Genomic DNA, 56,343 nt, shown 5'->3' with positions numbered 1-56,343 from the left:
GTTGGTTTTATAACGACAGATCATTCTCGCATAGGGACAGTGCAGCAATTGCAAGATAACGTAAAGACAATTGGATCGGAAGTAATTGCTGTGCGTGATGAAGCTGCAATGACAAGAGCGCTTACGTATTTTAAAGAAGAAGCACGCGTCGATTATATTTTAATTGATACAGCTGGAAAAAATTATCGTACGTCAGAAACAGTAGAAGAAATGATTGAAACGATGGGACAAGTAGAACCAGATTATATTTGTTTAACGTTATCAGCTTCAATGAAAAGTAAAGATATGATTGAAATTATTACAAACTTTAAAGATATTCATATAGATGGTATTGTGTTTACGAAATTTGATGAAACAGCAAGTAGTGGCGAATTGTTGAAAATTCCAGCAGTATCATCAGCTCCTATTGTATTAATGACAGATGGCCAAGACATAAAGAAAAATATACATATCGCTACAGCTGAACATTTAGCAAAGCAAATGTTACAAACATCGTAGAAAAGAGGTGAAGAATAAGGCGCTTGCCTTATTCAAACGAATATGAACGGTCTTTATATAGGTTCTATGGGCATGATGAATTACATGCAGCGCATTAATGTTCATTCGAATAACGTTGCAAATGCTCAAACGACAGGATTTAAAGCAGAAAATATGACGTCTAAAGTATTTGATGTACAAGACACATATCGCCGCGGAGATGGGGCGGTAACAAATATCGGTTCGGTCGATTACGCTGTAGTACCAGCTGCAACGCATGTGAATTTAGTACAAGGAAATATACAAATGACAAATAGCGCTACAGATTTCTTTTTAGATGACGGCGCGGCCGGCACAACATCATTTTTCGTTACTTCTAAAAATGATGAAACGTTTTTAACGAGAGATGGTAGTTTCACATTAAATAGTGATCGTTATTTACAAACATCTTCAGGTGCTTATGTGATGGATGTTAATAATGAGCGTATTCGTATTCCAGAAGGAGCAAAGGTTGCTGTACAAGCAGACGGTACATTATATGATGAAGTAACACAAAATAATATTGCTCGTTTGCAAACAAAAACAGTAGATGCAGAAACGAATGCACGTCTCGTGCAACGTGAAAACAAAAGCTTTACACTAGCAGAAGGAAACATTGCTAATTTACCGAACGGAACAGGAATAGTAAAAAATCATATGCTAGAAAATTCAAATGTAGATATGACGAAAGAGATGGCAGATCTTATGACAGATCAAAAGATGATTCAAGCATCACAGCGCGTTATGACTTCATTTGATAAAATTTATGAAAAAGAAGCGAATGAAATATTGAGATAGTGGACTCCTAATAAAGGAGTCTTTTATTAATTTTAAATTTCAGAATTATCATTTGACTTTAAGGAGCTTCTTTTTTATATTAGTAGGTATAACTATAACTACTAAAGAGGTGAGAGTATGACAACGGCATTATATTTAGAAGATGCATACAAAACGAGTTGCGAAACAGAAGTGATAAAAGTAGAAGGGAATAAAGTATTTGTAAAGGAAACAGTTTTTTATCCAACTGGTGGAGGGCAAGAATGTGATACGGGTGTCATTGTACAAGATGGGTCTGTATTTGAAGTTGAAAAAGTAAAGAAGGAGCAAGGAGAAATAGTTCACTATATAAAAGATGAAGCTCAAGTAAAATTAGGTCCAGTTAAATTAGAGATAAATTGGGAAAGACGTCATAATTTAATGTGTCATCACTCTTTACTGCATCTTATCGGAGCTGTTGTTTATGAAAAGTATGGAGCTCTATGCACCGGAAATCAAATTTATCCTGATAAAGCACGTATCGATTTTAATGAGTTACAAGAGTTATCGAGCGTGGAAGTAGAAGAAATTGTTGAGGAAGTGAATAAACTTATTAAGCAAAATAAAGAAATTTCCACTCGTTATATGAGCCGCGAAGAAGCAGAAAATGCTGTAGGAATGATTAAAACAGCAATAAATCTCCTGCCAACTACCATCCAAGAAATCCGCATTGTTACAATTGAAAATTTAGACGAACAAGCTTGTGGAGGCACACATGTGAAAAATACGAGTGAAATAGGAACACTTGTTATTGATAAAGTAAAAAGTAAAGGGAAGCAAAATCGTCGTTTTGAAGTAAGGGCGATTTAGATTGTGAGGGGTTACCGATGGATGAAATTATAAAGGAGTTACAAAAGTTAGGATTTTCCCAGTATGAATGTAAAGCGTATATTGGACTACTAAAACATTCCCCAGTAACAGGCTATGAAGTGAGTAAACAAACAGGAGTACCTCGTTCTATGATTTACGAGGTACTCGGTAAGTTAATGGATAAAGGAGCGGTGCACATTGTACCTTCTGAACCAGTGAAATATGTACCAGTACCAGCTACGGAATTAATGAATCGAATGCGAAAAGACTTTGAAAAGTCCTTTGAGTTTTTAGACCAGAAATTAAATCATTTAGAACAAGAAAGACAGATTGATGTAATTTCGCATATTCGTTCAAATGATCGTGTTTTGAAAGAAATATGCAATATAATTAGTAGAGCTAAGGAAGAGTTATGGATTTCTGTATGGGAAGATCAAGTGCATGAAATAGAGCCATACATTCATCAAAAGGAAGAGGAAGGCGTACATATATTTTCAATCTTATTTGGAGCTCCAGAAACAAAAATAGGAGCGACATTTCACCATAATTATATGACGCCCCACGTCGTTGAAAAGAGAATGGGTGGTCATTTAACTGTTATTGCTCGTGATGGAGAGGAAGTATTAATTGCGAACTTCTCAAATGATAGCACTTCATGGGCCGTTACAACGTATGACCCAGCGCTAGTTCTCGTTGCTACAGAGTATGTGCGGCACGATATTATGGTTGAAGAAATCACGAAGGAATTTGGGGCGGATAAGTTAGATACGTTATGGCGTGAAAATATAGATTTAGTTCATGTCGTAACAGGAAAACGAACTTTAGAAGGAATGGAGGATGATAAGGATGAGTAAGGCTCAGGCACATGTAGCTTTGCAGAGCGATGATACATTTCAGCAAGGAGTAAAAGATTGTTTACCAACTGTATTTGGTTACTTGAGCATCGGTATAGCAGCTGGTGTAATTGCAAAAACAGCTGGTTTCTCCATCATTGAAATTGCGTTTATGTCCACTTTAATTTATGCAGGTTCTGCCCAATTTATATTAGCTGGTATGTATGCAGCCGGTGCTCCTGCTTCCGCAATTATTTTTACTGTATTTTTTGTTAATTTGCGCCACCTTCTTATGAGTGCTGCACTTGCACCGTACTTTACGAAAATTCCTCTATTTAAAAACTTAATCATCGGTTCTCAAATTACAGATGAAACGTTCGGTGTTGCAGTGCAGCATGCAGCGCAAAAAGGATATTTAGGCGAAAGATGGATGATTGGGCTAAATGTAACGGCTTATTTAAACTGGATTCTTGCTACCATTATTGGTGGTCTGTTTGGTGAGTGGATACCAGATCCACATACATACGGGATGGATTATGCATTACCAGCGATGTTTATCGGATTATTTGTACTTCAGCTCATAAGTAGTAAACCAAAGCTAGCAATTCATTTAAGTGTTGCAATTGTAGCAATTATTATCGCATACGTTTTACACCTATTTATGCCAGATAGTATAGCGGTTATTATCGCAACATTACTAGCTGCGACGATTGGAGTGGTGATTGAAAAATGGAAATGAGATTAGATGTATTATTACTTTTATTAGCAGCAGGAGCTGTTACACTCGTGCCACGTATTTTACCTCTACTCGTATTTAGTAAACTACAAATTCCAGACTGGGGTTTAAAATGGTTAAATTACATACCAATTGCAATATTAGCAGCACTTTTAGCACAAGTATTATTTATGCATGAGACGGTGCAATGGGATTACCTGATCGCAGCAATTCCAACATTTCTTGTAGCCATATATACTCGTAGTTTATTAGGTACAGTATTAACAGGAGTGGTTGTGATTATTTTGTTACGTTTCTTTTTCTAAAAAGGATTACGCTCATATAATAGCGAAAGGTGTAATAACATGAAAATATAGGGGTGGTGTTATGATACTTTTAACGATAGGAGCAATTTTGTTAACGTTGTTTATTTTCTTTATTATCGGTTTCGTTACGTTTATGATGTTTGTTGATAAGGCGACACCTCAAATATATTATACACCTTGTGAATCAGTGACAGTGAAAACTAAAGGTAAACAGAGAAGGAAGAAAAGTTGAAAGTTGGCTTTTCTTCCTTCTTCTATTACATCCCCAAAAGAACTAACAACAATAACCCAAATAAAAAACTAATAAAGGAAAGAAGAACGATACATATGGAAAATACACGATTATTTCTCCATTCGCGCCAGAAAGTTATAAAACCTAAAATACAAAGGAAAAACCAAATGGGTAGGAATAGGAACTCACTAATTTTCTCGGGAAGTAACGCATAAAAAGTTGATAAATATAAAATCCAATTTGTAAAAAATAAAATGCAAACGATAATAGATTGTAAGTAGGGCCGTTTGGAAAACTCCCCCTTTTTTACGGTTACGAAAATAATAGTTAGCACTGAGAAAAAGGCAATGAATATGAAAATAAGTAAGAGTAATGTAAGTGTCATTTACATCTCCTTTATAAGAGTGTTTTTTACAAGAAATGAATCTATTAAATTGTATGCTTCTTTTGTAGAGTGCCCGTTATATTTTTCAGTGTACGGATTTAGAAATCCATGTTCACCGTGTAGTTGTTTTATTTCTAATAAAGGATTCTTTTGTTGCTGCAATGTGTGAATGAAAGAGGATACTGAAAAACTAGCTTCTTTTTCAGGGAATATAAGTAATGTAGAGCATGTAGGCTTTATGTGAACATAGTCGCGTATACGAGAACCGTAACATCCGATAATAAAATCTATTTTCGGATTGTTACTACATAGCCATGAGATGGTAGCTCCAACACTAAAGCCGATAAGTCCAATATGTGTGTAACGACTAGAAAGATGAGTAATGAATGTTTCAATTTGCTTTTTTCCATCTTCAAATCCAATATGATTCATAAAAAAATGATATGCTTTTTCTTCATCAATATAATGAAATGCAGGTTGCGATTGTAGCAGATTAGGACAGAATACATCTATATGAGATGAAGTAAAGTGCTGGGTAACGTGATGCATATGGTCGTTCACACCATATATTTCATGAACAATAACGAGAGCTAATTTTTCCTTCATAGTTATAAAGTACCTCTATGAAACTTAAATTCTTTCTCAACAAGACAAATACGCAGGTGGAAGTTTTCATACCATTGCTCACGACCTCTTTTTTTCGCTTCTTTATGTAAGGTGTTCTTTTTCCAATTTTCAATCGCATCAAGTGATTCCCAATAAGAAATTGTTATTCCGAGTCCAGAATTACCTCTTGCACTTTCTACACCTAAAAATCCAGGTTGTTGCTTTGCAAGTTTCTCCATTTCTTCGGCAACGGTATTATAGTCTGTTGTATCATTTGATAAATTAGAAGTGAATATAACTGCATAATAAGGCTTGTTTTTTTCTAAAGTAGATGCCATTATTTTTCCTCCTTAATGTATAGTACGAATAATTAATCCATAGTTTGTATTTTAGCAGGTCACAAAAAGAAAAGAAGTAGAAAATTCTTATTTTTTCAGCTCATGTAAAATAAAGGGTTGAAGAAATTTATAATAAGTAATCTGAAAGAAGAAAAATGCCACTTCAAAAGAGAAGTGGCATTTCTTATATTTCCTCTAAGCTATTAACTGGAACAGTTAATTCGCGTCCTGGGTTTTTTACTTCATATATGCGGGCGGTTTCATTGCTTTCATCGACGTGTTGAATCATAACAGGCATGCCTTGAAAGCTAACATTAGCTTGCTCTGCTGACACAGAAAGCTCTTTTGCACGTTGTATATTCATTTATATTCCTCCCATCATTATTATCTTTGCTAAAAAAGAGGAATAATATACCATTTAGAGACATTCTTAAAGTTTTTGTATTATTTGTAATGTTTCTTTAATAAATGAAGAAAAGATGGAATCAGGATAACCATCTATCGTTTGAACTGCTTCTTTTGCTTCTTTCAGAGCAGCTGGTTTATCTTGAAGTTTTATATGACACAGGGCACGATAAGACCCAGCTGTTAATACCCACGATTGATCAAGTGGATGACTCATATAATCTGGTATGGTAGCGTGTTTTAATATTGCCAAAGCTTCCTTATAACGTTTTAAGCCATACAAAGATTTTCCTTTTTCAAGATAATATAATCCATCGTCTTGAAAGATTGGTTCATCTTTTAGTTTTTCTCGGAATTGTTCTAGATGTTCTAATGCGATTGTATATTCATTAGTAATTGTGTTGTAGTAGTAAGCTTTTAAAATATCAATAATCGCAATGGATAGAATATCTTCTGTAAAAATGGCAAATTGCTCCGATTTTTTTATGTAATATAAATACTGTTCTTTATCAGCTGTAATGACTTTTTGGTAAGATAAAATGCGATAAAATTCATCTGTTTTATAATACACTTGATGTTTTTTTGAAAATGCAAGTGCATCTAAAATGACTTTTTCACATTTTTCATAATTGCCGTATGCGAGTAAAATAATGGCTTCTTTTAAGTATAATTGTATATGTGTAATGAGATCCATTTCTAAATTCTTCGCTTTATATTCATCACGAATTGTAGCAATCATCTGTAAACATTCTTTATATTTTTTACGTTTGAAGAGCATATAGTAAAACAGTAGTTTCGTTTCAGTGCTTTCTCGATATAAAGTATATTTTTCAAATATAGAAACAGCAGTTTCAACGTAATATTGAATATGATAATCGTTCATAATAGTTGCTCCTGTTAGGAACTGTTTATATAAGCGAGCTGTATTTAAAGTAGAAGGTAGCTCTGTTTGAACGATAGGTAGTAAAGTCTTGTATACTTCATCGCATTTATTTTCCTTTATTAGTTGCTCCATTTTTTGAATGAGTTCTACAATTTCTCCTTCATCTTCTTCTAATAAAAAGCTCGTTTCACATTCAAGTTTTTCCGCAATATATTGTAATGTTTTCATAGAAGGTGTAGCTTTTCCATTTTCAATTTGACTAAGCATACTTTTTGTCAGTTCCGAACCTGCCAGTGCTGTTTGCGTAAGCTTTTTTTCTTTTCGTAATGCTTTAATTTTTTCGCCGAGAGTTGCCATATTGTTGCTCCTTTATATTTAAAAAGTTTAATTGTATTTAACTTTTTGTTGTGAAAATTGGAAAGTTGATTATATAATAAGTTTAACACAATTTAACTTTTAAGGGGAGAGAGTCAAAAATGGAAGATATAAGTATAGGACAACATGATTCAAGAATGAAGATTGCAACGAGAAATATCATTTTAATGATGATTGGAAAAATGACGTCTTTATTAGGCGCAGGTATTTATACGTTCGCAATGGGGTTATATGTATTAAAGACTACTGGTTCAGGGATGGGGTTTGCAACTACGCTCGTTTGCGGATCACTTCCAAGAATGATCTGTGGCCCAATTGCTGGTGCTGTAGCAGACCGTGTGAATCGAAAATGGCTTGTCATTGGTACTGATTTATTAAGTAGTTTAACGATGCTTAGTATGTTTATTCTTGCTACTATATTTGGACCATCACTTCTTTTTATTTATATTTCAGCAGCATTATTATCAATTTGTGCAAGTTTTTATTCTGTTGCATTAACTTCGTCTATTCCGAGTTTAGTAGATGAAGGACGTATTCAAAAAGCGAGTGCTTTAAATCAAACGGCGGCTTCTTTATCAAATATTTTAGGACCGATTATTGGCGGAGTTGTATATGGTTTATTTTCAATTAAATCGTTTTTCCTATTAAATAGTATTACGTTCTTTTTAGCGGTTATTTTGCAATTATTTATCGTATTTGATTTATATAAAAAAGAAGTGGCTGAGAGTACAGAGCATTTCTTGACGAGTATAAAAGAAGGTTTTTTATATGTAAAAAGACAACATGAAATATATGGTTTAATGAAAATAGCATTGTGGGTAAACTTTTTTGCGTGTGGTCTAACAGTTGCACTTCCTTACATTATCGTCCATACATTGCATTTATCTTCAAAGCAACTCGGTACTGTAGAAGGAATGTTAGCAGTCGGGATGCTAATGGGAGCGATTGCTTTATCAGTGCGTAAAGAAGTGAATACTCCGTTTCGTTCTATTTATACTGGACTGTTTTTGTTTGCAGGTTTAAGTTTATGTACAGTCTTTCCGTTGTTAGTTATCATTCCAAAAGTAGCAAGTTTTATTTACTATATTGCTTTTATGATGTTAACTGGTATAGCAATTATGATTGTAAACATTCCAATGCAAGTACATATGCAAAAAACGACAGATCCGAGCTACCTAGGGCGTGTGTTTGGCCTACTTGAAACAATTGCGACTGCAATCGCACCGCTTGGTATGATTGTATATGGACTACTATTAGATATGTTGCCAACTAGCATTGTTATGATGACAATAGGTGGAGGGTTATTGTTAGTTGTATTAGTTGGAGTAAAGCAACATATGGCGAAAAAACAAGTAGATGTGTCCGCTTAAAAATAAGAAAATAATAAAAATTTGACTTATCATTATAAAAATGACTAAATTAGTATTTTAGTTTTTGAAACTCTTTTTCATGTATGTTAAAGTAAAGTGAGCTTGCAAAGAAAAGGAGACAACAGCATGAAAAAATTAAGTTTTGTTATGCTTTTTCTATTAGTCGTAATGGCTGGATGTAGCAATTATGACACATATATTGAAACAGGTATGCAATCATTGAAAGATGAAAAGTATAGTGATGCAACAATGTGGTTCGAAAAAGCAAAAAAAGAGAAATCAGGAAACGAAGCGAAATCATATAAAGAAGTTGCTGAGAAAATGGATCACGGAGCAACAGCCTTAAAAGACGGTAAGTATTTAGAAGCGAAAGACATTGCAAATGAAGTGTTACAAAAGAAAAAAGATGATGAACTTGAAAAAGCTGTAACATCAAATGCAGAGAATATGCTTCAAAAAGCAAAAGATGTGGAAGAGAAAGTAAATGAAAGAGTGGCAAAGCGTAGAAAGGTAGAAGAAGAAGGAATCGATAAAATTATTAAAGCTGTCGATAGTATAGATGAAGTGAAAGAAAAAGAGAAGAAAGTATCAGAAGCATTAGATAAGGCTGAAGAGGCGCAAGCAAAAATTGAGGCAAAGAAAAATAAATAGATTTATAGTTTAAAAGGCTGTCGTGCATAACGACAGCCTTTTAATTTTTTGTTGCAAATGAAGTGATGCTCTGTAGTAAAAAAGAAATGATTTTAGAATTCCATCTGTCCTCATGATGAATCGTATAAATATTACGCTGAAATTCAAATTCAGGGATTGGTATATAGCATAGCTCATTTCGTTGTATTTCTTGCTCGATAGCAAGTTTAGAAATAAAGGCAATTCCATTACCATATTTTAAAATTTGTTTCATCGTTTCTAATGAGTCTAATTCAATTTCAGATTGGAATGTAATGTTATGCGCTAACGTCCATTGTGTAAGTAAATCTCTTGTTGTAGATGGGTTACGATGCAATAGTATGCGTTCCTTTTTTATATTTTGTAACGATACATTGTCTTTTTTTGAAAAATGATGTTCTTTGGAAAAGGCAAGAACAAGTGTATCGGGCATTATATTCGTTTGTTTTAAAAGTGGTTCATCAAATGGAGCAGCGGAAATTATCCCAAGATCGATTTCGTGATTTTGTAGCATCATTCGAATTTCAGGGGCTGTTTTCACTAGTAGCGTTATTTTTATATTGGGAAATTCACATTGAAATTGATGAACGACTGCTGGCAAAAGATAAGTCGCTGGTACATAACTAGCGCCGATTGTTATAGCACCTTTATGAAAATCTTTAAACTCTTGCGTGACACGTCTAGCTTCTTTCATAAGTGCATCTATTTTACAAGCATAATGGTGCAAAGCCTCACCAGCCTCTGTTAAGAAATACCTTCCAGAACGTAATTCAAATAAAGACACACCGAGTTCTTCTTCTAAGCTTTTTATATGAAATGTAATAGTTGGTTGTTTAACGCCAAGTTTTTCTGCAACGATTGTAAGCTTTTTGTATTTCTTAATAAGTACTACAATTTCTAATTTTAAGAGATTCATTATGAATTGCCGCCTTTTTTATTTTAAATATAGAAAAAATCTATAGAAATAAATAGTTTATTAGAAGTTTTTTAATTTAATCTTTACAGTACATTAACATTCAGTATAAATCTTCCATATAGAATGAAAGCAGGTTAAGAATGAGGGGAGAGAGGTGAAGCAATGGATATTACAATTAGTGGATTAGAAAAGACATTTGGAAAAATACAGGCGTTAAAGCCGTTGCAGATTGTAATGAAACAAGGGGAATTCACTACACTTTTAGGACCTTCGGGGTGTGGGAAAACGACTTTACTTAGAATGATAGCAGGGCTTGAGGAACCGGATAAGGGAGAAATATATTTTGGAGACCAGTGCATGTATTCTGCTGCAAAAAAGATAAAGACATCTCCTCATGAACGGAATATCGGTATGGTATTTCAAGATTTTGCTTTATGGCCGCACATGACTGTTTTTGAAAATGTTGCATTTGGTTTAAGAGCTACAAAGCAAACGAATCAATTGCGAGAAAAAGTAGAAGATGCGATAAAGCGAGTTCGCCTGCAAGATATGGAGAAAAGGTATCCACACGAACTTTCTGGTGGACAGCAACAACGTGTCGCATTCGCTAGAGCAATTGTAACAAAACCTCATTTTATTTTGTTTGATGAACCGCTAAGTGCACTCGATGCAATTTTGCGAGAAGAAATGAGAATAGAGCTTATGGATATCGTTCATTCCATTGGTTTAACTGCACTGTATGTCACTCACGATCAAACAGAAGCAATGTCAATGTCAGACCAAATTATTGTCATGAAACAAGGAGAAGTATTACAAAAAGGAACACCGGAAGATATTTATGTGAAACCGTCTCATGAATTTGTTGCCAAATTTGTTGGTAAGGCGAATTGGCTTGTAGAGGGTGAAAAAATGATTCGTCCAGAGCATGTGAGTTGGACAAAAAATGATGTGTGCGAAATGTATACAGGTGAAATTCAGCACGTTACATATGTAGGAGAACGTTATGAAGTGAAAGTAAATATGGGGACTTTAGGCATCTGGACAGCCTATCACAATAGTAAGCTAAGCATCGGGAAACCAGTATCGTTATATGTACCCAAAAAATGTATTCATCATATAGGGGGAGAATCCTATGAAGAAATTCAGTTCGCTTAAGTCTTTATTTGTATGTACTTTACTATTTTCTACTGTAGTAACAGGTTGTAGTTCAAAGACAGGTAATGCAGATGCAAAAAGTAAAAATACGAATGAAAAGAAAATTGTTGTATATAGTGCAGGACCAAAAGGGTTAGCAGAAAAAATTCAAAAAGACTTTGAAAAGAAAACTGGTATAAAGGTGGAAATGTTTCAAGGGACAACTGGTAAAATTTTAGCGAGAATGGAAGCTGAAAAGAAAAATCCAGTCGTTGATGTAGTCGTACTTGCATCATTACCAGCGATGGAAGGATTAAAGAAAGAGGGTCAAACGTTAGCTTATAAAGAAGCGAAACAAGCTGATAAGCTGCGTTCTGAATGGTCAGATGATAAAGGACATTATTTCGGGTATAGTGCTTCAGCATTAGGGATTGTGTACAATACAAAAAATGTGAAGACAGCGCCTGAAGATTGGAGCGATATAACGAAAGGAGAATGGAAAGGGAAAGTGAATCTTCCAGATCCAGCACTTTCAGGTTCAGCTTTAGACTTTGTAACAGGATACGTGAAAAAGAATGGACAAGATGGATGGAATTTATTTGAGCAGCTTAAGAAAAATGAAGTTACAGTAGCAGGAGCAAATCAGGAAGCGTTAGACCCAGTTGTAACAGGTGCGAAAGATATGGTCATTGCGGGTGTTGATTATATGACGTATAGCGCAAAAGCAAAGGGTGAACCTGTTGATATTGTATATCCAAAAAGCGGAACAGTTATTAGCCCACGTGCAGCTGGGATTATGAAGGATAGTAAAAATGTTGAAGGTGCAAAAGAGTTTATTGATTATTTATTATCCGATGATGTACAAAAACAAGTTTCTAAAGCGTATTTATTGCCTGGTAGAACAGATATAAAAGCTGAAAATAGACTAAATGTAGAAGAGATTCCAGTATTAAATATTGATTGGAAAACAGTTGAGAAAGAGCAAGATGAAATAGGAAAACAATTTAAGAAAGTATTTCAATAAGATGGTGATTCCATGGTAAATCGATTCGTATCAGTAAGACAAGTTGGAATGACGGTAGCATTATTACTTGTGGCGATGTTAATCGTCATTCCCCTTTTTCTTATTTTATTTTCTAGTGTATATGAAAATAGCAGTTGGAATTTTTTAAAGCCTTTTGAAGTGATACAGAGTGGTGGATTAGCTGGGATTTTTCTAAATTCGATGCTTCTAGGTGTACTCGTTGTAATAGGAGCTACAATATTTGCATTTCCATTGGCATTTATTATGAGCAAAACAGATGTAGGAAAGTATAGTAAGTTAGATATTGTTTTTATGATTCCATTTATGACACCGCCGTATATTGGATCGATGGGCTGGATTTTGTTCATGCAACCTAACGGCTATTTTGAACAATTTTTTCCTATGCTAAAGACAGTTTCATCATCGTTTTTTAGTTTAGGAGGTATGGTCTTAATTATGAGTCTGCATTTATTCCCATTTCTTTATTTCATGCTGAAAAACACGTTACTTCAGATTGGGAGTAGTAAAGAAGAAGCTGCAGCAGTTCATGGCGGAAGTTTTTTCTATCGTTTAAGAAAAATAATATTGCCGTTATTAGTATCAAGCTATGTAATGGGGGCTTTACTCATTTTCGTAAAGACGATTGCTGAATTTGGAACACCGGCTACATTCGGACGTAGAATAGGATTCCACGTGTTAACATCAGAAATCCATAAATTTATTTCGAGTTGGCCAATTGATTTTAGTAGTGCAACAGCATTATCTTCTTTATTACTTAGTGCTTGTATGCTTATTTGGTATATGCAAAATGTATTGAATCGAAAGTATTCATATGCAATAGTTAGTGGAAAAGGTGTGAAATCTAAAAGATATACTTTGTCTATATTTACGCGCGTTGTAGCATGGATGTATGTAATTGGTTTATTAATCGTATCAATTGGAATTCCATACTTTTCTATACTTATTGCTTCTTTGTCAAAATTAAGAGGCGGCGGTTTACATGTAAATAACTTTACAACAAGCCATTATGAGGCATTGTTTACAATGGGATCTCCGGGATTAGGGGCTTTATGGAATAGTTTTCTTTTTTCACTCGTAACAGCGATTATCGCGGTAATGATTGGAGTCTTTTTGGCACTTATGATTCGAAAGGGGAAAAAAACCTCTGAAAAATGGCTTGATATGTGCGGTATGTTACCGAATATGGTACCAGGAATCGTTATGGTTGTAGGTCTTATTCTATTTTGGAATTCACCATATATGCCTATGTCAATTTACAATACACCAGTTATGGTTATCGTAACGTATGTTGTGCTGTTTTTACCTTACACGGTGCAATATGTAAAATCATCACTCGGACAAATTGATGATTCTCTCATGCAGGCAGGAAGTGTTTTTTCTGGAAATTATATTTATATTTTTAGAAAAATAATATTGCCTCTTATTATCCCAGGCATTCTTGCTGGATGGGCGATGACATTTACAATTTCGATAAGAGAGTTAGTAGCATCACTTCTCGTATTACCTCCATCAGTAGAAACGTCAGCAACGTTTATTTTTGCTCAATTTGAACAGGGTGAAGTATCTATAGGCATGGCGATGGCCGTTGTTTCTGTTGGACTTACAACAATATGCTTATTACTGCTACAACATATGGAGCAAAAACGAAAAGGGGTAGTATGATGAGAGTGGAAGTATGGGGAGGAGCAGGAGAATACGGTCGCTCCTGCTATTTTGTAAAAAATAAAGAGACGAAAATATTATTTGATTGTGGTATTAATCGATCTTATGAGGATAGTTATCCAAAAATAGAGAGAGAAGCTGTTCCATTTTTAGATGCGGTATTTTTATCACATATTCATGAAGATCATACGATGGGTTTACCTTTATTAGCGAAGTATGGCTATAAGAAAAAAATTTGGACGACTCGTTATACAAAGGAGCAACTGCCGTTATATTATGAAAAATGGAGAAACTATAATGTGATGCAAGGGTGGAATTTACCTTATAGCGACCAACACATAAAAGATTTAAATTATGTATGTATTGATGAGATTAGCAATCCAAATGAATGGGTACAAATTACTCCTACATTGCGGTTTCAATGGGGATATAGTGGGCATGTATTAGGAGCTGTTTGGTTTTTAGTTGATATGTGTAATACATACGTATTTTATTCAGGCGACTATTCAGCAGAGTCTAATATACTACGAGCTAATTTACCTGAGAAATTGGGCCACAATATAAAAGTTGCAATTGTAGATGCCGCTTATCACACAGAGGATGTTTCGCAAAATGAAAGATTAGACAATCTATGTGCAGAAATTGAACGAGTTATGCAAAATAAAGGAATAGCATTATTACCGCTGCCACAACTTGGTAGGGCACAAGATATAGTATTGTATTTATATGAACGATATAAAGAATTTCCGCTTATAGTAGATAAAGAAATTTTGGCTGGATTTGAAGAGATGTTCGTATATAAAGATTGGATAAAAAATAATGAAGAACTTAAATGGGTTATGGAGAGTTTAAAAAGAAACATAATAGTGATGGATAATGATATTAGTATGCAAAATAGTTACGGAATAGTTGTAATGAGTGATGCGAATATGCAAACGAAACGAGCGCAGTTATATTATGAACAACTTCGGAATGAAAAACGGAATGCTGTTATTTTTACTGGACATATTGCGAAAGGGAGTTTTGCAGAAAAAGTTATGAAAGAGCATGTAAGGAATACATGTAGGGTGAATCGAGTTGCGTATAAAGTTCACCAAAGTATAAGAGACGTTAAAGAGATGTTAAATACATTATTACCAGAACATACGGTGCTAGTGCACGCTTTGAAAGAGGATACGGATCGATTACAACAAAAGCTAAGTACAGCAGGATATGAAAATGTATATTCACTTGCAATGGAACGTATAGAAGTCATTTGAAATGTAAAGGGGATAGGTATATGAAAAAAGTATTTGTATTCGTAAGCATTTTCTTTTGTTGTTTCCTTTATAACGTTAAGGAAGGGTTTGCAGCTAGTCCAATGAAACCTAGTTTTGAAGTGAAGTTATTATTGAAGCCAGAACAAGTATTAGGTGATAACAAAGAGATGAAGCAAGAGGTACTAGAACATTTCCAGGCTGGTACAAAATATGAAAGAATACAAGTGCAATTTTTAGATACTGCGAATAAAAGTTTAAGCGAGGAAGGTTGGTTTGCTAGAATTCGAAAGAAAGAATTTAGTAAAGATTTTGAACTAACATATAAAAAAAGATATCCTATTCCAAATGGTGTAATTCAAGATGCACTAGAAGTAGCTAAAAAAGAAGGATTCGATAGTAATACGGATAGTTATGAGGCGGAAATAGATTGGGGATTTGAGAAGAAAACATTAAGCATTTCAAATAAGAAAAGTTACAGTGCTAAAGGATATGGAATACTTGATTTACCAAATAAACAAGCTGCTCAAAACATGTTAATAGAAAAATTACCAGGGAAAATGAACAAATGGTTGTATACAAATTGGGGAGAAGAGATGTTAAAGAATTCCCGTATTTACGGTCCTGTATTAATGAAACGATATACAGGAGAGTTTGAAAACATAAAAGCAAATATTGAAATTTGGCCATTAAGTAATACAGGAAAATTAGAAGATGACTTCGTAATAGAAGTGTCATTTAAAACAAATGAAGAAAGTATTGCGACAAAACAAAGGGAATTATTAATGGCGAGTTTAGAGAAAAAAGGCTGGTTGTTACCGAAAGATAGTTTGAAGACAGAGCTTATTTTTCAGTAAATAGTAAAAAGGAATCCATATGCCATGGATTCCTTTTTATATATGAGTATTAAGCTAAATCAGCTGACACGAACATATCACTATTTTGAAGGTTTTTAGAGCGTAAACTATAAGCAACTACCTTCTTTTTATATTGTTTTACAACATCAACATGCTCTTCATGACTATAAATATAAAATGTAAAATCTTTTTTACCACGTTTTGCATGGATAATTAAAGGAGTGCCTTCATTATGGGGTGGTGCATAATAGCGATCTAAAAATAAACCTTCGTTAAAATCATGAATAATTTTTGATTTCTGTTCGCCTACTAAGTTATTTCCGTTCATTGTAACAGTCACATTCTCTTCTTCGAGTTGTGGATGTGTTTCAAAGCGACTAATAATGGATTCAATAACAGAGTTAGGAAGGCTAGAAACGATAATTTTAAATGCTCCAAATACAACTAACATTACAATAAACCAAGTCGTCATAGTATATCATCCCCTTTATTCTATTTAATAATATAACTCATATGGTAATAGTACATATGGTGAAGTTTTGTATAATTTGTGAAAAATATGCCATTTTCACGAACGAAATGTTAGAAAAATCAATTTTGTTACAAAAAGTTGAAATCGAAGTATTTTAAAAGAAAAAGGTTTATAATAAAAATATAACTAATAACCACATTACTAATTATAAGGAAGTGTAACTATGAGTACTGTAGCAATCGTATATGGTATTATTCTTTCCACAATTATTGTTTTGTTTTTTGTTGGGGTTTCACGTTATATTCATAAATGGAAAGAAGGCGTTGCGAAATTAAATCACATTGAAGAAGAACTTAGTGATTTAATGTTACATCATGGTAAGTAAACATTTATTTTTTAACTAAAAAATGTGAAGGATATCACAAAGCATGCTTTCCTAATGAAGGCATGTTTTTTTGTTGTTTAAGAAAAGAAGTGTTTTTGTATAAAAAATCCAATTATTACTTAAAAAGGGAAATTTATTTAGTATAATATATAATATGTTTATTTTAGGGGGAGTATCATGAGGGGATTAAAAGTTGTTGGAATTATAGCTGGAATTACTATAGTAGGCTGTATAGCTTTCTTTTCAGTGAAGGAATATGTCAATTCCAAAGAAGACTCTAATTATGTGCTAAATTACATAAAAGAACATAAGGATGATAAAACAACTTCTTTAATTGTTAAAAGAAATGGTGAAACATTGACATCAATAAATGAAAAAGAAAAACTACCGCTAGCAAGTATGTCGAAAATCATTATAGCAATTGAATATGCTAAGCAAGTAGCTGAAGGGAAAATAAGAAAAGACGAGCAAATTTCATTGAAAGAATTAGAAAAATACTATGTGAAAAATACTGATGGTGGTGCACACCCTGCATGGCTAGATGATGTAAAAGTTAAAGAGTTAGTGAAGGGTGGTCAAACTTCTTTAGAAGAAGTAGTGAAAGGAATGATCCATTATAGTTCGAATGCGAATGCATCATATTTATTAGACAAGCTTGGAGCAGCGCGGATAAATGAAAGTTTGAAAGAGTTAGGCTTAAATAGTCACGATGAATTTTATCCAACGTATACAGGGGCATTATATATGAGGGGCTATGTTGAAAAAGAACTGCATATTCCTCAAAATAAAGCATTGGACAAGCTACGTAATATGTCTAATGATGAATATGTTAAGCATGTATGACAAATACATGAATGGATGAAAGACGAGAAAGAATGGACAAAACGCGAGATATCTTTAAAAGCCGATATGGACTTTCAGCGTATTTGGTCAGATCGGTTTATAGGTGCAAATGCGAAGGATTACATGAGTTTACTGGAAAAGATAAATAGCAGAAATTATTTTACACCACAAATGCAAGGTGAGATTGAGAATATATTTAAAGGAACCGTAGGAGAGGGTATGTTCGAATTTGCTGGACAGAAAGGTGGTTCTACTGCATTTGTATTAACAAATAGTTTCTATGGTACTGATAAAAAAGGGAATAAGATTGAGATTGTCTTTATGATGAACAATTTGAGTGAAAAAGCATTTGAAAAGCTTCTAAGTAATATGGATTACTTTATTCGAGATATTGTCATAAGTGAGGAATTCAGAAATAAATTATAATGAAATAATTTTATTATGTAAACAAAGGGGCACTTATGAAAAGTGCTCTTTTGTAATACAGGATTTTCCAATCTTATTATTGAATATAAATTGAAAATAAGAAAGGAGGTTGAAAAATGACAACAATATATTTCGTTCGCCATGCCCATTCTACATATACAAAAGAAGAACGGGAACGACCTTTATCTGAAAAAGGGCACTGTGATGCAGAGAATGTAACACATTTATTAAAAGATAAACATATTGATGTTGTTATTTCTAGTCCGTACAAAAGAGCAATCCAAACTGTACAAGGAATTGCGAATACATATAAATTATCAATACAAACAGAAGAAGATTTGCGTGAAAGATTATTGAGCACAGAGCCAGTATCAAATTTTAATGATGCTATGCAGAATGTGTGGGAAGATTGGAGTTTTGCATACGAAGGCGGAGAATCGAATGATATCGCACAAAGGCGCGCTGTAATATGTATGCAAAATATATTAAAACAATATGAAGGTAAGAATATTGTAATAGGTACGCATGGAAATATTATGGTATTACTCATGAATTATTTTAATTCGAAATATGATTTTGAGTTTTGGAAAACACTTCATATGCCTGATGTGTATAAATTAAATTTTGATAAAAATCGTTTCATTTCTGCTGAAAGAATAGAGAAAACAGGTCATCGGTTAAATATTTTGTAAAAGTTTATCAAAAAAAGAGGAAAGAGAGAAGTTATTGTAGAAGTATGACTTTGTAACATAAAAAATATATGTTAAAGGAGGCTGTTTACATGTTTGAGAAAGAGAAAGAAGGGCTTATTGAAGTTCAAAACGTATATGAAATTGCACCAGAAGATGGAACAATCATTGGTATGGCAACGGAAGAAGAAATGGAAATTGCTGCTGAACTAGAGTTACAGTACTATGCCCATTCTCGTTTGTTAGAAGCAAATATTCAGTTAGACGGTTCCTCCTACAAAGAGTTACTTCAGGAGTTCCAGGAGTACGAAAGAAAATCAATGAGCTTTTGGCGAGCGATACATAAACGTTTAGCTGTGCCATGGGCGTGGGTACTACGTATTGATGTTGCGAATGGCCCTATATATGTAAGTAATGGAAGTTCATATTACGAAGAAATCGATGATGAAGAAGATTATGAATAGATAAGTAAGGAAGCAGCTTTAGTTGCTTCCTTTTTTTATTTGTAAGAAATGAATCGCCTCAATAATAATATCTGGTCGATCATTTTCTATACCGTGACTAGCATGTTCGGCAAGAATATATTGGCTGTTAGTTGAGAGGTGTAATTGTTCGTGAATTAGTTCTTGCCACATTGCTTCAAGTTGTGTTGCTTCCTCTTTTGGCATGCCACCATTAGTCAATTGAGTAATAGAATATTGAGGATCTCTACCGATAACGATTAATGGTATTTCTAATGTTTTACATAGCTCTTTTAGTGAGAGAGCACAGTTTTTCCACTCCGATAGTTCAGAAGCTGTCGCTTTATATAATGAAGGCGAGGTAGAGAATTCAATTTGCTGTTTTGATTGATCGGTGAGAATAGGTTTTAGTTCGTTATAAAGTGTGTCTACATCCATTTTTGAATACATATTATATTTTTGAAACCAAACATCATCAGAATCAGTTTGATCAGAAATTGGTAAATGAAGTTCATCTAAACGGTGTAAGTTCATCGAAGTAGAATCAACTAAAATAAGTGCTTGCAGCTTATCTTCATGTAACATCGCAAAATGTTGTGCACATAATCCTCCATAGGAATGACCGATTAGAATAAATGGTTCTTGAATAGCTAGTTTGTTTAGTAACATATGTAGCTCTTTTGTAACTTGCCTTATTGTACGCGGCTGATTGCCTAAATCACTTTTTCCGTAACCTGGGCGATGGTATGAAACAACTGTAAAGTGCTCTGAAAGCTTTTCTATAATAGGAAACTAATCATAAAATGAGCAAGTCATTCCGGTTTGAATGACTACAGTTTGTTTACCATCTCCTTTTATATGTACTTCTATATTTTGCCCCATTATTTCTACAAATTTATGAATGTTAATTCCTCCTAAGCTTGAAATAATTTTTGACAAGCAAAAACAATACACCAAACACCTATACCAAGTAGGACAGATGTACTAAGTGTAAATGAATTTTTTAAACCAATATAGACAATAAATAATAGTAGTGCTGATGCGGGGAATCCATATAATACCCCTAAAGCAAATTGACTCAATTCTTGTTTATTTCCGCCTTCGAATGAAATCCAAAATAAACTAAGTAAACTCACGAGAGGAAGGGCAGCAATAAAGCCACCTATCGTACTGTAATGTTTAGCGACTTCAGTGATAACGCCGATAATAAGTGCCGAAACGATTATTTTAACGAGGAAATGCATATTTTGCCTCCTTCGCTAATAAGGAAAATGCTTTTTCAATTAATTGTTGTTCTTCTTTTGATAACTGTGATTCTAATATTTTTATCTTTTCTTTATCTAGTAAAGTATGTTTTTCTAATACTTCAATTCCTTCAATTGTTAATGTAAGGTTTACCACTCTTTCATCTTTTTTATTTCTCTCTTTAACGATGAAACCCTTTTGAATAAGGCGTTTTATATGTTCAGATGCTGTGTTATGAGAAAGGCTAAGCTCAGTAGCGACTTTTCCAATTGTTATATCTTTCTCACGAGAAACGATTTGTAAAATACGAATTGCTTGGTGGGAAAGGTTGTCCTCGTATTCGTATCGTAAGTGATAATAAATGCTCTCTCAATGTTGATTAATGTTGTTCATAATAATAAATCTCCTTTTTATATCGTATAGTAAGATATATTCGTCATTTTAGAAATAAAACCCTTTTATTTGGATAAAAAATGTTGAAAAAGTTTATTTTTATTGAAATATAAGGTAATCTATGTGTAAAGGTATACATTTAGCAAGAGAGAGGATGATAGCTGTGAATACATTCAAATGGATTAGTCATGAACAGATGTATGTAGATGAAATACATGTTGAAAAATGTGGTCCTCTTTCAGTCGGCGTATATGGGGGAAATCAAGAGAGTGATGCATATGAACGAGGAGATGCGGTGCTGGCTTGGTGGGATCCTGAATTACAATTTGAATTTGTTATGATTTTTGATACACATCACAAAACAAAAAATATAGATTATATAATAGAAGCGATTTCGGAAAGAAAAGAAAAACTAAAAGAGTTATTCTCATATCCAATACATTTAGCTTTTCATCATACACATATGTACTTATTAGCGTTATTTACAGATGAGTTATTTATTAAAAAGTGTGATCAAGATGATGAGGAACTCGCTTGCTTAATTTGTTTACGAAAAGGCGAATTTTTATATTGGTTATCAGTTGGTGATTGTTTCGCGTATTTATTCCATTCTGAGAAAACGAAAAATGGAAAAGGACGATTAAATAAACGGAAAAATTACGAATATATTGGCAGGAAAAATATTTTTGCAGCAAATACACCTTGCTTTACGTCAGGTGTAAGAGGATTAGAAAAAGGAATGAATCACATTTTAATGGCAACGGACGGTATTTTAGAGTGTGATAAACGAAGGTTTGATGATGATCAATCTTTAGTAGAAATATTACATGACGGGAATAGCTTGCAGATTGAGCCAGTATTAACAAATGTACTGCAGTGGAAAGGTAGAGATTGTGCCACGATTATTGGGTGGTCTATTGATACTGATAATAAACAATGTGCTAATTAATATAAAAGGAGTTCAAGGCTTTTATCCTTGAACTCCTTTTTGTTAAGCAATATGAATATGATATGTTTTTAACCATTCATTTACTTGTAGCATATACTCCATGGCACTTCTTGCCTCAAAATTGTTAATCTCTTTATTACTTTGATCAGCAATTGAAAGTAAGATGGAATGGTTAATAAGTGAGAAAATAGGATTGTTTTTATTGCTACACATATCAAGTGTTAAATTACGGATTGTTTGTAAGTAGTGTGGATCTTGTGAAGTTGGATAAGCGCTTTTTCTTCTATTACGTACATCGTCAGGTAAAGCTGGTTGTAGTGCTCTACGTAAAATGCCTTTTTCAATATTATCAATACTTTTTATGTTGAAAGGAACATTCCATAAATATTCAACTAATCTATAATCGCAAAACGGTACACGAACTTCAAATCCAACAGCCATACTCATACGATCTTTACGGTCAAGTAAGAAAGGAAGGAATCTTGTTAAAAATAAATAAAACATTTGGCGTTGTTTCGCGGATTTTTTACTTTCCCCTTCAAGAGTAGGTACTTCAAGTATCGCTTCTTGGAATCGTGTATCAATATAGTTTTCTAGATTACATTGGTTACTTACTTCATTTAGTAGAAGAGGAGATGTATTATTCCAATTTGTTAGCCAAGGAAACTTATCTACATATAGTAATTCTTCTTGATGAAACCAAGGGTATCCACCGAATACTTCATCAGCCGATTCACCGGATAAAGCTACGGTCGCATCTTTTTTCATTTCGCAAAATAGTAAATATAGTGAAGTTTCCATTTCACCAGCACTCGGTAAATCTTTCGCATGAAGGGGAACGAATAAGTGATTTGCTAATTCTTCAGCATTCACAATAATATCATGATGCGCTGTCCCTACATGTTCAGAAACGCGTTTTACCCAAGGAGCGTCTAAACCAGTGCGAGCAAATGTCAGCTCGAAATCTTTTGCACTATTTACAAAGTCAACGGAATACGTATGAAGTGTTTTATTTTCCGCAGCAAATTCTTTACCCGCAAGTGCAGTAATACCGCTAGAGTCTAATCCGCCTGATAACATACAAACGAGAGGAACATCGGCAATTAATTGTCTTTTTACTGTATCTTGTAAAATAGATAAAATATGCGAAGATGTATCTTCTATAGAGTCTGTATGGAACTTACTTTCTAAATTCCAATACTTCGTAACTACTTTTTTATGACGTGTAAACGTTATAAAATGTCCAGCACGCACTTCTTGAATATGTTTAAAGACGCCACATCCAGGAGTTCGAAATAAGCCTAATCCAAATATTTCATTTATGCCATCCGCATCAATTTCAGCAGGAACAGATGGATGCGCTAATAACGCTTTTATTTCAGATCCGAAAATAATGCTGTCATTTCTTTCTGTGTAAAAGAGTGGTTTTACACCTAAATGATCACGCGCTAAAAATAATTGTTGCTTCTGATCATCCCATAAGGCGAAAGCGAAAATTCCGTTTAAATGTTGTACGCAGTCTTCTTTCCATTCTAGATAAGCATGTAGTAACACTTCTGTATCTGAATGGGTTTCAAATGCATGCCCACATTTTTGAAGCTGCTCTTTAAGTTCACGGAAATTATAAATTTCTCCATTATAAGTAAGAGCATACGTATAATCACCAGCACGGAATGTCTTCGGCTGTGTACCGCCTTCTGGATCAATTACAATTAAACGCCGGTGTGCAAAGGCCGCATGAGGTGAAAACCAAAATCCTTCAGCATCTGGACCACGATGCTGAATACTATTTGCCATCTTTTTTAAAATAACATGTTGATTTGAAAGGTCTTCCTTCCAATCTACCCAACCTGTAATTCCACACATACACATCTCATCTCCTAAATTAAAATAGTAGATTAACGAAATAAAATGTACACCAAGTTAAAAAATGACTATATAAATAGTGTACTACATGAATTAAATTACAGACTTGAGAAAATTTTCTTTGAACGCATAGTTATGTGAGACAATGGCTAAGGGAAAGTATTCCATTACATACAAAAAATAAAAAAGATGAGAGAAAAAATTTTTTCAGACGTTATATAGGATGTAAAAGCTTTTACAAAACAATAAGGGGAATCGCTACATGAAATCAAATGAGAAAAATTTTATAAAAAGATTACAGCGGCAAAAAGAAGACGCGTTAGAATTTGTTGTCGATACATACTTACCACTCATAAAGGGGATCACGCATAAAGTTCTACTCCCAATTCAAAATGATGGACTCATAGAGGAATGTATAAACGATATATTTCTTTCCATTTGGAATAACGCAAATAAATTTCATGGAGAGCCGAGTGATTTTAAAAAGTGGATTGCAGCGATTGCGAAGTTTAAAGCAATTGATTATTACCGGAAATCGACTAAAACAGTAGAAATCATTTCAGATGAGTTTTATATTAGTACAGAAAAATCAGCAGAAGACGAATTAATCGTTATGGAAGATAGGGAAGAATTATTGAAGCTCATTAATCAATTAGAACCGCTAGATCAAAAGGTGTTCATTATGAAATATTTACTTGGTATGAAGACAGAGGAAATAGGTGACAAGTTAGGATTAACCCGGGCAGCAATCGATAATCGAGTGTACCGGGGAAAAAAGAAACTACAACAAAATGCTACGAATATTAGTTTTGGAGGTAGTGCAATATGAAAGACATTTATGAACTATTAAATGATATTGATATAGATGAAAAAGAGCTTGAGGAAATTGAGGCTTCTGAAATTGAAAAAGAAAAAATAAAGCGTAATGTAAAACAATCGATACGTACGAAGAAAAAGATGAAAAGTTGGAAAAAAGGTGTCGCTGCTGCATCTATTTTAGTAGGATTATCAGTTGCAACTCTTGGTATCGGTTTTCCTACATATGCTGGAGGGTTGCCAATTGTAGGTGACATATTCCGATTTTTAGATAATGGTAGAACGGGGTTATATGAAAATTATAAAGAGTTTTCGACTGAATTGAATATGACGAGAGAGAGTAATGGGGTTAAGGTTACCATTAATGATGTAATTTCTGATGGCAGAACATTATCTATAACGTATTCACTGGAAAGTGAGCAGGACTTAGGGGAGGATCCTATCATATTAGGTGGATTGGATATAATGGACGCTCATGGTAGTTCAGGCAGTGGTAAAATGACTAAAGTTACTGAAAAAAAGTATGTAGGTATGGTAACAACGACGCATCATGATAGCAATAAAAAGGACAAAGTAAACTTTAGATGGAATATAGAGAGAATAGAGATGCCAGATAGGAAAAAATCAATACAAGGTAATTGGAATTTCGCGTTAACTGTAAAATCAGTGGATAGTAAAGAGAGAACAATTGGCGGGAGTTCGGAAAAAGAAGGTATAAAAGCAAATATGGAAAAGGTCGCAATATCGCCAGTTTCATTTATTCTTTATTACAATCAAGAGGTTTCTAAGGGCGCGAGGAAAGAATGGGATAGTGTAGATGTTGAATTGACGGTTAAGGATGATTTAGGGAATATTTATTCGGGTGAAGGAAATGGGGGAAGTGGCAACGATCCTTACAATATCCATTGGAGTGCCACCTTCCAAAAACTAAACGAAAATGCAACAAAGCTTATCGTTACACCTCGTGTACACTTGCGAGTTCATACACCTGAAAATCATGGTGGAGTATGTGAATGGAAAAGAGAAGAAAATAGAAGTGCCGAAAAAAGAAGCGAAGAGTAAAGATATTGTATTAGATGATATTGTCATTGATTTAAAGAAATAAAAGAGAGACTGCCTAAAATCATTTAGGCAGTCTTTTTTCGTTAAGAACTAATGACGAGTAGTGCATGCGGATGCTGCGTTTTATATTCATCTTTCCACGGAATGTTTAGTTGTTCCCACGATTCGCCGCTATCATTGGATTGAAAGACGCCATTGTTATTTAACGTGTAGAACGTATGTGGTTCGGCTTCGTTTGTAGCAAACATCGAAATGACTGTACCGATTGCAGATGGTAGTCCTTGTTGTACTTGCTGGAACGGAGTATCTTTCGTTTTTCGATAAATATAAGATTCATAAGGGATACGATGATGAGCGAGATCAGCACTTGGCGCAGCAGAAACGAGAATCGTATCACAATCAGCTGGATCGATAGCCATGCTGTATAAATAATGATGTTCAAGTCCTGCACTACATGAGATCCAACTGTTTCCATTGTTATAACTCTCAAGATAAGCACGATCAGGTCCGCCCATAAATCCGTCACCACATGATGCATAAAGGCGATTTGGTGTTTTAGGGTGCATAAGTAATTGATGAGCATCGATAGGAGCACCGAATTTTTTATCAATCCATGTATGCCCTTTATCGTTACTTTGAATAACAGCACCAGCTTCGATTGAAACGTGTATTGTATTAGGGTTATTTGGGTCAACTGTAATCCAGCGTACGTGATGGGTAAAAGGTCTAGGCGGAAATGCCCACGTATAAGAAGATAATAATGATTTCATATTTTTAAGTTCAGTCCACGTTTCACCACCATTTTCAGAGCGAAATAAAGCGCTCGGTTCTGTGCCGACATAAACGACACCATATCCGTTAACTTGTTCATTTGAGCTTATTGTTATGGAAGTGATAGAGGAGTGCAAAATACCATCTTCTTTAGGGAAATCAAAGTAACGATAAGAATCTCCAATTGGTCTCCATGAATCCCCACTATCGTCACTTAACCATAGACCTCGTCCAAATGTTCCGCAATATACACGATTCTTTTGAAATGGATCAACAGCGATACAGGTAGGTTGCATATTTTGTAAGTGATAAGTCGTTTCATAGTTATCATTGTGTTCTTTCACTACAACAAGTTCACGTTCCATACAGAGAAATAAACGTTTCATTTAAGTAACCTCCTTAAAAATTCTTTCATTAGTAAACAATATGAAAATAAAAAAGAAGTAGTCTTGTTTTATTTGAGAAAAAGGGATTGTTTAAAAAATAGCGAAGTGTGTATACAGAGGAAGCGGGCGTTTACAATCAGTCAATTCGGGATAAAGATGGGGAGTTTGTTTCATACTAACATACAGATATTGTACTTAAAGGAGTATAAGTATGGGACATTCGCATGATCATGGTCATTCAAAAAATAAAAAGGCGTTACTAATTGCCTTCCTACTAACAACAAGTTTTATGATTGCAGAAGTTGTTGGTGGATTTGTAACAAATAGCTTAGCACTACTATCTGACGCGGGGCATATGCTAAGTGATGCAGTATCTTTAGCTTTAAGTTTACTTGCGTTTAAACTCGGAGAAAAAACAGCAACAACTGCGAAAACATACGGGTATAAGCGAGTCGAAATGTTAGCAGCATTATGTAACGGTGTCGTTCTTATTGTCATTTCGGTATACATTTTTATTGAAGCAATCCGTCGTTTTAAAGAACCAGTTGAGATTGCTAGTAATGGGATGCTCATTATTGCAGTCCTTGGTCTGCTTATTAATATTTTATCAGCTTGGATATTAATGAGAGGCGGAGATGTGAAAGGTAATTTGAATTTAAGAAGTGCTTTCCTGCACGTACTAGGCGATCTATTGGGTTCCGTCGGAGCGATTATTGCTGCGTTACTTATTAAATTTTTCGGATGGACTGCTGCAGATGCGATTGCTAGTATTCTTGTGTCTATTTTAGTCATTATTAGTGGATGGCGTGTAACACGTGATACGGTTCATATATTAATGGAAGGTGCACCACAGCACATAAATGTTGAAGAGGTAAAAAGTACGTTATTAAATATTCCGATTGTCAAAGAAGTTCATGATTTGCACATATGGTCTGTCACATCAGATTTTCAAGTATTAACATGTCATCTTATTATTAAAGGGAATGAAACGCAAAGTGTATTAAAAGAGGCTACGTATGTATTAAAGGAGAAATTTCATGTAGAACATGTCACCATTCAAGTAGAAATAGATGGTGAATTTAATCATGATGAGACAACTTGCAAAGTATGAAAGAAAAAGGATAAGAAAAAGTGTCATAACATTTTTCGCACGGCATACATATATATAATGTGGCCACAAGTACTTTGCAAGGTAAATATTTCATGAAATTACTTTACTTATAAAGAGTCATCTTTTATAATCAAAAGTGGTAATTGATAGAGATTATCATTTTCAATGATCGTAGAAAGGAGTTTTTTAAAAGATGAGTAGTCAACTCCGTTTTGCTGTTGAAAATCGTAAGAGGCATTTAATTGATGAGTTAATTGGAGCAGGTGTGTTTAAGATTCGCGACCGACAATTATACGAGCTGTCTTTAGAGGAATTGGAAAAAGAGTATGAAGATATGGAAGATTATGCGAATATTCAGGCGTAGCTATATAGATTAGTAAAAAGAGAGCTGGTTACGATTTTGTGTAACCAGCTCTCTTTTTATTTCGTAGAAATTATTTTTTGTATTTCTTTCATGGGACGGAGCCAGTTTTGGGTCATTATTTGTTCCATTTGTTTTTCGTCCTGCTTCTGTAATGCTTGAATGATAGAGTGATGTTCTTCAATAGATTGACTTGCTGGAACAAAGTTTTGGAAAAACAAATATTCAAGACGTAAAACGTGAAGTTGCATATTTTCTAAAAAGGGTTCAATATATTGGTTTTTAGCAATAGAAGAAATTGTATTGTGGAATTGTATATCTAATTCTAAAGCTTGTTTTGCGTTTTTTTTCTCTATAGAGTGCTGAAAATGATCATTTATTTCAGAAAGTAGTTGAATATCAGCGTCTGTAATGTTTTGAAGAGCTTGCTTTCCTATAATAGAGTGAAGACCAGCCATCGTTTCATAAATGATAGATACGTCGTCTAACTTAATAGGAGCAATTTTTGTTTTTTGCCCTGGTACCATTTCCACTAATCCAGAAAGCTCTAATATTTGAAGTGCTTCTCTTACAGGTGTTCTGCTTACTCCTAGTGCCTCAGCCAATTCCCCATCATTAATTTTTTCATTGGGCTTCAGTACACCTTCAATAATCCAATTTTGTAGTTGATTTAAAACGAGTGATTTTGCTGAAATTCTTCCTGGTTTTTTATAATTTTGAGGGACAGGCATAGTGAATTCAATCCTTTCATTGTATATTTTCCTTTTTTGCATGAACAAGCTTTAATTTTTGTTTCCCTTCATCCGGCTTTTGGCTTAAGATGAGCACCATTACAATGACACAAAAAGCGCCTAATAACTGAAAAGATTGAAATGGCACGTGCAATATAAGTACAGAAGAAATAATAGCTGCGAGTGGTTCTGTGCAACCAAATAATGTTGTTTCTTTCGGAGTCAGGTATCGTATGCTGTCTAAGTATAAATAAAAGGCAATAAGTGTCCCGAAAATGACGACAAATGTGATGAGCGGTAGGGTACTTAGTTTTACATATTTCATAGTTGATAATAAAATGAATTCGTTTGTAGAAATAAAGTGTACAATCGTTACACCAATACCCCCAATAATCATGCCCCATCCAACGATAACGGAGGAAGACCATTTTTCTAACAATTCCTTTGAATATAAACTATAAAAAGCGAGAGATAATCCAGATAAAATACCCCAAATAATAGCTGGTGTAGAAACAGCCAAGTTATGAACAGACCCGTTTGTTAGTAAGAGAAAAGTGCCTACTAATGAAAGGGTAATTGAAATGAAATCAATTTTTGATGGACGAACGTTCCATTTGAAAAGTAAGTATACAGTGATGAATATAGGAGCTAAATATTGTAATAATGTTGCCACGGCAGCATTTCCTTCTTTAATTGAAGCGAAATACGTATACTGTACAGCAAGCATACCGAATAGACCAAACAAAATCATTTTAATAGCATCAGATTTTTGTTTCCAAATGCCAAATATCTCTTTTTTTCTCGTTCCGAATGAGGAAATAATGAGCAAAATAATTCCAGATATAAGTAAACGGATCGTAACTAACCATTCGGTTGAAACATTGTCATATTGAAAAAGTTGTTGTGCAGCTGTACCAGACAAGCCCCATAAACAAGCACCGATTATGACCATTATAATTCCTTTTAATCGATTTGAATCCATATGATCTAAAATTCTCCTTTCTAAAAATACAAATTGAATACAATATGCAATATATCACAGAATGACTCGTTAATAAACTGAAATTTCTAATTTTATTTTTTTTATGTATAGTAAAATATTGTAGAGGAGGGGGAGGATATGTTAGCTAGATTTTTAGTTTGTTTATTTGTTGGGTTACTTATCATTTTTTTAGGGTATCAAATACATGTGAAAAAGAGGTTGTTTTTGTTAGCAGGATATCAAGAAGAAACGTTTGTTGGAGATAAAAATAAATTAGCGAAGCTTTCAGGAGCATTTTCTTATATAGTTGGAGTTGCTACTATAATATTACCGCTTGGCTTAGAAAAAATAGGGGGGGTAGTTGGTATCGTATATGCTATATTAATTGTTTTAGGTACAATTGTATTTATAATTAAAGCAAACCTATTAAATAAGAGTGCTATAAAGTAAAAAGGCTTCATTCTACTGAAGCCTTTTATTAATTATTATGAAGTATAAGTAAAAGCCGGGATAGGATCAATAAATGTATTCCAGTTTTGTTTCATTTCTTTCTCTGTTAATAGACAACTATCTAATGATTGTTCAATTAAAGAACGGTTCATATCAATTCCGATAAATACGAGTTCGGTTATTCGATCTCCATATTGTTTATCCCAGTTTTTCAATACTTCTGGTTCTTCTGTAATCATTTGATTTCTTTCAGTTTCAGGTAATGCCGCTATCCACTCACCGGCTCCTTGAATTGTAATAGAGGAACCTGCTTGAGATAGAAGCCCTATCATATTATTACGAGATGCCAGCCAGAAGAATCCTTTCGCTCTTACAACATCTAAAGGCCATTTTTCTAGCCAATTCATAAGGCGCTTGGGATGGAAAGGATATTTGCGACGGTAAACAAAGGAATTGATACCGTATTCTTCAGTTTCCGGTGTATGATGGTCACTATTTAATTCTTGTATCCAGCCGGCCGATTGACTGGCTTCTTCATAATTAAATAGATTTGTGTTTAAAATTTCTTGTAATGGTACTTTGCTAAACGAAGATTCAAGAACTTTTGCATTAGGATTTAATTTTTTTAGTAAATGATGAAGCTCTATCACATCTTCTTTTTCTAGCAAATCTATCTTATTAAGAATAATTACGTTTGCAAACTCAATTTGATCTATTAATAAATCAATAACTTCCCGGGTATCATTCTCATCGATTGCTTGTTTTCGGTCTAATAAACTTTCTCCATCTGCAAAATCATCCCAAAATCTATTTGCATCTACAACTGTAACCATCGTATCGAGGCGACAATTTTTCGTTAAATCAATGTTAAGAACTTCGTCTGTATAAGTAAACGTTTGAGCAACTGGAATAGGCTCACTTATACCAGAAGATTCAATAATAATATAGTCAATATCACCATTTTCCACAAGACGATTCACTTCTATCATTAAATCTTCTCGTAGTGTACAACAAATACAGCCATTTTGAATTTCTACTAGTTTTTCCTCCGTACGTGAAAAACCACCCTTTTTTATAAGAGATGCATCAATGTTTACTTCGCTCATATCATTAACGATAACAGCTACTTTTAAGTTATTCTTATTAGTCAAAATGTGATGTAGTAAGGTAGTTTTTCCAGATCCTAAAAAACCACTTAATACAGTGATAGGTACTTTTTTCATGAAATGATCTCTCCTTTAAATCGTAATGATTACGTTTTATATTAAACGATGGGAAAAGAAAAATCAATAATAAATCATAATGATTACGATTTAAGAATAGAAATAGACTATAAAATTTGTGCTGTAGTATGAAGCATTTGGACAAGCACATGTTTACATATAAATAAAATGGAGGCGAGAAGCTTGGTCTTTAATAGAGTTTCAAAAGAAGTAGTAGGCATAGCTCTTATCGCTATGTTTCTCTTTTTATTATTTTTTGTAGATTTTACAAGTCTAGTAAATTTGCATAAAAATATGCCGCAGGAATGGTTGAATGTGAATACGGTATTTTTAAGTATCATTTTTGAAGCAATACCTTTTATTTTATTAGGGGTCATTGTTTCTTCATGTATTCAAGTGTTTGTGACGGAAGATATGATTCAAAAAGTAATGCCGAAATCTCCAATTGTTGCAATGATTCCAGCAGTATTTGTGGGAGTTCTTTTTCCAATGTGTGAATGTGTCATTATACCAATTGTAAGAAGGCTCATTCAAAAGGGGTTACCACTTCATGTAGGCATTGTTATTTTAATGAGTGCATCCATTATGAATCCAGTTGTTCTTTTATCTACTGTATATGCGTTTCCAAAAAATGATTACGTTGTATATGCACGCTTTGGGATAACAATTCTAGTTGCTCTATTCATAGGTCTAATTGTGTATTATTGCTATCGCGAAAGAAATGTTTTAAAAGGCGTAGAGGTTTCAGTTCAAACAAGCAAAAAAAAGAGTTGGAAAGATGTTATGAATCACATTGTAGATGAGTTTTTTGATACTGGTAAGTATTTATTGATTGGTGCTTTTTTAGCAAGTGTATTTCAAACGTTTTTTGATCGGAATATACTGGATGCAGTAGCACATAACGAAGTAATTGCCCCCTTTATTATGATGGGATTTGGTTATGTTTTATCAATTTGCTCTGCAGCCGATGCTTTTATAGCGGCATCTTTTGGACATGTTTTCTCGGTAAAGGCACTTCTTGCATTTCTTGTGTTTGGGCCTATGCTTGATATGAAAAATACGTTAATGCTATTTGCGTATTTTCAAAAGAGATTTGTATTCTTTTTGATGGGAATTGTCATTGTATCTGTGTATACCATCCTGCAAATCATAATGTTATAGGAGGTGAGAAAGAATGGGGAACGAAGAGCAGAAGGCATATCATTGCTATATTCGTGGCATTATTTTAATTGGTTTAGCAATGCTCTTATTTAAACTACTTGTAACAGGGAATATTTATAATTTTATTGCTCCAAAAATGATCAAATTTACGTATATAGCTTTTGTAGTAATTTTAATTTTTGGTATTGTACAAGTTTGGGGAGATGGAAGAGAAAAACAGCATGATTGTAATTGTTGTAAACATCATACAACATCAAAATCAGGGATAAAAAGTTTCTTTGTATATGTTTTATTTGTTGTTCCGATAGTTAGTGCTTTTCTCTTTGGAAGTGTAACAATTGATGGAAGTTTAGCAGGAAAAAGGGGTATGAATCAAAGTGTACAGGCGAGAAGTCTGGAAAGGAACGAAAAAGAGGGGAAACAGGTTAAGTTTGATGGGCGAGAAGTATCAGTTGATCCAGAAGAAACATCAAATTTAGCAACGACTTATAAAACGGAAGAGCAAGTAGTAAAAAGTATGTTAGGACAGCGTAAACTACAAGTAAAGGATAAGGATTATGTTCAAACAATGAATGTAATTGGTCAAAATGTCAATTGGTTTAAAGGGAAAGAAATTACATTCTTAGGGTTTATATATAAGGATAAAGATGTGACGGGTAATAAAGCAGTAGTGGCTCGATATGGTATAACTTGTTGTATTGCGGATGCATCAGTCTGGGGGATGATTGTTACCGGGAAAAATGTTGAAAAAATTCCAGAAGAAACATGGGTGAAAATAACAGGATTATTAGATGAAACGACATATAAAGGAACAGTCTTTCCACTTGTAAAAGTAAACAAAATCGAGAAAATTAATAAGCCAACTGACCCATATGTATATGATGCTTTACCTCAATAGAAAAGAATAAATTCTTCATATTTTCATGAAATAGAATCATAATCATGGCAATAAAAAAATAAAGATAAGAGTAATTTGGTTTGTTAAAAATATGTGCAGAAGGAGTTATGCGATGAACTGGGTTACTCATAAACCATCATTTGAATTTGAAACATTTAGTCCTATTATTCGGTCACAATCTGCGTGGAGTGGACATTTAGATTTTGCATATGACTTAGTACGATTTGAAAAACCAGAAACTTTAGTTGAGTTAGGTACACATCTAGGTGCTTCTTTCTTCAGTTTTTGTCAAGGAGTAAAAGATGGAGGGTTATCGACTAAATGCTTTGCAGTAGATACTTGGGCTGGAGATGGGCATACAGGTCCATATGGAGAAGGGGTTTTTCAAATAGTAGAAAAAGTAGTGAGCGATAACTACCTTAATATAGGAAATTTAATTCGATCTACTTTTGATGATGCTGTAGACCGGTTTCAAGATGAAACGATAAATCTGTTGCATATTGATGGCTATCATACGTATGAAGCTGTTTCTCACGATTATAATACATGGCTACCGAAAGTCGCGAAAAACGGTATTGTATTATTTCATGATATTGAAGTTAGAAGTGGTGATTTCGGCGTGTATAAGTTTTGGGATGAGGTAAAAGCGAAGTGCCCTCATTTTCAATTTGCGCATTCATATGGACTGGGAGTGTTATTTCCGAAGGGGTGTAGTGATAAGTTTGAGGAAATACTTAAAAATAAAGAAGAAATACAAAATATGTATAAATAAAGATAGGGCATACATCATTTTAAGGATGTGTGCCCTGTTTTTATGTGGAAAATAATGGTGTTAATTAAAAAGTGAAGATAGTTGTAAAAAGTTTTGTTGCAACAAATATTAAAAAAGTTAGTATGGGATTGTACCTTGTAAATAAAGTGAAGCTTTAATATGTTCATATCGATTCGGAATTTTACAGTAGTTAATTTCTTACCCAAGTGCTTTGCACTTACTGAATTTTAAGGCGGAGGTCTTATTGGCCGAAAATATCGGGATAAATAAAAATACAACATTTTTTATATTTTTCATTGCGAAAAACGTAATCTACTTTTACAATAGAAAGGGTTGTGAATATATTATACTGGAAAAATAAATCGAAATAATATGAAAATTTTGTTTTGTCTTCGCTAATTGTATATTACATACATGTAAGACGACATACGTCATGTTATCGACTTGTAAGGAGAGAAAAAAATGAAAAGTGTAAGATTACCATCGATGCTAGAAATCATAGTTCTTTTATTACTATTTCTTGCTGTTGTCTTTTCCTTCCAAACGATTTTTGATCTCCCAATTCAATTAGCGCTATTTATTTCATGGTTTTTAGTAATTGCGCTTGGATTAAGATTAGGATTTCGTTATCAAGAATTGCAAGATGCAATTACGAAAGGGATTTCTAACGGATTAGAAGCGATACTGATTTTAGTTGCAGTAGGTGCTTTAATTGGAACATGGATTGCTGGTGGGGTAGTACCAACATTAATCTATTATGGATTAGAATTTATTCACCCTAGCATATTCCTATTAGCAACATTAATTATTTGTTCTATAACTTCTATCGCAACAGGAACGTCTTGGGGAACAGTGGGAACAGCAGGTATTGCTATGATGGCGATTGGTGAAGGACTTGGTTTACCACTTCCGCTTGTTGCTGGTGCAGTTCTTTCAGGAGCTTATTTCGGCGACAAATTATCACCACTTTCTGATAGCACAGTTCTTGCAGCTTCTATGGCGAAAGTAGATGTTATTGCTCACGTTCGAGCTATGCTCGTATTAGATGTTCCGGCTTATATTATTACTAGTATTATGTTTACTGTAGCTGGTTGGATGTATGGCGGCGATAATGTAGATTTGAATCGAGTAGAATTTTTAAAAGAAGCTTTATTAAAGCAATTTGATATTAAAATATGGATGCTTGTTCCGGCGGTCATTGTTATCGTTCTATTAGCGATGAAGAAACCGTCTATGCCAACAATTGCAATGGGAGCTTTAATTGGTGCAATTTGGGCAACTCTTTTCCAAGGGATGAACTTTGGAGAGGCGATTGGAACAGCTTATAACGGATTCTCAATTCAATCTGGTGTTGAGTTTGTTGACAAGTTATTAAACCGTGGTGGAATTAACGGCATGCTTGGCTCAGTAGCCGTTATTATTTTCGGTTTAGGATTTGGTGGATTACTTGAAAAACTAGGTGTTTTAAAAGTAATCGTATCAAAATTTGAGAAGAAATTAAATTCTGCAGGTAATGTAACATTGTCTACATTAATCGTGGCATTCTTAGCTAATATATTTGGTTGTGCGATGTATGTATCACTAATTTTAACACCAAAAATTATGGAAGATAGCTATGATAAATTAAAAATAGACCGTCGTGTATTAGCGCGTAACTCAGAAGTAGGTGGAACGTTAACTTCAGGTATGGTTCCATGGTCTGATAATGGTATTTTTATGGCTGGTATTTTAGGTGTAGCAACGTTCTCATACGTTCCGTTTATGTGGTTAAGCTTCGTATCGTTAATTTTAGCAGTTATTTACGGATATACAGGCAAATTCATCTGGTATGTAGATGATGCAGATAAAGGAAAGCAAGCATCATAAAATAAAAATCACCTTCTACAATATGTAGAAGGTAATTTTTTTATTTTTTAATAGCATTTGCTAAAGTAATTTCATTCTCATATTTAGCAATTTTTTGTTGTATCTTTTTTAAGTTTTTTTCAGTGTCTTGCATGAGCTGTAAGACATTGGTCTCCTGTTGTTTCATTAATTCTAACCTTTGAAGGATGGTAGATTCTCCTTCCATAGACCAGTCGATAAATTGTTTTATTTTTTGAATTGGCATACTGGTGTTTTTTAAACACAAAATCATTTCTAAATATTTCAGTGCTTCTTCATCAAAAACTCGATCTCCTTTTTCGTTTCTTTGCAGAAAAGGAAACAGTCCTTGTTTATCGTAATAACGTATTTGAGAAATAGTTAAATGTTGCATTTTGGCGACTTGCCCAATTGTATAATACATATCATTCATCCTTTTATTACCAAGGTATAATGCCATCTTTGTTAAGTATTTTACCATTATAGTTTGTTTCACTTAATGCATATTTAATAATAATTTTAGCACTTTCAGTGGTTGTATGGCCACCGGGGGAATTTCCATTAAGATCCGTAGTTGTAAAACCAGGAGTTACCCCAAATACTTCTGGACCGTTAGTGGCAAATTCTTTACTAAAAGCTAATGTTAAAGCATTAATAGCTGTTTTGGAAGAATTATATCCTAGTGTATTAATTGGATGTGTTTCACCATTAGCAAACATTGTTAGTGAGGCCATGTCAGTTGTTACATTTAGTATTTTACTGTTGCTCGAATTCTTTAATAATGGTAAAAAGGCTTGCATCATTTGGAAAGTTCCAAAAAAATTAACTTCAAATCCTTGGCGTAAAGTTTCAATATTTAATTCACTAGGTAGTATATTGAAGTCTAGCGCTATGCCTGCGTTATTAATTAATAAATGTAAGTGGTCAGTCGTTTCGTAAATTTTCTTTGTTGCTTCTTGAATGGATTGTGAATTTGAAATATCTACTTGAATATAGGAAACGTTTGAAACATTTAAAGATTCTACGGCTTGTTGTCCAAGTTGTTCATTGCGAGCACCTAAAAATACGTGATAATCTTTTTCTGCTAATTGACGAACAAGTTCATATCCAATTCCTTTATTTGCACCTGTTATAAAAGCATATTTTTTCATATTGAATTCCTCCAGTAGTGTTATAGTAGGTTACAATGGAAAGGATACAGCCTAAACTTAAGTTTAGGTCAAGAGGAATTTTTTAAAATAAATATAGAATATCTATATATAAGAGTGAGAATTCTTATCATTTAAGAGAAAGTCTGTTATTATAAGAGATGTAGGTATTATATTTTCAAGGGGATGAAAACATGGAGTACAGAATTGAAAGAGATACATTAGGAGAAATAAAAGTTCCAGCTGATAAATTATGGGCAGCACAAACACAACGTAGTAAAGAAAACTTTCCAATTGGAACAGAGCAAATGCCGCTTGAAATTGTAAAAGCATTTGCAATTTTAAAGAAGAGTGCAGCACTTACCAATCAAAAATTAGGAAAGCTATCAGAAGAAAAAGCAGAAGCAATTGTTGCAGCAGCTGACGAAGTCATTGCAGGGAAATGGAATGAACATTTTCCGCTTGTCGTATGGCAAACAGGTAGTGGTACGCAGTCAAATATGAATGTGAATGAAGTAATTGCAAATCGTGGGAATCACATTTTGAAAGAGAAGGGATCTGAGGTACATATTCATCCGAATGATGATGTGAACATGTCACAAAGTTCAAATGATACATTTCCAACGGCGCTTCATGTAGCTTGTGTAATCGCAGTAGAAAATCACGTATTACCAGCAATTACGAAATTAAAAGAAACTTTAGCAGAAAAAGTAACTGCATTTGAACATATTATAAAAATTGGTCGTACACATTTACAAGATGCAACGCCGTTAACTTTAGGGCAAGAAATTAGCGGATGGCACCGTATGCTTGAAAAAACAGAGCGTATGATTGCAGAGAGTAATACATATATGAAAGAGTTAGCAATTGGTGGAACTGCGGTTGGAACAGGTATCAATGCTCATCCTAAATTTGGTGAGATGGTATCAGAGGAAATTAGTCAATTTACAGGTAAACAATTTGTTTCTGCACCAAATAAGTTCCATGCATTAACGAGCCATGATGAAGTTGTATATACTCACGGTGCATTAAAAGCATTAGCTGCGGATTTAATGAAAATCGCTAACGATGTACGTTGGCTTGCAAGTGGTCCACGTAGTGGTCTTGGAGAAATTATTATTCCAGCAAATGAACCGGGAAGCTCTATTATGCCAGGGAAAGTAAATCCAACGCAAAGTGAAGCATTAACGATGGTTGTAGCGCAAGTGATGGGGAATGATGCAACAATCGGATTTGCTGCGAGCCAAGGTAACTTTGAGTTAAATGTATTTAAACCTGTTATTGCTTATAACTTCTTACAATCAGCTCACTTATTAGCGGATGCAATTGTTTCGTTTAATGACAATTGTGCAGTTGGTATTGAAGCAGATGAAGAAGTAATTAATGAAAATGTGAATCGTTCACTAATGCTTGTAACAGCGCTAAACCCACATATCGGATATGAAAATGCAGCGAAAATTGCGAAGCATGCTCATAAAGAAGGGTTAACTTTAAAAGAAGCAGCATTGCAATCTGGGCTACTAACAGAAGAGCAATTTGATGAAATTGTAGATCCAAAGAAAATGATTGCTCCAAAAGAGTAATAGAGAAAGCCAAGGTTCTTAGTATAGAATCTTGGCTTTTTTGATGTTCATTTTTATGTTTCATCTACTTGCAATACTACAAGCTTCAAAATATATTATTTGTTAGCAGGCGTATTCATTACTTTCATCTGTGGGCAGTTCTCTTTTAAGAGTGAAATGAATTTTTCTTCTTCTAGTGGTACGAAAGTGGTCACTGAGGCAAATAAATTGTAATGGATTTCTAATTGTTGTCTAGTCCATTTTTTTGAATGAAGTTTTTTACCAGAGTATTTAACGTGACGAATATCTTCAAATGGAATTTCAGTATGAAAAATGAAACCGTGTTTTACAACAAGAGATGATTCCGTTATGTTGTAGTGAGAGAAATAGAATGAAGAAAGATTCACGATGTTTAATAGCATCATGAGGGTGAAAAAAATAGAATTTTCATTTTGGAAGAATAGCGAAATGAAAAAAATAATTATAAATAATGTAATGAAAATGACGTGGAATGGATTTTTTTTCGCTTTAAACTTCAAGTTAGTCACCTCAGTATACTTGTCCTTTAACTAAATTAAATCATAACATTGTGATAAAACGTATGAATATGCAGAATTGCATATTCATACATTTTATTATTCGTATAAAATTTCTTGATGGGATAAATTCAAAAGAAGTTTTGTAATAGTGGAGTGGCATAAAGTGACTTACAAGAATAGAAAGATAGCGTTAGTCATAATTAGTTGTATGATGATTATGAGTAGTTGTGCTAATAAATTTGTTGAAGATAGAAATCGAAAGCATACATTTGTACAAGCAAGTAAGGTTTTAGTAGAGACTGTAAATAGAATATATAAAGTGAAACGTTAATATCAGTGGGAGGCTTACTGCCCGGTAAATAGCGGGATAAAAAGTAAAAGGTGTTTTCTTATACGGAAACATCTTTTTTGTAGTTAAAATTGAATACTGAAGTTTTGGAATGAGTGAATACCGGTTTCATATTCACTAATCGCATATGTATTCTGTGCAATTTACTTAACGGTAAACCATAGGTCTTGAAGAATATTCATGTTCTATTTTACATCCTATAAAATGAATTTGTATAAACATATTCGCTTTTCGTTGTATTAAATCCTTTCGATAGATGTTTTTATAAAAGTTTATAAAATGGGCAAACGAAACGTTGAAATGTTTGTTTGTGTTGTGATAAGATGATGAAGTGATAATAAACGATATAGTGATTTGTTTGGTTTTTAAATAAACATTTTGAAGGAGTGTTTAGTATGAGCGATATTTCAGAGAAGTTTTGGGATGCGTCAATAGAGGAATTAAAGAAAGGGTATGTGTTTGATGAAGAAAAAGAGGGGTACATTTGCTTAGCTTGTGGTGAAACATTTATTAAAGGTGTTATTTATCAAGATAATCAAGTTTTGTATGAAGCAGAGAAGTTCGTCCAATTGCATATTCAAAATGAGCATACGTCTATGTTTGATTATTTGCTAAATATGGATAAGAAATTTACTGGATTAACGGATTTACAAAAGAAAATGGTTCAGTTTTTCTATACGGGACTGAATGATAAAGAAATTGTAAAAGAGTTGGATGGCGGGAGTACATCAACAATTCGTAATCATCGATTTACACTGCGAGAGAAAATGAAGCAAGCAAAAGTATTTTTAGCGCTAATGGAATTATCAGAAGAAAAATCAAAAGTACAAACGAAATTTGTGCCAATTCATAGAACAGCAACGATGGTGGATGATCGATACAATATTACGGAAGAAGAAAATAATGAAGTATTAAAAGCTCATTTTCCAGAAGGATTGGATGGACCTCTCTCTAAATTTCCGAAGAAACAAAAGCGTAAATTAATTATATTGCGCCATTTAGTGAAGAAGTTTGATAGTAATAAAAAGTATACTGAAAAAGAAGTAAATACAGTGATAGAAAATGTATACCCTGATTTTGTAACTTTAAGAAGATATTTAATCGAATATGGATTTTTAGATCGAACAGCCGATGGAAGTCAATATTGGGTGAAGTTATAATCATACGAAAAGAAAATGAATAGAAGCACAGTATTATAACAACTATACAAAGAGATAGAGATTGAAAATAGATTTTTAATAAAAGGAGAAATGACATTTGAAACCACCTGCAGATAACAATAAAGAAGGTGCGGAGTCACATAAGTTGGAAAGTGAGAGTAAACCGATTTGGAAATCGATGTCGATGTTTTTAGTACCGTTATTATTAAGTAATGTACTACAATCGGTTGGACAATTATTTGGTATGGTAGTAGTAGGAAGATGGCTTGGAGTTAATGATTTAGCGGCTATATCAGCATTCTTCCCATTATTTTTCTTGCTCGTTTCATTTATAATTGGTATCGGTTCAGGAAGCTCTATTTTAATTGGTCAGGCGTTTGGTGCTAAAAACGAAGATCGTTTAAAAGCTATCGTTGGTACGACGCTGACATTTACCTTTATTATTGGAGTTGTGTTGGCGATAATAGGCAGTATTTTTGCGATGGATATTATGCGTCTAATGGGAACGCCAGAAAATATCATTGAAATAAGTGTACATTATGCACGGATTTTATTTATATCAATGCCAGTATTATTTTTATATTTCGCATATACAACATTTATGAGAGGTACAGGAGATTCTAAAACGCCATTTTACTTTTTAATTGTAAGTACAGGGCTAAATATGATTTTATTACCAGTTCTTATTTTTGGATGGTTAGGGGCTCCGAAATTAGATGTGTATGGAGCAGCCTATGCCTCTGTTATATCTACAGTTATTACGTTTATTGTCATGCTTGTGTATTTAAAGAAGAAAAATCACCCATTACAACTAGATGGAACGGTTAGAAAATACCTTCGAATGGATGGGGAGTTATTAAAGCTATTACTAAGGCTCGGTATTCCAGCGAGTATTAATATGATATTAGTTTCATTATCTGAAATTGCCGTAATCGCATTTGTAAATCGTTACGGTTCGGATGCAACAGCTGCTTACGGCGTTGTGAATCAAGTTGCAAGTTATGTACAAATGCCAGCAGTTAGCCTTGGTATTACAGTTTCTATTTTTGCGGCACAATCGATTGGTGCGAATCAATTTGATAGATTGCAAAAAGTTGTGAAGGCCGGAATTATTATGAACTACGTCATCGGTGGTGTGTTAATATCTCTTATTTACTTATTCTCAAGAGACATTTTATCACTATTTTTAACGAGTCAAACTACAATTGAAATTGCTCATAGCTTAGTTATGATTACGTTATGGAGTTATTTAATTTTCGGTCATGCACAAATTATTAGTGCGACAATGCGAGCGAGCGGTACAGTACTTTGGCCAACTGTTATTGGAGTTGTTTCAATTTGGCTTGTAGAAGTACCCGTAGCATATTATCTTTCTTACCATACAAGTCTTGGAATAGAAGGCATTTGGATCGGGTATCCAGCAGCATTTATTGTCAGCTTACTATTGCAGTATGCATATTATAAGCTTTCATGGCAAAAGAAACGAATTACACGATTAGTTAGTTAAATAGAAAAATGTCCCTAAGTTATTAGACTTAGGGACATTTTTTCGTAAGTGCAGGTTTACAAATAGCTTTTTAAAGTTATATCAAAATGTTGTCTAATGAGTGTTTTATCACTCATATAAAACTCCCATGCTTTTTCCGATTCACCGATAATCTCAAAGGATTCCTCTGTAATATATAAAGCGCAATTATCCTCCAGTGCAATTCCTTCTATATTCCCTTGATGATTTTGTAAAAAGGAATGGAAGGCGTTCATTCTGTTTAATTGATTATAATGTGGACAGAATCTTTTATTAACAATTCCCCAACCGTTACTCTCTATATAACCAGAACCCTCATAATCTGATCGGATACTAGACGTGAACCAACACATAGCACCAGCGCTATAACCAGCAATAAGTGTTCCTTGTTGCAGAGCCAATAATAATTTTTCATCGAGTCTATGTTCTTTCCATTGCGTAAGCATGTGAATATAGTTCCCGCCACCTAGATAAATTAAATCGGCTGAATGAATCATCTCGTCTATTTCATACTTAGAAGGTGAATCTGTTGTAATGCGTAAAATTTGTACTTCACAATGTAATTGTTTTTCAAACGTGTCTAAAAATAATTTTATATAGCTTTCATCATCATGACTAGCCGTTGGAATAAACAATATTTTTGGGTACTGTTTATTTGTTAATTCTATAAGGCGTTCATTAATAGGCAAGTGATTTGAATCTTGTAAATCACCGCCACCAATGACAGCTAATTTCATAGTAAAGCACCACCTAATTATTTTTGTTATATAAAAATTCGATAGAAGAGAGTTACATTCCTTCCGTAATGTAATCAATAATTAGAAAATGTAGCTTAAGTATATCGGAATAGTAAAGAAACTACTGACTATATATAACAATGCATTAGAAACCGTACATTGATATATAATATTTCATACTAATGTTTCAAAATATGGAAAAAATATGTTTAAATAGATATAATGACGCATGGATTCATATTGAATTTATACTTATATTTTAAAAGGGTATCGGAAATAATAGCGATTTTTTAAAACAGTTTTTACTTTTAATAGGAAGTTGTATTACAATATGTTAAAATTATTTCAATATATTCATTTAATATGAAATACAAAGAAGGAGCGTGAAAAAAGTGGATTTTCGATTTGAATTTACAACGAAGCTGAAAGAATACTTAGACGATGAGAAGGATGAAAAAATAATAAAAGATGGACACAGAGATGTAATTTTTCACTATTTATATGCGTTAGAGACTGAAATTGGCGTTGTTAAAAATCCTAATTTTACTTTTTTTGCATCAGGAAGACGTTCACATATAGTGTTAGAAAACGTTGAATTTAAAACAGAAGTAAATGTAAAAAGTAATATAATTGAAATTACAAAAATAGTGGATAATGTAGCTATTCCGTTAGATACTATCGTAGCGAAAGATCGGGAATTATTTGCACTTGGACGTAATGAGAAGTTTAGTGTACAAATATTAGAGCAGTATCTTTTTGATACATTTGGAGAAAAATTAGGTTTAAAATGAATGGAATAGCCTATGTATTTATGGGTAGTTAATTTTCATATATATCATTTACGTTTGACCTTTCATTTAATTTATACTACAATTCGTAGTGTGAAAGGAGTTGTACAATGTTTACTCAAAACTATAAGTTAAATGAGCACGGGTTAAATCATTTCTTTGGACCGCTTGAAGCGAAAATTATGGAGATTGTTTGGTCTAGCGATGGTATTACTATTAAAGAAGTGCAGCAGAAATTAAGTGAAGAATCACCTGTGAATTTTAACACTGTTATGACAGTTATGAACAGGTTAGTAGAGAAATTACACTTAGAAAAACAGACTGTGAAAAGAAGTGGTATATATCGTGCTGTACAAACAAAAGAAGAATTCTTATCCAATCAAACGAAGAAAATGACACAGGAATTGATGGGGGAATTTGGAGATTTAGTTGTAAATCATATGTTAGATGAGTTAGAGCAGGCTGATCCGACTTTAATAAAAAAGTTAGAAGACAAATTGAGTCAGTTAAAAAGAGAGGATTAATGAAATGAAATGGCAAATGCGTAAAATCGTATTGTTAGCAGTAATTGTTAGTATCCTCTTTTTCAGTATGTTAGTGTATTACGTTACATATCCATTTCTGTTTCAAAATAAGATGTTCCTTCTTTCAAATTTTTGCTTGTTCCAGTTAGAAAAACATATGAAAGAATTATCGCTGATTCGTATTATAATCGCTGGATTATTATTACTTACTGTATTAATCGTGTGCAAAAGAATTTGGCGACAATTTTTCTATAGTAAAAAATTACAAAAAGTACTTATCCCTTTCGTCCGAAAAAGAAAACAAATATATATATTGCCGACTACGGAAGTTGCGGCATTTACAATTGGGCTATTTCGTCCGAAAGTTGTCATGTCGGAAGGGTTGCTTCAAACATTTTCAAATGAAGAAATTGATGCGATTATTTTCCATGAAGAATATCATCAAAAGAATTGGGATCCGCTAAAATTATTTTGTTTTACGCTATTAGCAGAAGGAATGATGTACATACCGATATTAAAAGGGTTGTTACAGCGATATCATACGTATCAGGAGCTAGCTGCTGATAAATATGCGATGCAAAAAATGGAATCTTCATTTGAGTTAGGTAGCGCGTTATTAAAATTAATTAAAATAAAGACAATGGAAAATCGATGTGTTACAGCTTCATTTGCAAAAACAGCAATAAATTTACGAATCGAGCAAGTGTTAAATGAAAAGGTTGTTAAGATTACTATTCCGTTACATACGAATTCGGTATATGTAACAGTAGGTTTATTCTGTATGTCGGTTGTACTTATTGTCGGAGAGTGCATATAGCCTCTTTTTTTAAGAATAAACACTACTCATTGTAGTGTTTTAGGGGGAATAAAATGAATGCAGCAGATTTAACAATTTGGCTTGTGGCTGGGGCGGGAGTATTGTCATTTATATCACCGTGCTCTTTACCGCTATATCCATCTTATTTATCTTATATTACAGGTGTATCTATTCAAGATTTAAAAGAAAATCGTGGGATTATGCAAAAATCAGCGATTATACATACAGTATTTTTTATGATCGGATTTTCGGTTATATTTTACGCGTTAGGTTTATCGGTAAGTTGGATTGGAATAACATTTTCATCTAACCAAAAATTGATTCAACAAATTGGTGGGATTTTTATTGTTTTAATGGGGCTATTTATGACGGGCTTGTTTCAGCCTAAGTGGCTTATGGCAGAGAAAAAGGTGCAGTATAGAAGTAAATCGACTGGATATATTCGCTCGATTTTAGTCGGTATGACATATGCAGCAGGTTGGACGCCATGTGTTGGACCGATATTTTCAGCTGTACTCATGCTTGGCGCGACGAATCCTGAAGGGGCGCTTCTTTATATTACAGCGTATACTCTTGGGTTTGCGGTTCCATTTTTCGTGATGGCATTCTTTATTGGGAAGGTAAAATGGATTGTTACATATGCCAATGTCATGATGAAAATTGGCGGTGGAATGATGATTGTAACAGGTATTTTATTGTATACAAATCAAATGACGAAAATTACAGCATTCTTTATTCGTCTATTCGGTGGATTTACAGGTTTTTAAAAATGAGGAGGAAGAAAAGTGAAGAAACTAATTGCTATTATACTAGTAGGTGCTCTCGCTTGGGCGGGGGTTAACTTTTATAATTCAAAGAAAGAAGAAAAGGAAAGAAAAGCAAAGCAAGCAGAGTTACAAGAGAAAGAAGTATTACCACAAGTAGGTTTTAAAGCACCTGGCATCACATTAAAAGGATTAGACGGAAAGTTGCAGTCGTTAAATGATGCCAAGGGAAAACCATATATTATTAATTTTTGGGCATCATGGTGTGGGCCGTGTGAAATGGAGGCACCTGACTTAGTTCATATGTATGATAAATATAAAAAGGATGTTGAAATTTTTGCGGTGAATGCAACTGTTAGTGACCCAGTACAAGAAGCAAGCGCATTTGCTAATCGCTATGGATTTGAGTTTCCGGTTCTACTAGATATGGACGGAGTAGCTGGACTAGATTATAAAGTATTCTCTTTACCGACGACATTTTTTGTTAATAAGGATGGAATTATAGTAGATCATGTACGAGGTGTATTGCCACCAGATCAATTAGAAAAGAAATTTAAGAAATTGATTGAGAGCTAAAAGGGGATTTCGTGATGATGGAGTGGATCGTGAGATTACAACCCGTATCTCTTATAATTGGAAGTCTATTTGGATTTATGTTGATGAAACGAAAGATGAGGCATCAAAATGTATCATATGAAAAAATGATGGATGCCGTAACAAATGCGTTTCTTATCATCGTATTTGTATGGAAGTTTGCACCAGCAATTTTAAATCCTGTATGGGCTTTTGGATCGCCAGTGCAAGCAATATTAGCTGTTGGAAGTATGCAACATATTGTAGTAGGATGCGTAATTGCTAGTGTATACATTGTTTGGAAAAGTAAAAAGGAAGAATTTTCGCTTCGTATTTTACTTGATGTACTGCCTTTTGGATTGTGTGTGAGCATTATCTTTTATTTTCTATTTCATCATGAAGTAGGTGCACAAACGACACTACCATGGGGAATGAAAATATATGAATCTAAACTATTATATCACCCTATTTTCGTATACGAGATCATCCTTGCTCTTTGTATAATGGGCTTGTTATGGATGAAAAATGAAAGGCTCGGAAATGGAAGGAATATAAGTATTTTTCTAATTGTTGAGGGGTTTGCTCATATTATTATTTCGCTTGTTAGTGAACAAAATTCGGTTCTGTTTGGTCTATCAGCACAGCAAATAATGAGCTTTTGTATTATTAGTTTAGGGATTTTGTTGGTGCCTAAAAAATAAAAAATAGCCATTAACGGATATTCCCCGTACATGGCTATTTTTTTATTACATATATTAAAAAATCGGCGGAGTAACAGAAAATAAGACTACCGCATTTTTCTCAAAATGATTCACCCATTTATGCTTTAAATAAGCAGGTATTTTTACACTGTCACCAGTTTCTAATACGTATTCTTCCTCATTTAAATATAATGTGATTTTCCCTTTTAAGACAAATGCTAATTCTTCTCCTTTATGTTCTAGCACATTTTCTGATGAAGCTGTATTAGGCGGGACGGTCATAATTGCTGTTGCTAAATTTCCAGTGAAATCAGGTGAAAGCATTTCATATGATAAATTATCGATAATCATTTTCTTTCGTTTATGGGAACGTACAATTAAATCGTCTGTATTTGTATCTTCAAGTAAAAAGCTAAATGTTGGCACATCAAGAGCTTTAGCAAGCACTTTTAATGTTTGAATAGAAGGGTTAGCGGACCCACGTTCAATTTGACTTAACATAGATGGTGTAATATTGGCCATCTTTGCTAGTTCTTTACTAGTTAAACCTTTTTCTTTTCTTTGTTTTTCAATTTTTTTACCAATATCTATATTTTCCATAATGAAAATCTCCTTAAGGATTATTAAATTATATTTAAATAAATTAAATTAAAATTAACTAAAGTGAACGATTTGTGTTAAACTATATTAAAATTAATTTAATTATAATTTATTATATGGTGAGCTACAAGGATATAAGGAGGAAACAAAATGAAAGAAATAGGGGCATTACAAGCAGAATACCCATTAGTGAATAAACTTATTGCAACAGAAGAAGTATTTTGGATAAACCCACACATAGAAAAGTATGAAAGGGCAATAGAAGATTCACCACTTAATGAAGAGAATGTAAAAGAGGCGGAAGAGAGATTAAAGCGTTTTGCACCATATATTGCGAAAGTTTTTCCTGAAACGAAAGGGACGAACGGCATAATCGAATCACCTTTAGTAAAAATACCTTCTATGAAAGAAGCTTTAGAGACAAATTACAAGCAACCTATTTCAGGAGAATTATTATTAAAATGTGATAGTCATCTTCCAATATCAGGATCAATTAAAGCTAGGGGTGGCATTTATGAAGTGCTAAAATATGCTGAACAATTAGCTTTGCAGCATGGTATGTTAACAGAAGAAGATGATTATTCCATTTTAGATAGTGATACATGTAGAGAGTTTTTTGCCAAATATTCAATTGCGGTCGGTTCAACAGGAAATTTAGGGCTAAGCATTGGGATTATGAGTGCGAAACTAGGTTTTAACGTAACGGTTCATATGTCAGCAGATGCGAAACAATGGAAAAAAGATTTATTAAGAAGTAAAGGTGTAAACGTTATTGAATATGAAGATGATTATAGTAAAGCAGTAGAAGAAGGAAGAAGACAAGCGGATGCGGATCCTAGCTGTTATTTTGTAGACGATGAAAACTCACATGATTTATTTTTAGGATACGCAGTAGCTGCATCACGATTACAAAAGCAATTAGAAGAGTTAGAGGTTGTAGTAGATAAAGATCATCCTTTATTTGTTTACCTTCCGTGCGGAGTAGGAGGAGGACCGGGTGGAGTAGCATTCGGTTTAAAGTTATTGTATAAGGATAATGTTCATTGTTTCTTTGCAGAGCCTACGCACTCTCCATGTATGTTACTCGGCTTAATGACAGGCCTTCATGACAAAATTGCCGTTCAAGATATCGGAATTGATAATGTAACGGATGCGGATGGACTTGCGGTAGGAAGGCCATCTGGATTTGTCGGGAAAACGATGGAACCATTTTTGAGTGGGAATTACACAGTAAGCGATGAAGAGTTATATAGATTGTTAAAAGAACTAGCTGATACGGAGAATATTTATTTAGAGCCTTCTGCACTAGCAGGTATGATAGGGCCAGTGAAAGTATGTAAAGAAGATGAGTATTTACAAAAGCAACAGTTAACAGAGAAGGTGAAAAAAGGTACTCATATTGTGTGGGGAACGGGTGGAAGTATGGTTCCAAAAGATGTAATGAATGAATATTATAGGAAAGGTTTGGAATTAACGGTATAAGAAAAATGAGGCTAGTTGTAGCCTCATTTTTTCATGTACATAAAAATCTTTGTTATTTTCACAATAGTTCTTTATAGTATATATAAAGGATAACTAATATTGAATAAATATAACAAAAAGCTTTATTTTACATAATAAGAGGATGTGTATACGATGTCATTACAGACTAAATATATAGCGGGTATTTCGCTTGGGGTTATGGGTATAGGCTTTGCGGCTTCTATCCCTTTTCAAGGAACGATAGCTGGAGAGATTATACAAGGGGGATTTGAAGCTGGGTTAGTTGGCGGGCTTGCAGATTGGTTCGCAGTTACAGCATTATTCCGTCACCCGATGGGAATTCCAATTCCGCATACAGCTTTGTTACCTAAAAACCGTAAACGAGTAACGAAAGGGCTCATCAATACGTTAGAAAATGAGTGGCTAACGAAAGAAAGTATTACGAATAAAGTAAAAGAAATGCAGCTAGCACAAATGGTGCTACAAATTGCAGAGAGAGAAATACAGTCTGATGCTGTGAAAAAAGGCATTGTAACGATTGCTGAGAAGGCGATTGTTTCAATCGATACAGAAAAATTAGCGGTTATTATTGAAAAAGAATTAAAGACGTATTTACATACAATTAATACAAGTAACATCTTACAAGTGCTTGTTGATCAATTAGTTGTGCAAGAATATGATGAGAAGACACTTGATTACATTTTAGTAAAAGTGAAAGATTGGACAGCGCAAGATGAAGCACGCTACCAGCTTGGAAGTTTAGGTATGAAGGCGATGGAAAATATAAAAGTAGATGGATTCTTACAGTTTACATTGAAATCGTTTATGAATATTGTAGATGAAGATAAAATTGGCGGCATTTTGCAGAAGTTTATTATTAGCAATATTAACAGCTTACAAGATGCAGATAATAGCACGAGACAACTTATATTAGCGAAAATTCGTCAAGAAATTATAAATGTAAAAGAAAATGAAGCGTTACTACAAGAATTAGAAAATTGGAAAGAAAAATGGATTGCCAATTGGAATGCTACTGACAAAATAAAAGAGATGCTAGAGCAAGTACAGCAAAGAACAGTTGCTTTTGTAAATAATGAAGAATTTGCTGATAAATATGTTATTCCATTTTTACAAAAACAAATGAATAAAATAAAAGAAGATGAACAGACAGTTCAAAAAATAGAAGATTGGTTACAAAAACAAGTTGTAAGTCTTGTTGAGAAGAACCATTCGAAAATTGGTAAGCTTGTACAAGAAAACCTTGATAAGTTAGATGATAAGACGTTAATCGAAATGATTGAAAATAACGTCGGTAAAGATTTACAGTGGATCCGAGTAAACGGGGCTGTTTGCGGATTTATGATTGGATTAGTGTTAGAAGGAATTAAAGCGATTATATGAGAAAAACCTTCCGCAATTGCGGAAGGTTTTTTATTTTTCGAGAACACTCATATTCAAATTATAAGCTTTCTCAATATTTAACTTGTACGTCCCATTTCCAGTTTTAATCGAATTTTTATACCAATGTTCTTGGTTGTTTAATTCTGGATGTTCTTCTGAAGAAGTATTTTCGTTTTTCGTTAAATCTTCTACTTGTTCCCAAGGTGTACTTCCATGTGTTTCTTTTTGATTCGTTACTGCTGTTAAAGATATATCACTTTCTTTTGCAAGATGGACAGACACTCTTGAGCTTTCCTGTACAAACCAATTATTTTGTAATTGACCTGGATAAAGAGATAGTTCGTTATTTGAAGCGCGGATTTCCACATTTTTATTTTGCGGAAGAACAAGCGTTGGTTTCACCTGTGGTGCTGAATTAAATAACGTATGCTGAACAGGTAATGATTTTAAAGTGATATACATCGTTTCTCCAGCCGTTTGAACTGAAAGGAAATCATCTCGTTTTAAATTGAGTTTTTCATTTGCTTTCGTTGTCATTTCATAAGTTCCCAAAAGATGAATTTGATTTGTATTATTTCCCTCTATCGTTAGAGGTTGATGTCCTGCATCTACTACGATTTTTTTGATAGATTCAGGTATATCAAATTGTCCGTCTGGAATATTATTCGTTTGCCTCGTTGTGTTAATAGAGTGACGAACTTCTTCTAGTAATCCAGTTGATAATAAACAGTAAAAAGCAATTCCGACGCTTCCTAAAACACCGATAAAGAAAATACTAAAAATATCATATTTAATAAATGATTGTTCCTTCTTAGAAAATAGAAGATATAGTAAAACTTCGGCTCCAAGTATGATAAGTAAAACTGGCCACCATGCAGTTAGTGTATCTAATACTTGAATTCCTTTTACGACTGAAAATAGTAAAAAGCATCCTAACGATATAATAGAAAGCCCCATTGAGAATGTTCCAACACGCCAAGTCCTCATTCGCTTGTCCCACCTTTGTTTTCTTTATTTCCAAGTAACAATTTAAAGCCGCCGCCAATTAAAAGGAGCGCAACGATAGATGTTTGGAAATAGCGATAATATAGTTCACTAAGATGAATATTAAATATAGTTGCAAAATAATCATTCAAAATAGGAAGGACTGTTTGATTTAATAAATAATAACCACCGAGTGTAATTAATCCGATACCGATCCATCTTTGATGATTTATAAAATAATCGATAATGGGTTCGTCTTGAACTCGTTCTTTTCCGTATTTTGCTGTTTGCTGTAACGCATCAAAAAAGCTATAGAACCAAATGATTGGTACTAAAAACAAAAATGCAGAAAGTCTTAATAAGTCGAGTAAATAAATAGATAGTAAGAAGGCTGCCATAAGCTGAAGACCACGGCGTTGTAAGCCTAAATACATATGACCTGCTCCAGGGAACATCGCTAAAATAGAAGCAAATGTTTTACTTTTCTTTCCCTGCTCTTGATGTTCTTCAAAATCTTCGAAAATAGTACGGTCAATTAATTGCTCGTCGCGTTCTTTTTTCTGTAGTTGCTGAACAACGTCAAAGAAATTATAAATCCATAAAACAGGTAACGTAATAAGGAAGATAAGGAAACTTCCTTGAGATGTTAATAAAGTCACAAATATAATCATGCTGCCTAAGCCAGCGCAAGCGACTAAAAACGTAAGACCGCGTTGCATAAGTCCTAATTGGAAATGGCCAAGTCCAGGGATGATAGATAGGAGAATGATATAAAATCGTTCGCTCTCTTTAGAGGAATTTATCAATTCTCCAGCTTCTTGTTTTTTCGTTTGTTTTATAATGGTGATAACTAAATCTAGTAAGTTAATTGCCCATAGAACGGCTAGTAAAAATAGAGAAAGAAAAGCAATATCACGTTCTCTTACTACTATGGTACAAAATACTGCAAAGGAGAATAGAAATAAAGATCCTCCGCTATATAAAATAAACCGTCCTAGCTTTTTTAAGTATAAATGTCCAAGCCCAGGAATTAGCCCTAATACAAGTGCTAAAAAGGGATTTTTATTCATGCTTTGAACCTCCGTTCTTTTTGGATGTGTCTACCGATTTGTTTACAATTTGTTGTGAAATAGAGGACTCGTTATGTTTTGAAGATTTCTCGAAATTTGATGTCGCTGTAAAAATATATTGGAATAAACCACTTACCATAAAAATAATTGTAGCCGCAGTCGCAATTATGTAGTGAATGATTGTGCGCTTTAGTGAGTTTGTTTTTATATTTTTATTAGACTGTAGTGTTTCAAAATTAATTTGCGTCATAACTTCGTTCGTAAATGAATCATCATTTATCATTGGAAGGTTTTCATGTTGTTCATCAATACTTTCCATATAAAGTGCTAAACAATCATCACATTCATAAAGATGTTCTTCCATAGATTCACGTTCATTGCTTTCTATAAAATCTAATGTATAATTGCGCCAATCTTCTTTTGAATAATGCATCATAGAAACTCTTCCTCCTTCCAATGTTTTTTAATCCATTTTCGTGCCCGATACAGTTTCATTTCGACTGTTTTTACTTCGATGTTTTCCTGTAAAGCAATTTCTTGATAACTTTTTTCTTCTAAGTAATGTGCGAGAACGACGTCACGGTAATTTTCGGGAAGTTCTCTCAGTTTTTGAGCAATGAGTAATTTTTGCTCTTTCGTCAATAGTAAAGCTTCAATGTTATGAGAGGATTTTATATTTTCCTCTGTTTCTTTACATAAGGAGAGTTCTTCGTTTTCTCTAGCTTTCTTTCTCTTATAATCAATAGCGTGATTGGTGGCAATACGTGCCATCCACGTTTTTAATCCGCGAAATTGATAATTTGGGAGAGAGGTGTGAATTTTTACGAATACTTCTTGTGTAACATCTTTCGCATCTTCTTCATGTCTTAAAATAGAAAAGATAACTTGAAAAATATAATGACGATATGTTTGTACAAGGATACGAAAAGCATGCTCGCTTCCATGCTTTGCTTTTTCAATTAATTGTTTTTCCTCAATCGGTCTCTCCCTCCTTTTTGACGCATTCTATTATATAGACGTAAAGAATGATAAGTCACCCTACACATATTGTAAAAAAAGAATAATATATTTTTTGTAGGAGAGCTAGATGAAAAAAGGTGTGAAAAAATGGTAAAGAGAAGTATATAATGAGCAAGTAGGAAATGTTACGGGAAGAAAGGATGTGAATGTTAGTAGGGGAAGGGCCATACTAACAAACATGAAAATTAAAATATTAATAGCGGATGATAACTCTTTTATTAGAGAAGGCATGAAAATTATTTTAAATACATACGAAGAGTTCGAAGTGGTAGATACTGTAAATGATGGGGAAGAAGCTGTAGCATATTGTAAAAAGCATGAAGTTGATATTGCTCTTTTAGATGTTCGTATGCCAAATATGAACGGTGTAGAGGCGACGAAGTTCATTTGTGAAGAGACGAAAACAAAACCGCTTATTTTAACGACGTTTGATGATGATGAGTATATTTTGGATGCAGTAAAAAACGGAGCGAAAGGTTATTTATTAAAAAATAACGATCCGGAGCGTATTCGTGATGCGATAAAAGGAGTATATAACGGTCAAACTGTTATGCAAGATGTTGTCCTCGATAAAATTAAGTCTAATTTAATGGAAAGTAAGGAGGAAGAATGTAAAATTGATAAGAGCCTTTTCACAGAAAGGGAGCTTAGTATTATCGCATTAATTGCAAAAGGTTTCTCAAATAAAGAAATTTCGAAACAGCTTTTTATATCTGAGGGAACAATTGCAAATTATATTACGTCAGTTTTAGGGAAAACTGGACTTGAACATCGCACACAAATTGCGATTTATTACTTAACAGGGAAAGTAGATTAATGATATGGAGTTTTGGTTAACTGTAAGTAAATTAATTGTCTTTTTATATATTGTGTTTAGTTATATTTACGCAAATGTAGCAAATTTACCATGGGTTATATTTACATTACTTATTTACCTCTCTGTAAACGTAATGATTTCTATATTTAAAAAAGATATGTATAAAAAAATATTAATCTGTATGTCCATTGGCATAGTTATGTTATTTACATGGAGGGTTCATCCATTTTTTATTTTGTTTTTACCTTTGAACTTATACGAAATTATATTCCATTACATAGATAAGAATTGGCCACGCTTTGTCGTTATGATGCTCCCAATTACGATTGCAGATGAAAGTATTCGAATGACTTATGGATTAATTGTTGCATTTTCTTTTCTCGTTTTAACTATGGCAGATCGATATATATCGCGTGTAGTAAAGCTTGAATCACAAAATGATAAGATGCGAAAAGATATGCAACGACTTACGAAAAGCTTACATGAAAATAAAGAGTACATAAGACAATCTGAATACACATTTAAGCTAGAAGAGAGAAATCGGTTATCGCAAGAAATTCATGATAAAATTGGTCACTCGATGACGGGTGCACTTATTCAAATGGAAGCAGCAAAAAGATTAATGGAAATAGATAAAGAAAAATCTGCGGAGTTATTACAAAATGCAATTCACATTTCAAAAGATGGAATTGAAAGTATTCGCATTACATTAAAAAATATGAAGCCACCAACTGAGCAAATTGGTATTCATCGTATGAAATTATTCATAGAGGAATTTGCCGGTAAGAATGATGTGAATATTCCTTTTGTATACAAAGGGAACTTAGATATGATTTCTCCCATTCAGTGGAAAATTATCGGTGAGAATGTTACAGAAGCACTAACAAATGCAATGAAATATGCTGATGCGACAGTTATTTCTATAGATATTCATGTGCTTAACAAGATGGTTAAGGTGCAAGTGAAGGATAACGGGAAAGGCGCAGCTTTTGTTAAGAAAGGTCTCGGTATTATGGGGATGGAGGAGCGAACAGCATCAGTAAACGGAAAAATTATTGTAGATGGAACAAGTGGTTTTTCAGTGACAATGTTGTTTCCGATATAAGAGAATGGGATGAAGATGAACCATCTCATATGAAAAAAGTGAATATTCTCATGTGAAAAGAATGAATTTCTGCACTGAGCAGGTTCATTCTTTTTGTTTATAATAACAGCAGAGAAACCGAAATAGGGGTGAAATGATGAGTACATTAGAAATTAAAAATTTAACGAAAAAATTTGGTGATTTCATCGCAGTTGATAATATGTCTTTATCTA

66 protein-coding genes and 2 pseudogenes (2 of these 68 only partly in view) are annotated in these 56,343 nt (G+C 33.7%); 44 read left to right on the top strand and 24 right to left on the bottom strand.

Annotated elements, in window-relative coordinates; all coding sequences use genetic code 11:
* The 7 genes from flhF to ACUN13_RS07075 all read left to right on the top strand — a co-directional run.
* Positions 1–498 carry the 3' portion of a flagellar biosynthesis protein FlhF gene (flhF, locus tag ACUN13_RS07105; protein WP_025687745.1) on the top strand. 813 nt of this gene lie to the left of the window's left edge, so the window shows 498 of its 1,311 coding nt (coding positions 814–1,311); its start codon lies off the left edge, out of view; its stop codon occupies positions 496–498.
* Between the two features lie 42 nt (positions 499–540).
* Complete coding sequence (locus ACUN13_RS07100) at positions 541–1,314, top strand: flagellar basal-body rod protein FlgG (RefSeq protein WP_001013938.1); 774 nt, start codon at positions 541–543, stop codon at positions 1,312–1,314.
* Positions 1,315–1,431: 117 nt separating this feature from the next.
* Positions 1,432–2,142 carry an alanyl-tRNA editing protein gene (locus tag ACUN13_RS07095; protein WP_445423740.1) on the top strand — a complete coding sequence of 237 codons (711 nt, stop codon included), beginning with the start codon at positions 1,432–1,434 and terminating at the stop codon, positions 2,140–2,142.
* A gap of 17 nt (positions 2,143–2,159) precedes the next feature.
* Positions 2,160–2,996, top strand: a complete 837-nt coding sequence (locus ACUN13_RS07090) for a TrmB family transcriptional regulator (protein ID WP_025687746.1) — start codon at positions 2,160–2,162, stop codon at positions 2,994–2,996.
* Positions 2,989–3,714, top strand: coding sequence for an AzlC family ABC transporter permease (locus ACUN13_RS07085; protein WP_025687747.1), 726 nt, complete (start codon positions 2,989–2,991; stop codon positions 3,712–3,714). Before ACUN13_RS07090 ends, ACUN13_RS07085 begins: the two co-directional genes overlap by 8 nt.
* On the top strand, positions 3,705–4,016 hold the full coding sequence (locus tag ACUN13_RS07080; RefSeq protein ID WP_000425946.1) for an AzlD domain-containing protein: 312 nt from the start codon (positions 3,705–3,707) through the stop codon (positions 4,014–4,016). The genes ACUN13_RS07085 and ACUN13_RS07080 overlap by 10 nt, the downstream gene beginning before the upstream one ends.
* Positions 4,017–4,077: 61 nt before the next feature.
* Positions 4,078–4,248, top strand: a complete 171-nt coding sequence (locus ACUN13_RS07075) for a DUF3951 domain-containing protein (RefSeq protein WP_086384950.1) — start codon at positions 4,078–4,080, stop codon at positions 4,246–4,248.
* Between the two features lie 25 nt (positions 4,249–4,273).
* On the opposite strand, the gene ACUN13_RS07070 is transcribed toward ACUN13_RS07075, so the two are convergent.
* The 5 genes from ACUN13_RS07070 to ACUN13_RS07050 form a co-directional block, all read right to left on the bottom strand.
* Entirely contained in the window at positions 4,274–4,633 is a 360-nt protein-coding gene (locus ACUN13_RS07070; protein ID WP_000176485.1) for a hypothetical protein, read from the bottom strand.
* Positions 4,634–5,239 (bottom strand): dienelactone hydrolase family protein, encoded by a 606-nt coding sequence (locus ACUN13_RS07065; protein WP_025687748.1) that lies wholly within the window; start codon positions 5,237–5,239, stop codon positions 4,634–4,636.
* A gap of 2 nt (positions 5,240–5,241) precedes the next feature.
* A complete protein-coding gene (locus tag ACUN13_RS07060) occupies positions 5,242–5,577 on the bottom strand; it encodes an antibiotic biosynthesis monooxygenase family protein (RefSeq protein WP_000168851.1) in 336 nt (111 codons plus the stop codon).
* Between the two features lie 184 nt (positions 5,578–5,761).
* Positions 5,762–5,941, bottom strand: coding sequence for an H-type small acid-soluble spore protein (locus tag ACUN13_RS07055; RefSeq protein WP_001025740.1), 180 nt, complete (start codon positions 5,939–5,941; stop codon positions 5,762–5,764).
* 66 nt (positions 5,942–6,007) lie between these two features.
* The gene (locus tag ACUN13_RS07050; RefSeq protein ID WP_444877582.1) at positions 6,008–7,222 is read right to left on the bottom strand and encodes a helix-turn-helix domain-containing protein; all 1,215 of its coding nucleotides are present in this window, start codon (positions 7,220–7,222) and stop codon (positions 6,008–6,010) included.
* 119 nt (positions 7,223–7,341) lie between these two features.
* Between ACUN13_RS07050 and ACUN13_RS07045 the strand changes: the two genes are divergently transcribed.
* A complete protein-coding gene (locus ACUN13_RS07045; protein WP_445423739.1) occupies positions 7,342–8,610 on the top strand; it encodes an MFS transporter in 1,269 nt (422 codons plus the stop codon).
* 126 nt (positions 8,611–8,736) lie between these two features.
* Complete coding sequence (locus tag ACUN13_RS07040; RefSeq protein ID WP_086389334.1) at positions 8,737–9,261, top strand: DUF4398 domain-containing protein; 525 nt, start codon at positions 8,737–8,739, stop codon at positions 9,259–9,261.
* A gap of 40 nt (positions 9,262–9,301) precedes the next feature.
* On the opposite strand, the gene ACUN13_RS07035 is transcribed toward ACUN13_RS07040, so the two are convergent.
* Positions 9,302–10,195, bottom strand: coding sequence for a LysR family transcriptional regulator (locus ACUN13_RS07035; RefSeq protein WP_025687751.1), 894 nt, complete (start codon positions 10,193–10,195; stop codon positions 9,302–9,304).
* Positions 10,196–10,357: 162 nt separating this feature from the next.
* On the opposite strand from ACUN13_RS07035, the gene ACUN13_RS07030 reads away from it, so the two are divergent.
* From ACUN13_RS07030 to ACUN13_RS07010, 5 genes are read left to right on the top strand one after another with little or no spacing between them, the layout of a single operon-like run.
* Positions 10,358–11,350: an ABC transporter ATP-binding protein gene (locus ACUN13_RS07030; protein WP_025690033.1), complete on the top strand. Its 993-nt coding sequence runs from the start codon at positions 10,358–10,360 to the stop codon at positions 11,348–11,350.
* Positions 11,328–12,353, top strand: a complete 1,026-nt coding sequence (locus ACUN13_RS07025) for an ABC transporter substrate-binding protein (protein WP_025690034.1) — start codon at positions 11,328–11,330, stop codon at positions 12,351–12,353. Before ACUN13_RS07030 ends, ACUN13_RS07025 begins: the two co-directional genes overlap by 23 nt.
* A gap of 12 nt (positions 12,354–12,365) precedes the next feature.
* Complete coding sequence (locus ACUN13_RS07020; RefSeq protein WP_025690035.1) at positions 12,366–14,036, top strand: ABC transporter permease; 1,671 nt, start codon at positions 12,366–12,368, stop codon at positions 14,034–14,036.
* Positions 14,033–15,295 (top strand): MBL fold metallo-hydrolase, encoded by a 1,263-nt coding sequence (locus tag ACUN13_RS07015; protein WP_179206941.1) that lies wholly within the window; start codon positions 14,033–14,035, stop codon positions 15,293–15,295. Before ACUN13_RS07020 ends, ACUN13_RS07015 begins: the two co-directional genes overlap by 4 nt.
* A 20-nt stretch (positions 15,296–15,315) precedes the next feature.
* On the top strand, positions 15,316–16,149 hold the full coding sequence (locus ACUN13_RS07010) for a hypothetical protein (protein ID WP_000755315.1): 834 nt from the start codon (positions 15,316–15,318) through the stop codon (positions 16,147–16,149).
* A 49-nt stretch (positions 16,150–16,198) separates the two neighbouring features.
* Here ACUN13_RS07010 and ACUN13_RS07005 read toward each other — a convergent pair whose 3' ends face one another.
* Positions 16,199–16,621, bottom strand: a complete 423-nt coding sequence (locus tag ACUN13_RS07005) for a YfmQ family protein (protein ID WP_000214580.1) — start codon at positions 16,619–16,621, stop codon at positions 16,199–16,201.
* Positions 16,622–16,662: 41 nt separating this feature from the next.
* Between ACUN13_RS07005 and ACUN13_RS07000 the strand changes: the two genes are divergently transcribed.
* The 5 genes and pseudogenes from ACUN13_RS07000 (at position 16,663) to ACUN13_RS06980 (ending at position 19,428) form a co-directional block, all read left to right on the top strand.
* Positions 16,663–16,779 carry a hypothetical protein gene (locus ACUN13_RS07000; RefSeq protein ID WP_001987133.1) on the top strand — a complete coding sequence of 39 codons (117 nt, stop codon included), beginning with the start codon at positions 16,663–16,665 and terminating at the stop codon, positions 16,777–16,779.
* Between the two features lie 65 nt (positions 16,780–16,844).
* Positions 16,845–17,006 (top strand): hypothetical protein, encoded by a 162-nt coding sequence (locus ACUN13_RS06995; protein ID WP_000108701.1) that lies wholly within the window; start codon positions 16,845–16,847, stop codon positions 17,004–17,006.
* 177 nt (positions 17,007–17,183) lie between these two features.
* Positions 17,184–18,275: pseudogene (locus ACUN13_RS06990) on the top strand (serine hydrolase).
* A 116-nt stretch (positions 18,276–18,391) separates the two neighbouring features.
* Entirely contained in the window at positions 18,392–18,967 is a 576-nt protein-coding gene (locus ACUN13_RS06985) for a histidine phosphatase family protein (RefSeq protein WP_000208265.1), read from the top strand.
* Positions 18,968–19,056: 89 nt separating this feature from the next.
* Positions 19,057–19,428, top strand: coding sequence for a hypothetical protein (locus ACUN13_RS06980; protein ID WP_000461779.1), 372 nt, complete (start codon positions 19,057–19,059; stop codon positions 19,426–19,428).
* 18 nt (positions 19,429–19,446) lie between these two features.
* Here ACUN13_RS06980 and ACUN13_RS06975 read toward each other — a convergent pair whose 3' ends face one another.
* The 3 genes from ACUN13_RS06975 to ACUN13_RS06965 form a co-directional block, all read right to left on the bottom strand.
* Positions 19,447–20,211 carry an alpha/beta fold hydrolase gene (locus ACUN13_RS06975; RefSeq protein ID WP_256943486.1) on the bottom strand — a complete coding sequence of 255 codons (765 nt, stop codon included), beginning with the start codon at positions 20,209–20,211 and terminating at the stop codon, positions 19,447–19,449.
* Between the two features lie 128 nt (positions 20,212–20,339).
* Positions 20,340–20,669 carry a DUF3147 family protein gene (locus ACUN13_RS06970; RefSeq protein WP_000545608.1) on the bottom strand — a complete coding sequence of 110 codons (330 nt, stop codon included), beginning with the start codon at positions 20,667–20,669 and terminating at the stop codon, positions 20,340–20,342.
* The gene (locus tag ACUN13_RS06965) at positions 20,653–21,033 is read right to left on the bottom strand and encodes a MarR family winged helix-turn-helix transcriptional regulator (RefSeq protein ID WP_445423782.1); all 381 of its coding nucleotides are present in this window, start codon (positions 21,031–21,033) and stop codon (positions 20,653–20,655) included. The genes ACUN13_RS06970 and ACUN13_RS06965 overlap by 17 nt, the downstream gene beginning before the upstream one ends.
* A 151-nt stretch (positions 21,034–21,184) precedes the next feature.
* Between ACUN13_RS06965 and ACUN13_RS06960 the strand changes: the two genes are divergently transcribed.
* On the top strand, positions 21,185–22,012 hold the full coding sequence (locus tag ACUN13_RS06960) for a protein phosphatase 2C domain-containing protein (protein ID WP_445423738.1): 828 nt from the start codon (positions 21,185–21,187) through the stop codon (positions 22,010–22,012).
* A 42-nt stretch (positions 22,013–22,054) separates the two neighbouring features.
* Here ACUN13_RS06960 and asnB read toward each other — a convergent pair whose 3' ends face one another.
* Positions 22,055–23,878 (bottom strand): asparagine synthase (glutamine-hydrolyzing), encoded by a 1,824-nt coding sequence (gene asnB / locus ACUN13_RS06955; RefSeq protein ID WP_088344828.1) that lies wholly within the window; start codon positions 23,876–23,878, stop codon positions 22,055–22,057.
* 262 nt (positions 23,879–24,140) lie between these two features.
* On the opposite strand from asnB, the gene ACUN13_RS06950 reads away from it, so the two are divergent.
* Together ACUN13_RS06950 and ACUN13_RS06945 are read left to right on the top strand one after the other, a co-directional pair.
* Entirely contained in the window at positions 24,141–24,707 is a 567-nt protein-coding gene (locus tag ACUN13_RS06950) for a sigma-70 family RNA polymerase sigma factor (RefSeq protein WP_016122244.1), read from the top strand.
* A pseudogene (locus ACUN13_RS06945) lies at positions 24,704–25,799 on the top strand (DUF4179 domain-containing protein). Before ACUN13_RS06950 ends, ACUN13_RS06945 begins: the two are co-directional and overlap by 4 nt.
* A 40-nt stretch (positions 25,800–25,839) precedes the next feature.
* Here the strand turns inward: ACUN13_RS06945 and ACUN13_RS06940 are convergent.
* Entirely contained in the window at positions 25,840–26,913 is a 1,074-nt protein-coding gene (locus tag ACUN13_RS06940; RefSeq protein ID WP_088344824.1) for a WD40/YVTN/BNR-like repeat-containing protein, read from the bottom strand.
* 211 nt (positions 26,914–27,124) lie between these two features.
* Here ACUN13_RS06940 and ACUN13_RS06935 point away from each other — a divergent pair, with 211 nt between their 5' ends.
* Complete coding sequence (locus ACUN13_RS06935) at positions 27,125–28,024, top strand: cation diffusion facilitator family transporter (protein ID WP_000510035.1); 900 nt, start codon at positions 27,125–27,127, stop codon at positions 28,022–28,024.
* Positions 28,025–28,217: 193 nt separating this feature from the next.
* Complete coding sequence (gene fbpA / locus ACUN13_RS06930; RefSeq protein ID WP_000098302.1) at positions 28,218–28,388, top strand: Fur-regulated basic protein FbpA; 171 nt, start codon at positions 28,218–28,220, stop codon at positions 28,386–28,388.
* Between the two features lie 56 nt (positions 28,389–28,444).
* On the opposite strand, the gene ACUN13_RS06925 is transcribed toward fbpA, so the two are convergent.
* Both ACUN13_RS06925 and ACUN13_RS06920 read right to left on the bottom strand, forming a co-directional pair.
* Complete coding sequence (locus ACUN13_RS06925) at positions 28,445–29,116, bottom strand: GntR family transcriptional regulator (protein WP_002023787.1); 672 nt, start codon at positions 29,114–29,116, stop codon at positions 28,445–28,447.
* Positions 29,117–29,132: 16 nt separating this feature from the next.
* Entirely contained in the window at positions 29,133–30,098 is a 966-nt protein-coding gene (locus tag ACUN13_RS06920; protein ID WP_000378080.1) for a DMT family transporter, read from the bottom strand.
* A 138-nt stretch (positions 30,099–30,236) separates the two neighbouring features.
* Here ACUN13_RS06920 and ACUN13_RS06915 point away from each other — a divergent pair, with 138 nt between their 5' ends.
* Positions 30,237–30,548, top strand: a complete 312-nt coding sequence (locus ACUN13_RS06915) for a DUF3784 domain-containing protein (RefSeq protein ID WP_445423737.1) — start codon at positions 30,237–30,239, stop codon at positions 30,546–30,548.
* A gap of 35 nt (positions 30,549–30,583) precedes the next feature.
* On the opposite strand, the gene ACUN13_RS06910 is transcribed toward ACUN13_RS06915, so the two are convergent.
* Positions 30,584–31,771, bottom strand: coding sequence for a GTP-binding protein (locus ACUN13_RS06910; RefSeq protein WP_006923257.1), 1,188 nt, complete (start codon positions 31,769–31,771; stop codon positions 30,584–30,586).
* Between the two features lie 168 nt (positions 31,772–31,939).
* Between ACUN13_RS06910 and ACUN13_RS06905 the strand changes: the two genes are divergently transcribed.
* The 4 genes from ACUN13_RS06905 (at position 31,940) to nhaC (ending at position 36,468) form a co-directional block, all read left to right on the top strand.
* Entirely contained in the window at positions 31,940–32,932 is a 993-nt protein-coding gene (locus ACUN13_RS06905; RefSeq protein ID WP_176397868.1) for a permease, read from the top strand.
* Positions 32,933–32,945: 13 nt separating this feature from the next.
* Positions 32,946–33,830, top strand: a complete 885-nt coding sequence (locus tag ACUN13_RS06900) for a TIGR03943 family putative permease subunit (RefSeq protein ID WP_025686973.1) — start codon at positions 32,946–32,948, stop codon at positions 33,828–33,830.
* Between the two features lie 112 nt (positions 33,831–33,942).
* On the top strand, positions 33,943–34,602 hold the full coding sequence (locus ACUN13_RS06895; RefSeq protein WP_001104669.1) for a class I SAM-dependent methyltransferase: 660 nt from the start codon (positions 33,943–33,945) through the stop codon (positions 34,600–34,602).
* Positions 34,603–35,064: 462 nt separating this feature from the next.
* A complete protein-coding gene (nhaC, locus tag ACUN13_RS06890) occupies positions 35,065–36,468 on the top strand; it encodes a Na+/H+ antiporter NhaC (RefSeq protein ID WP_000843992.1) in 1,404 nt (467 codons plus the stop codon).
* Positions 36,469–36,508: 40 nt separating this feature from the next.
* Here nhaC and ACUN13_RS06885 read toward each other — a convergent pair whose 3' ends face one another.
* Positions 36,509–36,889 carry a MerR family transcriptional regulator gene (locus ACUN13_RS06885; RefSeq protein WP_016122254.1) on the bottom strand — a complete coding sequence of 127 codons (381 nt, stop codon included), beginning with the start codon at positions 36,887–36,889 and terminating at the stop codon, positions 36,509–36,511.
* A 16-nt stretch (positions 36,890–36,905) separates the two neighbouring features.
* On the bottom strand, positions 36,906–37,616 hold the full coding sequence (locus ACUN13_RS06880; RefSeq protein WP_006923251.1) for an SDR family NAD(P)-dependent oxidoreductase: 711 nt from the start codon (positions 37,614–37,616) through the stop codon (positions 36,906–36,908).
* A gap of 191 nt (positions 37,617–37,807) precedes the next feature.
* Here ACUN13_RS06880 and fumC point away from each other — a divergent pair, with 191 nt between their 5' ends.
* Positions 37,808–39,196 carry a class II fumarate hydratase gene (gene fumC, locus ACUN13_RS06875; RefSeq protein WP_000456633.1) on the top strand — a complete coding sequence of 463 codons (1,389 nt, stop codon included), beginning with the start codon at positions 37,808–37,810 and terminating at the stop codon, positions 39,194–39,196.
* Positions 39,197–39,291: 95 nt separating this feature from the next.
* Here the strand turns inward: fumC and ACUN13_RS06870 are convergent, their stop codons facing one another.
* Positions 39,292–39,714 (bottom strand): PH domain-containing protein, encoded by a 423-nt coding sequence (locus ACUN13_RS06870; RefSeq protein ID WP_025687715.1) that lies wholly within the window; start codon positions 39,712–39,714, stop codon positions 39,292–39,294.
* A 163-nt stretch (positions 39,715–39,877) separates the two neighbouring features.
* Here ACUN13_RS06870 and ACUN13_RS06865 point away from each other — a divergent pair, with 163 nt between their 5' ends.
* The 3 genes from ACUN13_RS06865 to ACUN13_RS06855 all read left to right on the top strand — a co-directional run bounded on the left by ACUN13_RS06865 (position 39,878) and on the right by ACUN13_RS06855 (position 42,730).
* Positions 39,878–40,045 (top strand): hypothetical protein, encoded by a 168-nt coding sequence (locus tag ACUN13_RS06865; protein WP_000221433.1) that lies wholly within the window; start codon positions 39,878–39,880, stop codon positions 40,043–40,045.
* A gap of 413 nt (positions 40,046–40,458) precedes the next feature.
* The gene (locus tag ACUN13_RS06860) at positions 40,459–41,223 is read left to right on the top strand and encodes a DUF2087 domain-containing protein (RefSeq protein WP_001280279.1); all 765 of its coding nucleotides are present in this window, start codon (positions 40,459–40,461) and stop codon (positions 41,221–41,223) included.
* Positions 41,224–41,320: 97 nt separating this feature from the next.
* Entirely contained in the window at positions 41,321–42,730 is a 1,410-nt protein-coding gene (locus ACUN13_RS06855) for an MATE family efflux transporter (RefSeq protein ID WP_025687717.1), read from the top strand.
* A 56-nt stretch (positions 42,731–42,786) separates the two neighbouring features.
* On the opposite strand, the gene ACUN13_RS06850 is transcribed toward ACUN13_RS06855, so the two are convergent.
* Positions 42,787–43,485 (bottom strand): peptidase E, encoded by a 699-nt coding sequence (locus tag ACUN13_RS06850; protein WP_000762111.1) that lies wholly within the window; start codon positions 43,483–43,485, stop codon positions 42,787–42,789.
* A 392-nt stretch (positions 43,486–43,877) separates the two neighbouring features.
* On the opposite strand from ACUN13_RS06850, the gene ACUN13_RS06845 reads away from it, so the two are divergent.
* From ACUN13_RS06845 to ACUN13_RS06820, 6 genes are all read left to right on the top strand, one after another.
* Positions 43,878–44,276, top strand: a complete 399-nt coding sequence (locus ACUN13_RS06845; RefSeq protein ID WP_000347525.1) for a DUF3942 family protein — start codon at positions 43,878–43,880, stop codon at positions 44,274–44,276.
* A 107-nt stretch (positions 44,277–44,383) separates the two neighbouring features.
* Positions 44,384–44,797 carry a BlaI/MecI/CopY family transcriptional regulator gene (locus ACUN13_RS06840; protein WP_000495053.1) on the top strand — a complete coding sequence of 138 codons (414 nt, stop codon included), beginning with the start codon at positions 44,384–44,386 and terminating at the stop codon, positions 44,795–44,797.
* A gap of 4 nt (positions 44,798–44,801) precedes the next feature.
* Complete coding sequence (locus ACUN13_RS06835) at positions 44,802–45,614, top strand: M56 family metallopeptidase (protein WP_025689553.1); 813 nt, start codon at positions 44,802–44,804, stop codon at positions 45,612–45,614.
* A gap of 53 nt (positions 45,615–45,667) precedes the next feature.
* A complete protein-coding gene (gene ccdA, locus ACUN13_RS06830) occupies positions 45,668–46,381 on the top strand; it encodes a cytochrome c-type biogenesis protein CcdA (RefSeq protein ID WP_000990443.1) in 714 nt (237 codons plus the stop codon).
* A gap of 18 nt (positions 46,382–46,399) precedes the next feature.
* Positions 46,400–46,954: a TlpA family protein disulfide reductase gene (locus tag ACUN13_RS06825; RefSeq protein WP_000733174.1), complete on the top strand. Its 555-nt coding sequence runs from the start codon at positions 46,400–46,402 to the stop codon at positions 46,952–46,954.
* A gap of 17 nt (positions 46,955–46,971) precedes the next feature.
* The gene (locus tag ACUN13_RS06820) at positions 46,972–47,652 is read left to right on the top strand and encodes a prolipoprotein diacylglyceryl transferase family protein (protein WP_025689552.1); all 681 of its coding nucleotides are present in this window, start codon (positions 46,972–46,974) and stop codon (positions 47,650–47,652) included.
* A 54-nt stretch (positions 47,653–47,706) separates the two neighbouring features.
* Here ACUN13_RS06820 and ACUN13_RS06815 read toward each other — a convergent pair whose 3' ends face one another.
* Entirely contained in the window at positions 47,707–48,252 is a 546-nt protein-coding gene (locus ACUN13_RS06815; RefSeq protein ID WP_445423736.1) for a helix-turn-helix domain-containing protein, read from the bottom strand.
* A gap of 150 nt (positions 48,253–48,402) precedes the next feature.
* Between ACUN13_RS06815 and ACUN13_RS06810 the strand changes: the two genes are divergently transcribed.
* Both ACUN13_RS06810 and ACUN13_RS06805 read left to right on the top strand, forming a co-directional pair.
* On the top strand, positions 48,403–49,734 hold the full coding sequence (locus ACUN13_RS06810; RefSeq protein ID WP_025687253.1) for a D-serine ammonia-lyase: 1,332 nt from the start codon (positions 48,403–48,405) through the stop codon (positions 49,732–49,734).
* A gap of 153 nt (positions 49,735–49,887) precedes the next feature.
* Positions 49,888–51,135, top strand: a complete 1,248-nt coding sequence (locus ACUN13_RS06805) for a DUF445 family protein (RefSeq protein WP_025687252.1) — start codon at positions 49,888–49,890, stop codon at positions 51,133–51,135.
* Positions 51,136–51,165: 30 nt separating this feature from the next.
* Here ACUN13_RS06805 and exsE read toward each other — a convergent pair whose 3' ends face one another.
* Genes exsE through ACUN13_RS06785 form a run of 4 tightly spaced genes read right to left on the bottom strand, consistent with a single transcriptional unit; the run spans position 51,166 to position 54,110 of the window.
* Positions 51,166–52,122 carry an exosporium protein ExsE gene (exsE, locus tag ACUN13_RS06800; RefSeq protein WP_088363391.1) on the bottom strand — a complete coding sequence of 319 codons (957 nt, stop codon included), beginning with the start codon at positions 52,120–52,122 and terminating at the stop codon, positions 51,166–51,168.
* A complete protein-coding gene (locus ACUN13_RS06795) occupies positions 52,119–53,189 on the bottom strand; it encodes a hypothetical protein (RefSeq protein WP_001039112.1) in 1,071 nt (356 codons plus the stop codon). The genes exsE and ACUN13_RS06795 overlap by 4 nt, the downstream gene beginning before the upstream one ends.
* On the bottom strand, positions 53,182–53,625 hold the full coding sequence (locus ACUN13_RS06790) for a hypothetical protein (protein WP_000972345.1): 444 nt from the start codon (positions 53,623–53,625) through the stop codon (positions 53,182–53,184). Before ACUN13_RS06790 ends, ACUN13_RS06795 begins: the two co-directional genes overlap by 8 nt.
* The gene (locus ACUN13_RS06785) at positions 53,622–54,110 is read right to left on the bottom strand and encodes an RNA polymerase sigma factor (RefSeq protein ID WP_071732568.1); all 489 of its coding nucleotides are present in this window, start codon (positions 54,108–54,110) and stop codon (positions 53,622–53,624) included. Before ACUN13_RS06785 ends, ACUN13_RS06790 begins: the two co-directional genes overlap by 4 nt.
* Before the next feature lie 277 nt (positions 54,111–54,387).
* On the opposite strand from ACUN13_RS06785, the gene ACUN13_RS06780 reads away from it, so the two are divergent.
* From ACUN13_RS06780 to ACUN13_RS06770, 3 genes are all read left to right on the top strand, one after another.
* Positions 54,388–55,026 (top strand): response regulator transcription factor, encoded by a 639-nt coding sequence (locus tag ACUN13_RS06780; protein WP_000694093.1) that lies wholly within the window; start codon positions 54,388–54,390, stop codon positions 55,024–55,026.
* Positions 55,027–55,030: 4 nt separating this feature from the next.
* A complete protein-coding gene (locus ACUN13_RS06775) occupies positions 55,031–56,131 on the top strand; it encodes a sensor histidine kinase (RefSeq protein ID WP_088344814.1) in 1,101 nt (366 codons plus the stop codon).
* 136 nt (positions 56,132–56,267) lie between these two features.
* Positions 56,268–56,343 carry the 5' portion of an ABC transporter ATP-binding protein gene (locus ACUN13_RS06770; protein ID WP_088344812.1) on the top strand. It continues 863 nt past the right edge of the window, so only the first 76 of its 939 coding nucleotides appear in the window; its start codon is at positions 56,268–56,270; the stop codon falls past the right edge of the window.

This window comes from Bacillus cereus group sp. Bce041 (assembly GCF_052646455.1).
This window is presented reverse-complemented; position numbering and strand designations above follow the sequence as displayed.

Bases quoted from the DNA above. Each gene is read 5' to 3' on its own strand.
- ACUN13_RS07100 (WP_001013938.1), top strand. From the start codon at position 541: ATGAACGGTCTTTATATAGGTTCTATGGGCATGATGAATTACATGCAG.
- ACUN13_RS07095 (WP_445423740.1), top strand. From the start codon at position 1,432: ATGACAACGGCATTATATTTAGAAGATGCATACAAAACGAGTTGCGAA.
- ACUN13_RS07090 (WP_025687746.1), top strand. From the start codon at position 2,160: ATGGATGAAATTATAAAGGAGTTACAAAAGTTAGGATTTTCCCAGTAT.
- ACUN13_RS07085 (WP_025687747.1), top strand. From the start codon at position 2,989: ATGAGTAAGGCTCAGGCACATGTAGCTTTGCAGAGCGATGATACATTT.
- ACUN13_RS07080 (WP_000425946.1), top strand. From the start codon at position 3,705: ATGGAAATGAGATTAGATGTATTATTACTTTTATTAGCAGCAGGAGCT.
- ACUN13_RS07075 (WP_086384950.1), top strand. From the start codon at position 4,078: ATGATACTTTTAACGATAGGAGCAATTTTGTTAACGTTGTTTATTTTC.
- ACUN13_RS07070 (WP_000176485.1), bottom strand. From the start codon at position 4,633: ATGACACTTACATTACTCTTACTTATTTTCATATTCATTGCCTTTTTC.
- ACUN13_RS07065 (WP_025687748.1), bottom strand. From the start codon at position 5,239: ATGAAGGAAAAATTAGCTCTCGTTATTGTTCATGAAATATATGGTGTG.
- ACUN13_RS07060 (WP_000168851.1), bottom strand. From the start codon at position 5,577: ATGGCATCTACTTTAGAAAAAAACAAGCCTTATTATGCAGTTATATTC.
- ACUN13_RS07055 (WP_001025740.1), bottom strand. From the start codon at position 5,941: ATGAATATACAACGTGCAAAAGAGCTTTCTGTGTCAGCAGAGCAAGCT.
- ACUN13_RS07050 (WP_444877582.1), bottom strand. From the start codon at position 7,222: ATGGCAACTCTCGGCGAAAAAATTAAAGCATTACGAAAAGAAAAAAAG.
- ACUN13_RS07045 (WP_445423739.1), top strand. From the start codon at position 7,342: ATGGAAGATATAAGTATAGGACAACATGATTCAAGAATGAAGATTGCA.
- ACUN13_RS07040 (WP_086389334.1), top strand. From the start codon at position 8,737: ATGAAAAAATTAAGTTTTGTTATGCTTTTTCTATTAGTCGTAATGGCT.
- ACUN13_RS07035 (WP_025687751.1), bottom strand. From the start codon at position 10,195: ATGAATCTCTTAAAATTAGAAATTGTAGTACTTATTAAGAAATACAAA.
- ACUN13_RS07030 (WP_025690033.1), top strand. From the start codon at position 10,358: ATGGATATTACAATTAGTGGATTAGAAAAGACATTTGGAAAAATACAG.
- ACUN13_RS07025 (WP_025690034.1), top strand. From the start codon at position 11,328: ATGAAGAAATTCAGTTCGCTTAAGTCTTTATTTGTATGTACTTTACTA.
- ACUN13_RS07020 (WP_025690035.1), top strand. From the start codon at position 12,366: ATGGTAAATCGATTCGTATCAGTAAGACAAGTTGGAATGACGGTAGCA.
- ACUN13_RS07015 (WP_179206941.1), top strand. From the start codon at position 14,033: ATGATGAGAGTGGAAGTATGGGGAGGAGCAGGAGAATACGGTCGCTCC.
- ACUN13_RS07010 (WP_000755315.1), top strand. From the start codon at position 15,316: ATGAAAAAAGTATTTGTATTCGTAAGCATTTTCTTTTGTTGTTTCCTT.
- ACUN13_RS07005 (WP_000214580.1), bottom strand. From the start codon at position 16,621: ATGACGACTTGGTTTATTGTAATGTTAGTTGTATTTGGAGCATTTAAA.
- ACUN13_RS07000 (WP_001987133.1), top strand. From the start codon at position 16,663: ATGGTAATAGTACATATGGTGAAGTTTTGTATAATTTGTGAAAAATAT.
- ACUN13_RS06995 (WP_000108701.1), top strand. From the start codon at position 16,845: ATGAGTACTGTAGCAATCGTATATGGTATTATTCTTTCCACAATTATT.
- ACUN13_RS06985 (WP_000208265.1), top strand. From the start codon at position 18,392: ATGACAACAATATATTTCGTTCGCCATGCCCATTCTACATATACAAAA.
- ACUN13_RS06980 (WP_000461779.1), top strand. From the start codon at position 19,057: ATGTTTGAGAAAGAGAAAGAAGGGCTTATTGAAGTTCAAAACGTATAT.
- ACUN13_RS06970 (WP_000545608.1), bottom strand. From the start codon at position 20,669: ATGCATTTCCTCGTTAAAATAATCGTTTCGGCACTTATTATCGGCGTT.
- ACUN13_RS06960 (WP_445423738.1), top strand. From the start codon at position 21,185: ATGTGTAAAGGTATACATTTAGCAAGAGAGAGGATGATAGCTGTGAAT.
- asnB (WP_088344828.1), bottom strand. From the start codon at position 23,878: ATGTGTGGAATTACAGGTTGGGTAGATTGGAAGGAAGACCTTTCAAAT.
- ACUN13_RS06950 (WP_016122244.1), top strand. From the start codon at position 24,141: ATGAAATCAAATGAGAAAAATTTTATAAAAAGATTACAGCGGCAAAAA.
- ACUN13_RS06940 (WP_088344824.1), bottom strand. From the start codon at position 26,913: ATGAAACGTTTATTTCTCTGTATGGAACGTGAACTTGTTGTAGTGAAA.
- ACUN13_RS06935 (WP_000510035.1), top strand. From the start codon at position 27,125: ATGGGACATTCGCATGATCATGGTCATTCAAAAAATAAAAAGGCGTTA.
- fbpA (WP_000098302.1), top strand. From the start codon at position 28,218: ATGAGTAGTCAACTCCGTTTTGCTGTTGAAAATCGTAAGAGGCATTTA.
- ACUN13_RS06925 (WP_002023787.1), bottom strand. From the start codon at position 29,116: ATGCCTGTCCCTCAAAATTATAAAAAACCAGGAAGAATTTCAGCAAAA.
- ACUN13_RS06920 (WP_000378080.1), bottom strand. From the start codon at position 30,098: ATGGATTCAAATCGATTAAAAGGAATTATAATGGTCATAATCGGTGCT.
- ACUN13_RS06915 (WP_445423737.1), top strand. From the start codon at position 30,237: ATGTTAGCTAGATTTTTAGTTTGTTTATTTGTTGGGTTACTTATCATT.
- ACUN13_RS06910 (WP_006923257.1), bottom strand. From the start codon at position 31,771: ATGAAAAAAGTACCTATCACTGTATTAAGTGGTTTTTTAGGATCTGGA.
- ACUN13_RS06905 (WP_176397868.1), top strand. From the start codon at position 31,940: ATGGAGGCGAGAAGCTTGGTCTTTAATAGAGTTTCAAAAGAAGTAGTA.
- ACUN13_RS06900 (WP_025686973.1), top strand. From the start codon at position 32,946: ATGGGGAACGAAGAGCAGAAGGCATATCATTGCTATATTCGTGGCATT.
- ACUN13_RS06895 (WP_001104669.1), top strand. From the start codon at position 33,943: ATGAACTGGGTTACTCATAAACCATCATTTGAATTTGAAACATTTAGT.
- nhaC (WP_000843992.1), top strand. From the start codon at position 35,065: ATGAAAAGTGTAAGATTACCATCGATGCTAGAAATCATAGTTCTTTTA.
- ACUN13_RS06885 (WP_016122254.1), bottom strand. From the start codon at position 36,889: ATGTATTATACAATTGGGCAAGTCGCCAAAATGCAACATTTAACTATT.
- ACUN13_RS06880 (WP_006923251.1), bottom strand. From the start codon at position 37,616: ATGAAAAAATATGCTTTTATAACAGGTGCAAATAAAGGAATTGGATAT.
- fumC (WP_000456633.1), top strand. From the start codon at position 37,808: ATGGAGTACAGAATTGAAAGAGATACATTAGGAGAAATAAAAGTTCCA.
- ACUN13_RS06860 (WP_001280279.1), top strand. From the start codon at position 40,459: ATGAGCGATATTTCAGAGAAGTTTTGGGATGCGTCAATAGAGGAATTA.
- ACUN13_RS06850 (WP_000762111.1), bottom strand. From the start codon at position 43,485: ATGAAATTAGCTGTCATTGGTGGCGGTGATTTACAAGATTCAAATCAC.
- ACUN13_RS06840 (WP_000495053.1), top strand. From the start codon at position 44,384: ATGTTTACTCAAAACTATAAGTTAAATGAGCACGGGTTAAATCATTTC.
- ACUN13_RS06835 (WP_025689553.1), top strand. From the start codon at position 44,802: ATGAAATGGCAAATGCGTAAAATCGTATTGTTAGCAGTAATTGTTAGT.
- ccdA (WP_000990443.1), top strand. From the start codon at position 45,668: ATGAATGCAGCAGATTTAACAATTTGGCTTGTGGCTGGGGCGGGAGTA.
- ACUN13_RS06820 (WP_025689552.1), top strand. From the start codon at position 46,972: ATGGAGTGGATCGTGAGATTACAACCCGTATCTCTTATAATTGGAAGT.
- ACUN13_RS06815 (WP_445423736.1), bottom strand. From the start codon at position 48,252: ATGGAAAATATAGATATTGGTAAAAAAATTGAAAAACAAAGAAAAGAA.
- ACUN13_RS06810 (WP_025687253.1), top strand. From the start codon at position 48,403: ATGAAAGAAATAGGGGCATTACAAGCAGAATACCCATTAGTGAATAAA.
- ACUN13_RS06805 (WP_025687252.1), top strand. From the start codon at position 49,888: ATGTCATTACAGACTAAATATATAGCGGGTATTTCGCTTGGGGTTATG.
- exsE (WP_088363391.1), bottom strand. From the start codon at position 52,122: ATGAGGACTTGGCGTGTTGGAACATTCTCAATGGGGCTTTCTATTATA.
- ACUN13_RS06795 (WP_001039112.1), bottom strand. From the start codon at position 53,189: ATGAATAAAAATCCCTTTTTAGCACTTGTATTAGGGCTAATTCCTGGG.
- ACUN13_RS06790 (WP_000972345.1), bottom strand. From the start codon at position 53,625: ATGATGCATTATTCAAAAGAAGATTGGCGCAATTATACATTAGATTTT.
- ACUN13_RS06780 (WP_000694093.1), top strand. From the start codon at position 54,388: ATGAAAATTAAAATATTAATAGCGGATGATAACTCTTTTATTAGAGAA.
- ACUN13_RS06775 (WP_088344814.1), top strand. From the start codon at position 55,031: ATGGAGTTTTGGTTAACTGTAAGTAAATTAATTGTCTTTTTATATATT.